The 56,525-nt window shown below is 61.6% G+C and carries 53 protein-coding genes (2 of these 53 cut by a window edge); 32 read left to right on the forward strand and 21 right to left on the reverse strand.

From position 1 onward, the window contains the following. Positions 1–207, forward strand: the end of a protein-coding gene (gene olsB / locus AC1RT4_RS12055) for an L-ornithine N(alpha)-acyltransferase (RefSeq protein ID WP_007957877.1). Its footprint begins 549 nt before the window's first position; the window shows 207 of its 756 coding nt (coding positions 550–756); its start codon lies beyond the left edge, outside the window; its stop codon occupies positions 205–207. Next, on the forward strand, positions 207–1,001 hold the full coding sequence (locus AC1RT4_RS12060; RefSeq protein WP_492619701.1) for a lysophospholipid acyltransferase family protein: 795 nt from the start codon (positions 207–209) through the stop codon (positions 999–1,001). Before olsB ends, AC1RT4_RS12060 begins: the two co-directional genes overlap by 1 nt. Positions 1,002–1,015: 14 nt before the next feature. On the opposite strand, the gene AC1RT4_RS12065 is transcribed toward AC1RT4_RS12060, so the two are convergent. Further along, positions 1,016–1,588: an acyl carrier protein phosphodiesterase gene (locus tag AC1RT4_RS12065; protein ID WP_085647863.1), complete on the reverse strand. Its 573-nt coding sequence runs from the start codon at positions 1,586–1,588 to the stop codon at positions 1,016–1,018. Positions 1,589–1,759: 171 nt separating this feature from the next. Between AC1RT4_RS12065 and AC1RT4_RS12070 the strand changes: the two genes are divergently transcribed. Genes AC1RT4_RS12070 through AC1RT4_RS12080 form a run of 3 tightly spaced genes read left to right on the forward strand, consistent with a single transcriptional unit; the run spans position 1,760 to position 4,341 of the window. Then, a complete protein-coding gene (locus tag AC1RT4_RS12070) occupies positions 1,760–2,062 on the forward strand; it encodes an ArsR/SmtB family transcription factor (protein WP_007957866.1) in 303 nt (100 codons plus the stop codon). A gap of 33 nt (positions 2,063–2,095) precedes the next feature. Beyond that, positions 2,096–3,259, forward strand: coding sequence for an MFS transporter (locus tag AC1RT4_RS12075; RefSeq protein ID WP_493085471.1), 1,164 nt, complete (start codon positions 2,096–2,098; stop codon positions 3,257–3,259). A gap of 32 nt (positions 3,260–3,291) precedes the next feature. Continuing rightward, on the forward strand, positions 3,292–4,341 hold the full coding sequence (locus AC1RT4_RS12080; protein WP_493085472.1) for an alkene reductase: 1,050 nt from the start codon (positions 3,292–3,294) through the stop codon (positions 4,339–4,341). A gap of 249 nt (positions 4,342–4,590) precedes the next feature. Here AC1RT4_RS12080 and emhR read toward each other — a convergent pair whose 3' ends face one another. Next, positions 4,591–5,223, reverse strand: coding sequence for an efflux system transcriptional repressor EmhR (gene emhR, locus AC1RT4_RS12085; protein WP_007957850.1), 633 nt, complete (start codon positions 5,221–5,223; stop codon positions 4,591–4,593). A gap of 266 nt (positions 5,224–5,489) precedes the next feature. Here emhR and emhA point away from each other — a divergent pair, with 266 nt between their 5' ends. The 5 genes from emhA to AC1RT4_RS12110 all read left to right on the forward strand — a co-directional run bounded on the left by emhA (position 5,490) and on the right by AC1RT4_RS12110 (position 13,804). After that, complete coding sequence (gene emhA / locus AC1RT4_RS12090) at positions 5,490–6,647, forward strand: efflux RND transporter periplasmic adaptor subunit EmhA (protein WP_492619699.1); 1,158 nt, start codon at positions 5,490–5,492, stop codon at positions 6,645–6,647. A gap of 3 nt (positions 6,648–6,650) precedes the next feature. Then, positions 6,651–9,815, forward strand: a complete 3,165-nt coding sequence (gene emhB / locus AC1RT4_RS12095; protein ID WP_493085473.1) for an efflux RND transporter permease subunit EmhB — start codon at positions 6,651–6,653, stop codon at positions 9,813–9,815. Beyond that, positions 9,812–11,272 (forward strand): efflux RND transporter outer membrane subunit EmhC, encoded by a 1,461-nt coding sequence (gene emhC / locus AC1RT4_RS12100; protein ID WP_102718199.1) that lies wholly within the window; start codon positions 9,812–9,814, stop codon positions 11,270–11,272. Before emhB ends, emhC begins: the two co-directional genes overlap by 4 nt. A gap of 288 nt (positions 11,273–11,560) precedes the next feature. Beyond that, positions 11,561–12,820: an OprD family porin gene (locus AC1RT4_RS12105; RefSeq protein WP_493085474.1), complete on the forward strand. Its 1,260-nt coding sequence runs from the start codon at positions 11,561–11,563 to the stop codon at positions 12,818–12,820. A 168-nt stretch (positions 12,821–12,988) separates the two neighbouring features. Next, entirely contained in the window at positions 12,989–13,804 is an 816-nt protein-coding gene (locus tag AC1RT4_RS12110; protein ID WP_493085475.1) for a methyltransferase domain-containing protein, read from the forward strand. A 51-nt stretch (positions 13,805–13,855) separates the two neighbouring features. On the opposite strand, the gene pcaC is transcribed toward AC1RT4_RS12110, so the two are convergent. The 11 genes from pcaC to pcaR form a co-directional block, all read right to left on the reverse strand. Beyond that, positions 13,856–14,248 (reverse strand): 4-carboxymuconolactone decarboxylase, encoded by a 393-nt coding sequence (gene pcaC / locus AC1RT4_RS12115; RefSeq protein WP_011332825.1) that lies wholly within the window; start codon positions 14,246–14,248, stop codon positions 13,856–13,858. A gap of 10 nt (positions 14,249–14,258) precedes the next feature. Then, positions 14,259–15,050 carry a 3-oxoadipate enol-lactonase gene (pcaD, locus tag AC1RT4_RS12120; protein ID WP_085605411.1) on the reverse strand — a complete coding sequence of 264 codons (792 nt, stop codon included), beginning with the start codon at positions 15,048–15,050 and terminating at the stop codon, positions 14,259–14,261. 12 nt (positions 15,051–15,062) lie between these two features. Beyond that, positions 15,063–16,427 (reverse strand): 3-carboxy-cis,cis-muconate cycloisomerase, encoded by a 1,365-nt coding sequence (locus AC1RT4_RS12125; RefSeq protein ID WP_493085476.1) that lies wholly within the window; start codon positions 16,425–16,427, stop codon positions 15,063–15,065. Positions 16,428–16,473: 46 nt separating this feature from the next. After that, on the reverse strand, positions 16,474–17,769 hold the full coding sequence (locus AC1RT4_RS12130; RefSeq protein WP_493085477.1) for an MFS family transporter: 1,296 nt from the start codon (positions 17,767–17,769) through the stop codon (positions 16,474–16,476). Positions 17,770–17,981: 212 nt separating this feature from the next. Next, positions 17,982–18,548 carry a protocatechuate 3,4-dioxygenase subunit alpha gene (gene pcaG / locus AC1RT4_RS12135; protein WP_493085478.1) on the reverse strand — a complete coding sequence of 189 codons (567 nt, stop codon included), beginning with the start codon at positions 18,546–18,548 and terminating at the stop codon, positions 17,982–17,984. A 1-nt stretch (position 18,549) separates the two neighbouring features. Continuing rightward, entirely contained in the window at positions 18,550–19,254 is a 705-nt protein-coding gene (gene pcaH, locus AC1RT4_RS12140) for a protocatechuate 3,4-dioxygenase subunit beta (protein WP_007957831.1), read from the reverse strand. 36 nt (positions 19,255–19,290) lie between these two features. Beyond that, positions 19,291–20,496, reverse strand: a complete 1,206-nt coding sequence (gene pcaF, locus AC1RT4_RS12145; RefSeq protein WP_493085479.1) for a 3-oxoadipyl-CoA thiolase — start codon at positions 20,494–20,496, stop codon at positions 19,291–19,293. After that, entirely contained in the window at positions 20,493–21,272 is a 780-nt protein-coding gene (locus AC1RT4_RS12150) for a CoA-transferase subunit beta (RefSeq protein WP_007957829.1), read from the reverse strand. Before AC1RT4_RS12150 ends, pcaF begins: the two co-directional genes overlap by 4 nt. Beyond that, positions 21,272–22,129: a CoA transferase subunit A gene (locus AC1RT4_RS12155; protein ID WP_003222404.1), complete on the reverse strand. Its 858-nt coding sequence runs from the start codon at positions 22,127–22,129 to the stop codon at positions 21,272–21,274. Before AC1RT4_RS12155 ends, AC1RT4_RS12150 begins: the two co-directional genes overlap by 1 nt. 303 nt (positions 22,130–22,432) lie before the next feature. Beyond that, positions 22,433–23,779: a 4-hydroxybenzoate transporter PcaK gene (pcaK, locus tag AC1RT4_RS12160; protein WP_007957828.1), complete on the reverse strand. Its 1,347-nt coding sequence runs from the start codon at positions 23,777–23,779 to the stop codon at positions 22,433–22,435. A gap of 294 nt (positions 23,780–24,073) precedes the next feature. Beyond that, positions 24,074–24,916 (reverse strand): pca regulon transcriptional regulator PcaR, encoded by an 843-nt coding sequence (pcaR, locus tag AC1RT4_RS12165; protein WP_493085480.1) that lies wholly within the window; start codon positions 24,914–24,916, stop codon positions 24,074–24,076. 642 nt (positions 24,917–25,558) lie between these two features. Between pcaR and AC1RT4_RS12170 the strand changes: the two genes are divergently transcribed. Then, complete coding sequence (locus AC1RT4_RS12170) at positions 25,559–25,759, forward strand: hypothetical protein (protein ID WP_007957826.1); 201 nt, start codon at positions 25,559–25,561, stop codon at positions 25,757–25,759. 375 nt (positions 25,760–26,134) lie between these two features. Beyond that, positions 26,135–27,610 (forward strand): inorganic phosphate transporter, encoded by a 1,476-nt coding sequence (locus AC1RT4_RS12175; protein ID WP_007957824.1) that lies wholly within the window; start codon positions 26,135–26,137, stop codon positions 27,608–27,610. 560 nt (positions 27,611–28,170) lie between these two features. On the opposite strand, the gene ccoM is transcribed toward AC1RT4_RS12175, so the two are convergent. After that, a complete protein-coding gene (gene ccoM / locus AC1RT4_RS12180) occupies positions 28,171–28,287 on the reverse strand; it encodes a cytochrome c oxidase subunit CcoM (protein ID WP_007959205.1) in 117 nt (38 codons plus the stop codon). 145 nt (positions 28,288–28,432) lie between these two features. Further along, positions 28,433–28,594, reverse strand: a complete 162-nt coding sequence (locus AC1RT4_RS12185; protein ID WP_007959203.1) for a hypothetical protein — start codon at positions 28,592–28,594, stop codon at positions 28,433–28,435. 185 nt (positions 28,595–28,779) lie between these two features. On the opposite strand from AC1RT4_RS12185, the gene AC1RT4_RS12190 reads away from it, so the two are divergent. The 3 genes from AC1RT4_RS12190 (at position 28,780) to AC1RT4_RS12200 (ending at position 31,413) form a co-directional block, all read left to right on the forward strand. Then, complete coding sequence (locus tag AC1RT4_RS12190) at positions 28,780–29,646, forward strand: LysR substrate-binding domain-containing protein (RefSeq protein ID WP_493085481.1); 867 nt, start codon at positions 28,780–28,782, stop codon at positions 29,644–29,646. A gap of 88 nt (positions 29,647–29,734) precedes the next feature. Then, complete coding sequence (locus AC1RT4_RS12195) at positions 29,735–30,205, forward strand: RidA family protein (protein WP_493085482.1); 471 nt, start codon at positions 29,735–29,737, stop codon at positions 30,203–30,205. After that, complete coding sequence (locus AC1RT4_RS12200) at positions 30,202–31,413, forward strand: aminotransferase class V-fold PLP-dependent enzyme (protein ID WP_493085483.1); 1,212 nt, start codon at positions 30,202–30,204, stop codon at positions 31,411–31,413. The genes AC1RT4_RS12195 and AC1RT4_RS12200 overlap by 4 nt, the downstream gene beginning before the upstream one ends. On the opposite strand, the gene AC1RT4_RS12205 is transcribed toward AC1RT4_RS12200, so the two are convergent. Continuing rightward, on the reverse strand, positions 31,383–31,724 hold the full coding sequence (locus tag AC1RT4_RS12205) for a hypothetical protein (protein WP_007959194.1): 342 nt from the start codon (positions 31,722–31,724) through the stop codon (positions 31,383–31,385). The two genes, AC1RT4_RS12200 and AC1RT4_RS12205, sit on opposite strands and share 31 nt — an antisense overlap. A 243-nt stretch (positions 31,725–31,967) precedes the next feature. On the opposite strand from AC1RT4_RS12205, the gene rapA reads away from it, so the two are divergent. Beyond that, positions 31,968–34,814, forward strand: coding sequence for an RNA polymerase-associated protein RapA (gene rapA, locus AC1RT4_RS12210; protein ID WP_102686611.1), 2,847 nt, complete (start codon positions 31,968–31,970; stop codon positions 34,812–34,814). Positions 34,815–34,883: 69 nt separating this feature from the next. Here rapA and AC1RT4_RS12215 read toward each other — a convergent pair whose 3' ends face one another. Next, positions 34,884–36,233: a spinster family MFS transporter gene (locus AC1RT4_RS12215; RefSeq protein WP_262161567.1), complete on the reverse strand. Its 1,350-nt coding sequence runs from the start codon at positions 36,231–36,233 to the stop codon at positions 34,884–34,886. A 303-nt stretch (positions 36,234–36,536) separates the two neighbouring features. Here AC1RT4_RS12215 and AC1RT4_RS12220 point away from each other — a divergent pair, with 303 nt between their 5' ends. Together AC1RT4_RS12220 and AC1RT4_RS12225 are read left to right on the forward strand one after the other, a co-directional pair. After that, entirely contained in the window at positions 36,537–36,890 is a 354-nt protein-coding gene (locus AC1RT4_RS12220) for a YkgJ family cysteine cluster protein (RefSeq protein WP_007959180.1), read from the forward strand. A gap of 163 nt (positions 36,891–37,053) precedes the next feature. After that, complete coding sequence (locus AC1RT4_RS12225) at positions 37,054–39,336, forward strand: putative bifunctional diguanylate cyclase/phosphodiesterase (RefSeq protein WP_493085484.1); 2,283 nt, start codon at positions 37,054–37,056, stop codon at positions 39,334–39,336. On the opposite strand, the gene AC1RT4_RS12230 is transcribed toward AC1RT4_RS12225, so the two are convergent. Continuing rightward, positions 39,227–40,123, reverse strand: coding sequence for an NAD(P)-dependent oxidoreductase (locus AC1RT4_RS12230; protein WP_493085485.1), 897 nt, complete (start codon positions 40,121–40,123; stop codon positions 39,227–39,229). The genes AC1RT4_RS12225 and AC1RT4_RS12230 overlap by 110 nt on opposite strands. A gap of 197 nt (positions 40,124–40,320) precedes the next feature. On the opposite strand from AC1RT4_RS12230, the gene AC1RT4_RS12235 reads away from it, so the two are divergent. Further along, a complete protein-coding gene (locus AC1RT4_RS12235; RefSeq protein WP_085605382.1) occupies positions 40,321–42,522 on the forward strand; it encodes a hypothetical protein in 2,202 nt (733 codons plus the stop codon). A 292-nt stretch (positions 42,523–42,814) separates the two neighbouring features. Here the strand turns inward: AC1RT4_RS12235 and AC1RT4_RS12240 are convergent, their stop codons facing one another. Beyond that, positions 42,815–43,120 carry a DUF2288 domain-containing protein gene (locus tag AC1RT4_RS12240; protein WP_127797137.1) on the reverse strand — a complete coding sequence of 102 codons (306 nt, stop codon included), beginning with the start codon at positions 43,118–43,120 and terminating at the stop codon, positions 42,815–42,817. Positions 43,121–43,472: 352 nt separating this feature from the next. Here AC1RT4_RS12240 and AC1RT4_RS12245 point away from each other — a divergent pair, with 352 nt between their 5' ends. The 9 genes from AC1RT4_RS12245 (at position 43,473) to AC1RT4_RS12285 (ending at position 51,116) form a co-directional block, all read left to right on the forward strand. Beyond that, the gene (locus AC1RT4_RS12245; protein ID WP_493085486.1) at positions 43,473–44,600 is read left to right on the forward strand and encodes a branched-chain amino acid ABC transporter substrate-binding protein; all 1,128 of its coding nucleotides are present in this window, start codon (positions 43,473–43,475) and stop codon (positions 44,598–44,600) included. A gap of 231 nt (positions 44,601–44,831) precedes the next feature. Then, positions 44,832–45,755, forward strand: a complete 924-nt coding sequence (livH, locus tag AC1RT4_RS12250; protein WP_197868661.1) for a high-affinity branched-chain amino acid ABC transporter permease LivH — start codon at positions 44,832–44,834, stop codon at positions 45,753–45,755. Next, positions 45,752–47,008 carry a high-affinity branched-chain amino acid ABC transporter permease LivM gene (locus AC1RT4_RS12255; protein ID WP_493085487.1) on the forward strand — a complete coding sequence of 419 codons (1,257 nt, stop codon included), beginning with the start codon at positions 45,752–45,754 and terminating at the stop codon, positions 47,006–47,008. The genes livH and AC1RT4_RS12255 overlap by 4 nt, the downstream gene beginning before the upstream one ends. Further along, on the forward strand, positions 47,005–47,772 hold the full coding sequence (livG, locus tag AC1RT4_RS12260; protein ID WP_085683272.1) for a high-affinity branched-chain amino acid ABC transporter ATP-binding protein LivG: 768 nt from the start codon (positions 47,005–47,007) through the stop codon (positions 47,770–47,772). Before AC1RT4_RS12255 ends, livG begins: the two co-directional genes overlap by 4 nt. Next, the gene (locus AC1RT4_RS12265; protein WP_003222380.1) at positions 47,773–48,474 is read left to right on the forward strand and encodes an ABC transporter ATP-binding protein; all 702 of its coding nucleotides are present in this window, start codon (positions 47,773–47,775) and stop codon (positions 48,472–48,474) included. A gap of 156 nt (positions 48,475–48,630) precedes the next feature. Next, a complete protein-coding gene (locus AC1RT4_RS12270; RefSeq protein WP_007959157.1) occupies positions 48,631–48,936 on the forward strand; it encodes a BufA1 family periplasmic bufferin-type metallophore in 306 nt (101 codons plus the stop codon). Positions 48,937–48,961: 25 nt separating this feature from the next. Further along, the gene (gene bufB / locus AC1RT4_RS12275; RefSeq protein WP_493085488.1) at positions 48,962–49,849 is read left to right on the forward strand and encodes an MNIO family bufferin maturase; all 888 of its coding nucleotides are present in this window, start codon (positions 48,962–48,964) and stop codon (positions 49,847–49,849) included. Beyond that, a complete protein-coding gene (locus AC1RT4_RS12280; protein WP_493085489.1) occupies positions 49,846–50,604 on the forward strand; it encodes an HvfC/BufC N-terminal domain-containing protein in 759 nt (252 codons plus the stop codon). The genes bufB and AC1RT4_RS12280 overlap by 4 nt, the downstream gene beginning before the upstream one ends. Further along, positions 50,601–51,116: a DoxX family protein gene (locus AC1RT4_RS12285; protein ID WP_493085490.1), complete on the forward strand. Its 516-nt coding sequence runs from the start codon at positions 50,601–50,603 to the stop codon at positions 51,114–51,116. Before AC1RT4_RS12280 ends, AC1RT4_RS12285 begins: the two co-directional genes overlap by 4 nt. Here AC1RT4_RS12285 and AC1RT4_RS12290 read toward each other — a convergent pair. Continuing rightward, complete coding sequence (locus tag AC1RT4_RS12290) at positions 51,065–51,973, reverse strand: LysR family transcriptional regulator (protein WP_493085491.1); 909 nt, start codon at positions 51,971–51,973, stop codon at positions 51,065–51,067. The genes AC1RT4_RS12285 and AC1RT4_RS12290 overlap by 52 nt on opposite strands. 103 nt (positions 51,974–52,076) lie before the next feature. On the opposite strand from AC1RT4_RS12290, the gene AC1RT4_RS12295 reads away from it, so the two are divergent. The 3 genes from AC1RT4_RS12295 (at position 52,077) to AC1RT4_RS12305 (ending at position 55,098) form a co-directional block, all read left to right on the forward strand. After that, entirely contained in the window at positions 52,077–52,676 is a 600-nt protein-coding gene (locus tag AC1RT4_RS12295; RefSeq protein ID WP_007959150.1) for a short chain dehydrogenase, read from the forward strand. Between the two features lie 59 nt (positions 52,677–52,735). After that, positions 52,736–53,389 (forward strand): COG3650 family protein, encoded by a 654-nt coding sequence (locus AC1RT4_RS12300; protein ID WP_493085492.1) that lies wholly within the window; start codon positions 52,736–52,738, stop codon positions 53,387–53,389. Positions 53,390–53,484: 95 nt separating this feature from the next. Next, positions 53,485–55,098, forward strand: coding sequence for an NAD(P)/FAD-dependent oxidoreductase (locus tag AC1RT4_RS12305; protein ID WP_493085493.1), 1,614 nt, complete (start codon positions 53,485–53,487; stop codon positions 55,096–55,098). A 66-nt stretch (positions 55,099–55,164) separates the two neighbouring features. Here the strand turns inward: AC1RT4_RS12305 and AC1RT4_RS12310 are convergent, their stop codons facing one another. Beyond that, a complete protein-coding gene (locus AC1RT4_RS12310; protein ID WP_207985234.1) occupies positions 55,165–56,259 on the reverse strand; it encodes a PLP-dependent cysteine synthase family protein in 1,095 nt (364 codons plus the stop codon). Positions 56,260–56,505: 246 nt separating this feature from the next. Between AC1RT4_RS12310 and nhaA the strand changes: the two genes are divergently transcribed. After that, positions 56,506–56,525: the beginning of a Na+/H+ antiporter NhaA gene (gene nhaA, locus AC1RT4_RS12315; RefSeq protein WP_273896465.1), read on the forward strand. 1,168 nt of this gene lie beyond the right edge of the window; the window shows 20 of its 1,188 coding nt (coding positions 1–20); the start codon lies at positions 56,506–56,508; its stop codon lies beyond the right edge, outside the window.

The raw sequence follows: 56,525 nt of genomic DNA on the forward strand, positions 1-56,525 counted from the left end.
CCGAAAAACCCGCTGCCAAGCCTCGACATTCCATCGAACGTGATCGCCGAAATGCCGCCGCTGCTCAAGGCCTACATGCGCCTGGGTGCGAAGATCTGCGGCGAGCCGTGCTGGGACGAAGACTTCCAGGTCGCCGACGTGTTCATCCTGCTCAAGCGCGACGAACTCTGCCCGCGCTACGCCAAGCACTTCAAGGCGGCTGTGTAATGAGCCGGCTGCGGGTGTACGCGCGAATTGCGCGAGTGCTGCTGGTGGTGACACTGGGCCTGAGCATGGCCAGTGTCTTCGGAGTATTCGAACGTCTGGGTCTGGCCCATTCGATGGAGCGTCGGCAGCGCTGGTCGCGTTTTTTCATGGCGCGTCTGAGCAATGCCCTGCCCTTTCGCGTGACCGTTCACGGTGAACTGCCGAAACAGCCGATGCTGTGGGTCAGCAACCATGTGTCGTGGACCGACATTCCGCTGCTCGGCATGCTCACGCCACTGTCGTTTCTGTCCAAGGCCGAAGTGCGCACCTGGCCGGTGGCCGGTTGGCTGGCGGCGAAGGCCGGCAGCCTGTTCATCCGTCGCGGTTCGGGCGACAGCCAGTTGATCCGCAAACAGATGACCCGTCACCTGCAAACCGATCATCCGCTTTTGATGTTCCCGGAAGGCACCACCACCGATGGCCGTTCGCTGCGCACCTTTCATGGTCGCCTGCTGTCAGCGGCGATTGATTCCGAGGTGAAGCTGCAACCGGTGGCGATCCGTTATCTGCGCGACGGCAAGATCGATTCGCTGGCGCCGTTCATTGGTGACGATGATCTGCTGTCGCACCTGATGCGCCTGTTCAGCAACGACTGCGGCGATGTGGAGGTTCATCTGCTCAAGCCGATTGCCTGTCAGGGCCGGGAACGCGCGGCACTGGCGTTCGAGGCACAACAGGCGGTGCAGAAAGCCTTGTTCGGCGATGTGGTCAAACCGGTCGAAGCGCAACACGCCCGCGATCTGATCGCAGCCTGATCGGCGACATCTATCTACAGCTGCCGGCCGGCAAAGTCCTGTAGCTGTGGGTAGAACAAACGAAAGTCCTCGCTCAACGGTTCATACAACCGCCGCAATTCCTCCATCGCCCCCGCCAGTTCTTCAGGCCGGGTCAGGCGCCGGGAGATCCCGCGCAACACCTGCTCCAGCACTTCGAACTCCTGATACGAACCCAACCAGTCATTGGCGACCATGTGCGGGGCGATCTTCGCCAGGCGCTCGGGCAATTGCCGCTCGCTGGACAGCACGCGGTAAACGTCGGTGGTGAATTGGCCGAGCGGCCGGTCGGCGTACTGCGTCCAGTCCCGGGCCAGGCAATGGTCGAAAAACACGTCAAGGACGATGCCCGCGTAACGGCGGCGGGTCGTGGAAAACCGCGCCAGTGAGGCGTCCACCAGCGGATGGCGATCGGTAAACACGTCGATCTGCCGATGCAGGGCAATCGCCGCTTCGATCTCCGGGTCGAACTGCCCTTGCAGCCGCCCTTTGACGAAATCGCCATACAGACTGCCAAGCAGTTGACCGGGGCGCTGGCCACCGAGGTGTAAATGTGCGAGATAGTTCATGGGCGCAGCTTAGCACCGCGCCCGCAATTGTTTACACCTCACATATCGTTATAACCCGATATACCGATTTATGCGGTCATCAGATCAAATTCATATTGGTATATCGCGAAGTACCGATTTAAAGTTCGCCTCATCGCGATATAGCGCTACACACATCACGAGCACCCAGCCATGAACATTGACCTCGACGAAATAATAAAAGCCCTGGCACACCCAGTACGGCGAGACATCCTCAACTGGCTGAAAGACCCGAAAGCCCAGTTTCCGGAACAGATCCACAACCACGAGTACGGCATCTGCGCCGGGCAGATCGATCAACGCTGCGGCCTGTCGCAGTCGACCGTTTCCGCCCACTTGGCCACCCTGCAACGGGCAGGACTGATCAGCAGCCAGAAAGCCGGCCAGTGGCACTTTTTCAAACGCAACGAGGACGTGATCCAGGCGTTCCTCAGCACCCTCAGCAAAGAGCTCTGACCCTTAACGTCAGCCAGCCAAAAGGAATAAACGATGCCCCTCTCGCTACTCATACTCGCCTTGAGCGCCTTCGCCATCGGCACCACCGAGTTCGTCATCATGGGCCTGCTGCCCAATGTCGCGGCTGACCTCGGCGTGTCGATTCCCGGCGCGGGATGGCTGGTGACCGGCTACGCCCTGGGCGTGGCGATTGGTGCACCGTTCATGGCAATGGCCACTGCAAAACTGCCGCGCAAGGCTGCACTGGTAACGCTGATGGGCATCTTCATTATCGGCAACCTGCTCTGCGCCATCGCCACTGACTACGAGGTGCTGATGTTCGCCCGAGTGGTTACCGCCCTCTGCCACGGTGCGTTCTTCGGCATCGGTTCGGTGGTCGCGGCCAATCTGGTGGCCCCGAACAAACGCGCCTCGGCCGTGGCCCTGATGTTCACCGGCCTGACCCTGGCCAACGTGCTGGGCGTACCGCTGGGCACCGCCCTCGGTCAGGAAGCCGGCTGGCGCTCGACTTTCTGGGCAGTGACCGTGATCGGTGTGATCGCGCTGATCGGCCTGATCCGCTTCCTGCCGGCCAAGCGTGACGAAGAAAAACTCGACATGCGCGCCGAACTGGCCGCGCTCAAAGGTGCCGGTATCTGGCTGTCCCTGAGCATGACCGCGCTGTTCGCTGCGTCGGTGTTCACCCTGTTCACTTACGTTGCGCCGCTGCTGGGCGATGTCACCGGTGTCTCGCCCCGTGGCGTGACCTGGACCCTGATGCTCATCGGCCTGGGCCTGACCGTCGGCAACATCATCGGCGGCAAACTGGCTGACAAGGGCCTGGCCGCGACGCTGATCGGCGTATTCATCGCCATGGCCGTGACCTCCACCGTCCTGACCTGGACCAGCGTCGCGCTGATCCCGACCGAAATCACCCTGTTCCTCTGGGCTACCGCGTGTTTCGCCGCCGTGCCGGCCCTGCAAGTGAACGTCGTGACCTACGGCCAGGCCGCACCGAACCTGGTGTCGACCCTGAACATCGGCGCCTTCAACGTGGGCAACGCCCTCGGCGCCTGGGTCGGCGGCAGCGTCATCGCCCACGGCTACGGCCTGACCAGCGTGCCTCTCGCCGCCGCAGCACTCGCGGTCCTGGCCCTGCTGGTGACCCTGATCACATTCCGCCAGAACGGCAATCCCGAGCTGGCCACCGCTAACTGATTCACTTACTTACCTCACGAGGGTTGTATCTCATGGCAACAATTTTCGATCCGATCAAACTGGGCGACCTCGAGCTGTCCAACCGCATCATCATGGCGCCGCTGACCCGCTGCCGCGCCGACGAAGGCCGCGTACCGAACGCGCTGATGGCCGAGTACTACGTACAACGCGCCTCGGCCGGCCTGATCCTCAGCGAAGCCACGTCGGTGACCCCGATGGGCGTCGGCTACCCGGACACCCCGGGCATCTGGTCCAACGACCAGGTGCGCGGCTGGACCAACGTGACCAAGGCCGTTCACGCGGCTGGCGGCAAGATCGTCCTGCAACTGTGGCACGTCGGCCGGGTTTCCCACTCGTCGTATCTGAACGGCGAAGCGCCAGTTGCACCGAGCGCCATCCAGCCTAAAGGCCACGTCAGCCTGGTTCGCCCACTGGCCGACTACCCGACCCCGCGTGCACTGGAAACCGCTGAAATCGCCGACATCGTCGACGCCTACCGCGTCGGCGCGGAAAACGCCAAGGCGGCCGGTTTCGACGGCGTGGAAATCCACGGCGCCAACGGCTACCTGCTCGACCAGTTCCTGCAAAGCAGCACCAACCAGCGCACCGACATCTACGGCGGCTCCCTGGAAAACCGTGGCCGCCTGCTGCTGGAAGTGACCGATGCTGCGATCGAAGTCTGGGGCGCCGGTCGTGTTGGCGTACACCTGGCACCGCGCGCCGACTCCCATGACATGGGCGACGACAACCTGGCCGAAACCTTTACCTACGTCGCTCGCGAACTGGGCAAGCGTGGCATCGCCTTCATCTGCTCCCGCGAGAAAGAAGGCGCCGACAGCCTCGGCCCACAACTGAAAGAAGCCTTCGGCGGCGCATACATCGCCAACGAACGCTTCACCAAGGACAGCGCCAACGCGTGGCTGGCCGAGGGTAAGGCTGACGCCGTGGCATTCGGCATCCCGTTCATTGCCAACCCGGATCTGCCGGCTCGATTGAAGGCCGATGCGCCGCTGAACGAACCGCACCCGGAAACCTTCTACGGCAAAGGCGCGGTCGGCTACCTCGACTACCCGACGCTGTAAGCCGCACCGCAGAAACACAAAAGCCCCCGACTCGCGAGAGTCGGGGGCTTTTTATTGGTCGCCGGGTGGGCGAGCCGCTTCACATTCGTTCACAGGCTCGACACAAAATCCCTACAAAATACGTAGCTCGCTACATATCAACCCGTGCCGCAGAGGTATATAAAAGCATCCCATTGCAGCGGGGCGAGTGAACAGGGATCTTCACCCTCCTCCTCATTGACACAAACTGATCCAATAACGAATTTTGTTTCATTTGCGCAGGCTGGGGCTCAGGCGCAGCATGTCCAGCCCGGTATCGACCCAGCGCTCGGCCTCGGCGTACAGTTCGAAGCTGTCCGGCGCCAGTAGCCATCCATAAAGGAGGCCGTCGATATAGGCGTGAATGCTGATGGCTGCCCGGGCGGTGTCGAGGTCTGCCGGCAACTGCCCACGATTGACCGCATTACTCAATGTCAGCGCGATCCGCACATTGCAATCGAGGCTGGCGGTCCGGCGCTGTTGGCGCAGATCGCACATTTCATCGGTGAACTCGCACTTATGAAACAGAATTTCGTTGATACGCCGGGTCTTCGGGTCCAGCGCAACTTGATGAAACAAATGAATCAGCAATTTGCGCATGCAGCCCAGCGGATCGGGTTCGTCCTCGCTTTCGCTGGCCTTGGCGAGTTCGTCCAGCGGCTCGTGCAGGGTATCGAGCATGGCTTGCAGCAGATCGGCCTTGTTGCTGAAGTGCCAGTAGATGGCACCGCGCGTCACCCCGGCCAGGGTGGCGATATCCGACAGGGTCGTGCGGGCCACGCCCCGCTCATAGAAGGCTTTCTCGGCCGCTTCGAGAATCTGGCTGCGCGTTTCCTGAGCTTCCTCTTTGGTACGACGGACCATGGCAGTAAAACCTCAAACAGGATGTTTCAGGGATGGCTGAATATCCGCTGAATAAAAAAGGGTTGATCTCTCGCGGATCGGCTCCCCGGCCTACAATTTCAGACCTTGCGACGACTTTTGTAACAGGGTGGATACGACGCCAAGGTGTTTACAAACAACCATGAACGTAAGTATATTCCTTAGCAAGCTACTTATCCACCCGGTAACCCTTTTTTACCCTTCCACACTTCTTGTGCGCTTTTCGCGCGCCTGACCCGAGGATCTTCATGCAATTCAAGCCAGCTGTTACCGCTCTGGTCACTGCCGTCGCCCTGGCATCGCTGCTCAGCGGATGTAAAAAGGAAGAGGCGGCTCCCGCCGCACCACCTCCTCAGGTCGGCGTCGTCACCCTGCAACCACAAGCCTTTACCCTGACTTCCGAATTGCCGGGCCGCACCAGCGCGTTCCGCATTGCCGAAGTTCGTCCACAGGTCAACGGCATCATTCTCAAGCGTCTGTTCAAGGAAGGCGGCGATGTCAAAGCCGGCCAGCAGCTGTATCAGATCGATCCGTCGGTCTATGAAGCGACCCTTAAAAGCGCCGAAGCAAACCTGCGTTCGACCAAGTCGATCTCCGATCGCTACAAGCAACTGGTCGACGAGCAGGCCGTCAGCCGTCAGGAATACGACACCGCCGTGGCCAACCGCCTGCAGTCGGAAGCGTCGTTGCAGACCGCACAGATCAACGTGCGCTACACCAAGGTCTACGCACCGATCTCCGGTCGTATCGGCCGCTCTTCGGTGACCGAAGGCGCGCTGGTCAGCAGCGGCCAGACCGACGCGATGGCCGTGATCCAGCAACTGGACCCGATCTACGTCGACGTCACCCAGTCCTCGGTCGAGTTGCTGGAACTGCGCCGTGAACTGGAAAGCGGTCGTCTGCAAAAAGCCGGCGACAATGCCGCTGCGGTCAAGCTGACCCTCGAAGACGGCAGCCAGTACAAGCTCGACGGTAAGCTGGAATTCTCCGAAGTGTCGGTCGATCAGACCACCGGTTCCGTGACCCTGCGCGCCGTGTTCCCGAACCCGGATCACACCCTGCTGCCGGGCATGTTCGTCCACGCGCAGTTGCAGGCCGGGGTGAACAGCGCCGCGATCCTCGCGCCGCAACAAGGCGTGACCCGCGACCTCAAAGGCACCCCGACCGCGCTGGTCGTCGGCCCGGACAACAAGGTCGAACTGCGTCAGCTCAAGGCCAGCCGCACCGTCGGCAGCCAGTGGCTGATCGAAGACGGCCTGAAGGCCGGCGATCGCCTGATCACCGAAGGGCTGCAATTCGTCAAGCCTGGCATCGAAGTCAAGCCAAGCGAAGCGACCAACGTCGGCAACAAGAACCCGGCCCCCGCTCAGGCAGCTGACAAAGCCGCCGGCGGCAAAGGGGAGTAATCCATGTCAAAATTTTTCATCGACCGTCCGATTTTCGCCTGGGTAATTGCCCTGGTGATCATGCTGGTCGGGGCACTTTCGATCCTGAAACTGCCGATCAACCAGTACCCGAGCATTGCGCCACCGGCCATTGCGATCTCCGTGACCTACCCGGGTGCTTCGGCACAGACGGTTCAGGACACCGTGGTGCAAGTGATCGAGCAGCAGCTCAACGGTATCGACAACCTGCGTTATGTGTCCTCGGAAAGTAACTCCGACGGCAGCATGACCATCACCGCGACCTTCGAGCAAGGCACCAACTCCGACACCGCGCAGGTCCAGGTCCAGAACAAGCTGAACCTGGCCACCCCGCTGCTGCCGCAGGAAGTGCAGCAACAGGGTATCCGCGTGACCAAGGCAGTGAAGAACTTCCTGCTGGTGATCGGTGTGGTGTCGCGTGACGGCAGCATGACCAAGGACGACCTGTCCAACTACATCGTGTCGAACATGCAGGACCCGATCTCGCGGACCGCCGGTGTCGGTGACTTCCAGGTCTTCGGTGCCCAGTACGCGATGCGCATCTGGCTCGACCCGGCCAAGTTGAACAACTTCAACCTGACCCCGGTCGACGTGAAAACCGCAATTGCGGCGCAGAACGTCCAGGTGTCGTCCGGTCAGCTCGGCGGCTTGCCTGCCGTGCAGGGCCAGCAACTGAACGCCACGATCATCGGCAAGACCCGTCTGCAGACCGCCGAGCAGTTCAAAGAGATTCTGCTCAAGGTCAACAAGGACGGCTCGCAGGTTCGCCTCAAAGACGTCGCCGACGTCGGCCTGGGTGGCGAGAACTATGCGATCAGCGCCCAGTTCAACGGCAGCCCGGCTTCCGGTCTGGCGGTGAAACTGGCCAACGGCGCCAACGCCCTCGACACTGCAAAAGCACTGCGCAACACCATCGACAGCCTCAAGCCATTCTTCCCGCAAGGGATGGAAGTGGTGTTCCCGTATGACACCACTCCGGTGGTGACCGAGTCGATCAAAGGCGTGGTTCACACCCTGGTCGAAGCGATTGCGCTGGTGTTCCTGGTGATGTTCCTGTTCCTGCAGAACTTCCGCGCCACCGTCATCACCACGATGACCGTGCCGGTGGTACTGCTCGGTACGTTCGGCATCCTCGCGGCGGCCGGTTTCAGCATCAACACCCTGACCATGTTCGGCATGGTACTGGCCATCGGCTTGCTGGTGGACGACGCCATCGTCGTGGTGGAAAACGTCGAGCGGGTGATGAGCGAAGAAGGCTTGTCACCGAAGGAAGCGACCAAGAAATCCATGGGCCAGATCCAGGGTGCCCTGGTCGGTATCGCCCTCGTTCTGTCGGCGGTATTGCTGCCGATGGCGTTCTTCAGCGGCTCCACCGGTGTGATCTACAAGCAGTTCTCGATCACCATCGTGTCGGCCATGGCGTTGTCGGTACTGGTCGCGCTGATCTTCACCCCGGCGCTGTGCGCCACCATGCTCAAGGCGATTCCGCACGGCGAGCACGGCACGCCGAAAAAAGGTTTCTTCGGCTGGTTCAACCGCAACTTCGACCGTGGCGTGAACAGCTACGAGCGCGGTGTCGGCAACATGCTGTCGCGCAAGGCACCGTATCTGCTGGCCTACCTGCTGATCGTGGTCGGCATGATCTGGCTGTTCACCCGCATTCCGACCGCGTTCCTGCCGGAAGAAGACCAGGGCGTTCTGTTTGCCCAGGTGCAGACGCCAGCCGGTTCCAGTGCCCAGCGCACTCAGGTGGTGGTGGATGAAATGCGTGAATTCCTGCTGCGTCCGACCAAGGACGGCGGTGAAGGTGACGCAGTAGCCTCGGTGTTCACCGTGACCGGCTTCAACTTCGCCGGCCGTGGCCAGAGCTCGGGTATGGCGTTCATCATGCTCAAGCCGTGGGACGAACGTAACGCCGACAACAGCGTGTTCAAACTCGCCGCCCGCGCCCAGCAGCACTTCTTCAGCTTCCGCGATGCGATGGTGTTCGCCTTCGCCCCGCCGGCAGTACTGGAGCTGGGTAACGCCACCGGTTTCGACGTGTTCCTGCAGGACCGCGCCGGTATCGGTCACGAGAAGTTGATGGCTGCACGCAACCAGTTCCTCGGCATGGCCGCGCAGAGCAAGGTGCTCACGCAGGTGCGTCCGAACGGTCTGAACGACGAGCCGCAATTCCAGCTGGAAATCGATGACGAGAAGGCCAGTGCCCTGGGCATTACCATCGCCGACATCAACAACACCCTGTCGATTGCGCTGGGCAGTAGTTACGTCAACGACTTCATCGACCGTGGTCGGGTGAAGAAGGTGTACGTGCAGGGCCGTCCAGACTCGCGCATGAGCCCGGAAGACCTGAAGAAGTGGTACGTGCGCAACGCGACCGGCACCATGGTTCCGTTCTCCGCATTCGCCAAGGGCGAGTGGATCTACGGCTCGCCGAAACTGGCGCGTTACAACGGCGTTGAAGCGGTCGAGATCCTCGGTGCCCCGGCGCCGGGTTATTCCACCGGCGAAGCGATGGCCGAAGTCGAGGCGATTGCCAAGAAACTGCCGGCCGGTGTGGGTATATCTTGGACTGGTCTGTCGTACGAAGAGCGACTGTCCGGCTCGCAGGCTCCGGCGCTGTACGCCCTGTCGCTGCTGATGGTATTCCTGTGTCTGGCGGCGCTGTATGAAAGCTGGTCGATTCCGATCGCGGTCATGCTGGTGGTGCCGCTGGGGATCATCGGTGCGCTGATGGCCACCAGCCTGCGCGGTCTGTCGAACGACGTGTACTTCCAGGTGGGTCTGTTGACGACCATCGGTCTGGCGGCTAAAAACGCCATTCTGATCGTCGAGTTCGCCAAGGAACTGCACGAGCAGGGACGCAGTCTGCGCGATGCGGCCATCGAAGCCTGCCGCATGCGTCTGCGACCGATCATCATGACGTCGCTGGCCTTCGTCCTCGGTGTTGTACCGTTGGCTATCTCCACCGGCGCAGGTTCGGGCAGTCAACACGCAATCGGTACCGGCGTGATTGGCGGTATGCTCACCGCAACGATCCTGGCGATTTTCTGGGTTCCACTGTTCTTCGTCACTGTGTCGTCCATGGGTCAGCGTAAAAACGCCGGCAAGGATGACACCATAGAAACTCCTAAAGAGGCTGGCCAATGAGCAAGTCGCTACTCTCCATCGCAGTCGCCGCCTTCGTGCTGAGCGGTTGCTCGCTGATACCGGATTATCAGCAGCCTGAAGCACCGGTGGCCGCGCAATTCCCGCAGGGCCCGGCGTACTCGCCGGCCCAGGCACCGGCGCAGGCCGCTGCCGAGCAGGGCTGGAAGCAGTTTTTCCATGACCCTGCCCTGCAACAGCTGATCCAGGTCGCCCTGGAAAACAACCGCGACCTGCGTGTCGCGGCGCTGAACATCGACGCCTACGCGGCTCAATACCGCATCCAGCGCGCCGACCTGTTCCCGGCCGTGTCGGCCAACGCCAGCGGCAGCCGTCAGCGGGTTCCGGCCCGTGCGTCGCAGACCGGTGAGTCGAGCATCACCAGCTCCTACTCCGCCACCGTCGGCATCAGCGCCTACGAACTCGACCTGTTCGGTCGGGTTCGCAGCCTGAGCGAACAAGCGCTGCAACAATACTTCGCCACCGAAGAAGCGCGCCGCAGCACCCAGATCAGCCTGGTGGCCAGCGTGGCCAACGCCTACCTGACCTGGCAGGCCGACAAGGAACTGCTGAAGCTGACGCAGGACACCCTCGGTGCCTTCGAGGAAAGCTACAAGCTGACCAGCCGCAGCAACGAAGTCGGTGTGGCTTCGGCGCTGGACCTGGCGCAGTCGCGCACCTCGGTCGAGAACGCCCGGGCACAACTGGCGCGTTACACCCGCCAGGTCGCCCAGGACGAAAACAGCCTGACCCTGCTGCTCGGCACCGGCGTGCCGGCCAATCTGCAAGCGGCCAAACCGCTGTCGGATGACCTGCTGGCCGACGTGCCGGCCGGCCTGCCGTCGGATCTGCTGCAACGTCGTCCGGACATCCTTCAGGCCGAGTACAACCTGAAGGCGGCCAACGCCAACATCGGCGCGGCCCGCGCAGCGTTCTTCCCGAGCATCAGCCTGACCGCCAACGCGGGCAGCCTGAGCCCGGACCTGTCCGGCCTGTTCAAGGGCGGTTCGGGCACGTGGCTGTTCCAGCCGCAGATCAACCTGCCGATCTTCAACGCCGGCAGCCTGCGCGCCAGCCTCGACTACGCCAAGATCCAGAAGGACATCGGCGTGGCGAACTACGAGAAGTCCATTCAAACGGCCTTCCAGGAAGTCGCCGATGGTCTGGCCGCCCGCCAGACCTACACCGAGCAGTTGCAGGCCCAGCGTGATTTCGTCGCCGCCAACCAGGATTACTACCGCCTGGCCGAGCGTCGCTATCGCATCGGCGTCGACAGCAACCTGACCTTCCTCGATGCCCAGCGTCAGCTGTTCAGCGCGCAACAATCGCTGATCACCGACCGCCTCGCGCAGTTGACCAGTGCGGTCAACCTGTACAAGGCCCTGGGCGGTGGCTGGAATGCGCAGACCGCGCAGAACGAGCCGCTCAAAGAAGAAGCGCCGAAGATGAAGTTGTTCTGATCATCCGCTGAACACAAAAAGCCCGCCGATTGGCGGGCTTTTTGTTGCCTGCCAATCTTGCGTTCGATAATCGCCCGAATTCCACTTTCGCCGATTGAATCGCCTCGCCCGCGCCCCGCACCATTCGAGCCACAAAACCAATAACAACAGGTTCGACACCATGCTCCCGCGCCCTGCTCCATCCGGCTGATCGCCGCCGCTTCGCCCCCAGATTCCATTGAATTCCTGCGCCTCGGAAACGGCCGCAGCGCCCCCGTTCGCCCAAAAAAACAAGAGAGACCCGAGCCCATGACAACGTCCCCTGCGCCCTACGCACTTCCCGGCCTGATCGCCCTCGCCCTGGCCGGCGTCGCGCTGCCCGCTGCGGCTGAAGAAGCCGGTTTCATCGAAGGGGCCAAGGTCAACCTGAACCTGCGCAACTTCTACATCAACCGCAACTTCACCAACCCGACCAAGGCTCAGGGCAAGGCTGAAGAGTGGACGCAGAACTTCATCCTCGACGCCAAGTCCGGTTTCACCCAGGGCACCGTCGGGTTTGGCATGGATGTGCTGGGGTTGTACTCGGTGAAGCTCGATGGCGGCAAAGGCACCGGCGGCACCCAGGCGTTGCCGCTGGATCATGACGGGCGCCCGGCGGACAGCTTCGGCCGCACCAACGTGGCGTTCAAAGCCAAACTGTCACAGACCGAGGTGAAGGTCGGCGAGTGGATGCCGGTGCTTCCGATCCTGCGTTCGGACGACGGTCGCTCGCTGCCGCAGACCTTTCGCGGCGGCCAGATCACCTCGAAGGAAATCGACGGTCTGACCCTCTACGGCGGCCAGTTCCGCGCCAACAGTCCGCGTGACGACAGCAGCATGAGCGACATGTCGATGTTCGGCAAAGCGGCGTTCACCTCGGATCGCTTCAACTTCCAGGGCGGCGAATACGTGTTCAACGACAAGCGCACCCAGATCGGCCTGTGGAACGCCGAGCTCAAGGACATCTACAGCCAGCAATACGTCAACCTGATCCACAGCCAGCCAATCGGCGACTGGACCCTGGGCGCCAACCTCGGTTTCTTCTACGGCAAGGACGACGGCAGTGCCCGCGCCGGCGACCTCGACAACAAGACCTGGTCGGGGATGTTCTCCGCCCGATACGGCGGCAACACCTTCTACGTCGGCCTGCAAAAACTCACCGGCGACAGCGCCTGGATGCGGGTCAACGGCACCAGCGGCGGAACACTTGCCAACGACAGCTACAACTCAAGCTACGACAACGCGCAGGAACGTTCCTGGCAACTGCGCCACGACTACAACTTCGCCGCCCTCGGCGTGCCCGGCCTGACCCTGATGAACCGCTACATCAGCGGCGACAACGTGCACACCGGGACCATCACCGACGGCAAGGAATGGGGCCGCGAATCGGAACTGGGCTACACCGTGCAAAGCGGCGCGCTCAAGGACCTTAACGTCAGGTGGCGCAACTCGACCATGCGCCGTGATTTCAGCAACAACGAGTTCGACGAGAACCGCCTGATCGTCAGCTATCCGATCAGCCTGCTCTAGACCATTTGTCAGGATGGCTGGCATTGCGCCAGCCATCCATTAGAGTCAAAAAACCTGAAGGACTCAGGCGCTCCACTCCCGCCCGCTTCCGTTATCTGTTGATGTCGGTCCCCAAGACTTGGCCAGGTTGTCATCGGAAGACCCTGCTGATCACTGGAGGACGCCCTCATGATCACCCGACTCAACCCGACTCCCGTCGCCAAAGACTGGGATGCCCGGGCGTACCAGCAGTTTTCCCGTCTCAGGCAACAACCGGTCGATGAATTGCTCGGCCGCGTCGACCTGGACAATCCTCAACGCATTTACGACCTCGGCTGCGGCACCGGCATCGCCACGAAGGCTCTGGCAGATCGCTGGCCCCAGGCAGTTATCAAGGGCATCGACAGTTCGAAAGACATGCTTCAGGTCGCCCGTTGCCTGCCGATCAAGGCGCGCTGGCAACACGCCGAGCTGCAACACTGGAAACCCCGCAAGCCGGCCGACCTGTTGTTCGCCGCCGCCGTGCTGCATTTCATCGATGACCATCGAACACTGTTGCCGGGATTGCTCCGCCACCTCAACCCTGGCGGTTGTCTGGCCGCGCACATGCCGGACTGGCGCGATGCGCTGTGGTACCGGCTGATGCTCGACACCCTCGACGATGCCGGCCCCTGCGGTCGACCCATCGGCACTGCGCAACTGCGCCAGCGCATGGCGGCGCGGCCGTTGTTGTCGCTGGAGGATTACTACCGATTGCTCGCACCGCTGACCCGGTCGCTGGAGATCTGGGAAACCGAGCAGTTGCAGGTGGTCGACGGCAAGTCGCCGGTTTATGACTGGGTAAAGGTGTCGGCGCTGCGGCCGGTGATGCAGGGACTGACGTCAGAGGAACAGGCGCGCTTCATCTATCACTACCTGATGCGGGTGCATGCGCATTATCCGCAGGAGGAGAACGGCCATACGTTGTTTGCGTTCAAGCGGATTTTCATTGTCGCCAAGGTGTGAGGTTCAAAGGATCGCAGCCTTCTATAGGCTGCGATCCTTCGAGTTAGACGATTACTCGCGTGATTCGGTCCCCAGCTCATCCCACACCGATTCGGCCAGATGGAACGTCGCATTCGCCGCCGGAATCCCGCAGTAGATCGCGCTCTGCATGATCACTTCCTTGATCTCGCCGCGACTCACGCCATTGTTGGCCGCCGCCCGCAGGTGAAGCTTGAGTTCACCTTCGCGATTCATGCCGATCAGCATGGCGATGGTGATCAGGCTGCGGGTGTGGCGTGGCAGGCCCGGCCGGGTCCAGATGTCGCCCCAGGCGTGACGGGTGATCATCTCCTGGAATTCCGAATTGAACTCGGTCAGCGTGGTCAGGCTGCGATCGACATGGGCGTCGCCGAGCACCGCGCGGCGCACTTGCATGCCGTCGTCGTAACGTTGTTTCTCGTCCACGGAAATCCCCTTAATCGGCCAGCAGAAAGGTCAGCACGCGGTCGCTGAATGCGTCGCCGGCCTGAACGTTGGAAAGGTGCGCCGCATAGAACTCGGCGTACTCGGCGCCGCGCACGTGTTCCTGAATGAAATGCCCGCCGGACGGTGGCGTCACCGCATCTTCGGTACCGGCGATCACCAGCAGCGGCGCCTTGATCGACGACAACTGCTCACGGAAATCCGCATCGCGCACCGCCCCGCAGTTGGCGGCGTAACCTTCAGGATTGGTCGCGGCCAGCATGTCGGTGATCTGCTTGGCGGCTGCCGGATTGGCGGCAGAAAAGTCCGGGGTAAACCAGCGGGCAATCGATGCATCGCGCAAGGCGACCATCGCCGCCGGGCCGTCGCGCAGCACGGTTTCGATGCGCGGATTCCATACCGACGGATCGCCGATTTTCGCCGCCGTGTTGCAGACGATCAGTTTGTTCAGACGTTGGCCGGCGTTGATCCCCAGCCACTGGCCGATCAGGCCGCCCATCGACAGACCGCAGAAATGCGCACGTTCGATGTGCAGCGCATCCAGCAGCGCCAGCACGTCGCGACCCAGTTGTTCGATGCTGTAAGGGCCCGGCGTCACCAGCGACTGGCCGTGCCCGCGCGTATCAAAACGCAGCACGCGAAAATGTTCGGTGAAGGCCGGCATCTGCACGTCCCACATGTGCAGGTCGGTGCCCAGCGAGTTCGACAGCACCAGCACCGGCGCATCGACCGGGCCTTCCAATGTGTAATGCAGTTCGCCATCGGCGAGTTGAACGAAAGCCACAGCCCTCTCCTTTCAGTCAGACAATGCGTTGTGTTCGGCCACCGCACGCTCGACCCAGACTTGCGCCTGACCGAGGTAATGGGCGGGATCGAGCAGATGATCCAGTTCAGTCGCGCTCAGTTCGGCGGTCACTTGCGGCTCGTCACCGAGTACGGCACGCAGATGGCGCTGTTCTGCCACCGCCCGTTTGCAGCATTGCTCGAGCAGATGATGCGCGGTGTCGCGGCCGACCCGTTGCGCGAGGACGATGCTTACCGCTTCGGCCAGCACCAGACCTTGAGTCAGTTCCAGGTTGCGGGCCATGCGCGCGGCATCGACCTCCAGACCGTCGGCCAGCAGCCGCGCCTGTTGCAGCGCGCCCGACACCAGGCAGCAGATTTCCGGCAGGGTTTCCCATTCGGCGTGCCACAAACCAAGACTGCGTTCATGTTCCTGGGGCATGGCGCTGAACAGCGTCGACACCAGCCCTGGCACACGGGTCGCCGCGCCGATCAGCACCGCCGCGCCCACCGGATTGCGCTTGTGCGGCATGGTCGAGGAGCCGCCCTTGCCCGGCGCCGACGGTTCGAACACCTCCGCCGCTTCGGTCTGCATCAACAGGCTGATGTCGCGGCCGAATTTGCCGAGGCTGCCGGCGATCAGGCCGAGCACCGCGCCGAACTCGACGATGCGATCACGCTGGGTGTGCCACGGTTGTTCCGGCAGGGTCAGTTGCAGTTCTTCTGCCAGCGCCCGGGCAATCGGCAATGCCTGTTCGCCGAGCGCCGCGAGGGTGCCGGACGCGCCGCCGAATTGCAGCACCAGCAGTCGCGGCTTGAGCTCGCGCAGACGCTGACGACTGCGAGTGATCGCGCCGAGCCAACCGGCGATTTTCATCCCTAGGGTGACCGGGGTCGCGTGTTGCAGCCAGGTACGCCCGGCCAGTGGCGTCGCGGCGTGGCGCTGCGCCTGAATGGCGAGCGAGTCGGCCAGTTGCGCCAACTCCCCTTCAATCAACGCCAGCGCCTGACGCAATTGCAGCACCAGCCCGGAATCCATCACGTCCTGGCTGGTGGCGCCCAGATGCACATAGCGCTCGGCTTCGGCATCGGTCGCGGCGATCTGTTTGCCCAACGCCTTGACCAGCGGAATCGCCGAATTGCCGGCCGTGGCAATCGCCTCGCCCAATGCTGCGAAATCAAACAGCCCGGCGCGGCAGGCGTTTTCGATCGACGCGACAGCATTTGCCGGAATCAACCCGACCCGCGCTTCGGCCCGGGCCAGCGCCGCTTCGAAGTCGAGCATCGCCTGCACCCGGCCCTGATCGCAGAACACGTCGCGCATATCGCGGGCAGTAAAGTAGGCATCGAACAATTGATTGCCCGGTCGCTGAGTCATAAACAGTCCTTGCCGGCGCGGGCCGGTGTGGCCCGCGCGCATCGGTTTAAAGGTCGTGGTGCAAATACTTCGCTTCTTTGGGCAGGCGCAGGCTGAACAGGAACGCCACGGCCATCATGATCGTGACATACCAGTAGAACGCGTTTTCCATGCCGCCGGCCTTGAGGCTCAGGGCGACGTATTCGGCCGAACCGCCGAAGATCGCGTTGGCCACCGCATACGCCAGACCGACGCCGAGGGCGCGGACTTCCGGCGGGAACATCTCGGCTTTCACCAGACCGCTGATCGAGGTGTAGAAACTGACGATCGCCAGCGCCACGGTAATCAGCACAAAGGCCAGGAACGGGCTGCCGACACTTTTCAGGCTGAGCAGGATCGGCACCGTGAACAACGTGCCGAGGCCGCCGAACCAGAGCATCGAGTTACGTCGGCCGATCTTGTCGGCGAGCATGCCGAACAGCGGCTGCATGCACATGTACAGGAACAGCGCGCCGGTCATGATGTAGCTGGCGGTCTTGGCGTGCATGCCGGCGGTGTTCACCAGGTACTTCTGCATATACGTGGTGAAGGTGTAGAAAATCAGCGAGCCGCCGGCGGTATAACCCAGCACGGTGATGAACGCGGCCTTGTGGTCGCGGAACAGTGCGCGGATGCTGCCGGCGTCCTTGCTCTCGCGCATTTCCTTGCTGGTGGTTTCTTTCAGCGAACGGCGCAGGAACAGCGAAATCAGCGCGGCGGCCGCACCGACCACGAACGGAATCCGCCAGCCGTAGGCACGCAATTCTTCTTCAGAGAGGAACTGTTGCAGGATCACCACCAGCAGCACCGCCAGCAGTTGCCCGCCGATCAGGGTCACGTACTGGAAGGAGGCGAAGAACCCGCGCTGGCCCTTGAGCGCGACTTCGCTCATGTAGGTCGCGGTGGTGCCGTACTCACCGCCCACTGACAGGCCTTGCAACAGACGCGCGAACAACAGCAGCAGCGGCGCCCAGACGCCGATGTCCTTGTAGGTCGGCAGACAGGCGATCAGCAACGAGCCGAAGCACATCATCAGGATCGAGATCAGCATCGAGTTCTTGCGCCCGTGCTTGTCCGCGACCCGGCCGAAAATCCAGCCGCCGATCGGTCGCATCAGGAACCCGGCGGCGAAGACGCCTGCCGTGTTGACTAACTGCACCGTGGGGTTGTCGGAGGGGAAGAACGCCGGGGCGAAATAGATCGCGCAGAAGGCGTAGACGTAGAAGTCGAACCATTCGACGAGGTTGCCGGACGACGCGCCGACAATGGCGAAGATGCGCTTGCTGCGCTCTTCACCAGTGTAATGGGAGGTGAGGGTTGTCATTGTTTTTCACTCGATAGGGACAGTGAGAGTCTAGACACACTTTGCAACAGTCCCGTTCCACATTGGATCAGCAAGCAGACCTGATCTCTGATCGTTCCCACGCTCTGCGTGGGAATGCATACCGTGACGCTCCGCGTCGCAGTGGACGCTCCGCGTCCATGGCGGCATTCCCACGCGGACGGTTCGACGCCTCGACGTGGGAACGATCAGTCTCAGTAATCGAAGAACACGGTTTCCGCCTCAGTGCCCTGCAGAATCACATTCCACTGATAAACACCCGCCGCATCCGGCTTCGCCAGCAACGTGGTGCGACGCTCGGCCGGTACGCATTCGAGCAGCGGATCATTGACGTTCGCCGGATCGCCTTCGAAGTAGATCCGCGTCAGCAAGTGCTTCACCAGACCGCGCGCGAACACCAGCACCACCAGGTGCGGCGCCTGGGTCGAGCCCTTCAGGCCTTCGACCGTGCCCGGCTTGATGGTGGTGAAACGGAAGCGCCCTTCAGCGTCCACCGGCACCCGGCCGAAGCCTTCGAAATTCGGGTCGAGCGGTTTGGCCTGCTCGTCTTCCGGGTGGTCGTATTTGCCGGCGGCGTTGGCCTGCCAGACTTCGAGCATGGCGTCGTTGACGACATCGCCGTTGCCATCCACCACTTGCCCGCTGATCGCCACGCGCTGGCCGAGGGTCAGTTCGTTGGCGAGGTTCTCGCGGTTCAGCCAGGTCAGGCCGATGTGGTAATACGGCCCGACGGTGTGGGACGTGGTCGCAGTCAGGGTCATCTCATTTCTCCATCGGCGTGGCTTCGCGGCCGCGCAGCACGATGTCCCAGCGATAAGCGAGGGCGTAGGACGGAATGGTTTTTTCCAGATCGAAAGCGGCGATCAGGCGTTCCTTGGCCGAGGTGTCCGGCACGCAGTTGTAGATCGGGTCGTACGGCAGCAGCGGATCGCCCGGGAAATACATTTGCGTGACCAGACGCGTCAGGATGCTCGGCCCGAACAGCGAGAAATGCACGTGCGCCGGGCGCCAGGCGTTGTGGTGGTTGCCCCACGGATAAGCGCCGGGCTTGATGGTCTGGAACTGATACCAGCCGTCGGCGTCGGTCACGGTGCGGCCGGTGCCGGTGAAATTCGGGTCCAGCGGTGCGTCGTGCAGGTCACGGGCATGGTTGTAGCGACCGGCGGCGTTGGCCTGCCAGATCTCCACCAGAATCCCCGGCACCGGCAGACCGTCTTCGTCGAGCACACGCCCGTGAATGATGATCCGCTCGCCGAGCGGTTCACCCTGATGCTGGGCGGTCAGATCGTTATCGGTGTCGGCCACACGCTCGGCGCCGATGGTCGGGCCGGTGATTTCCGACAGCGAGTGCGGCAGAAACACCAACGGCTTGGACGGCGAGCGCAGATTGGTGGATTGATAATTCGGGTGCAGGTACGGCGGCTGGGTGCCTTCCTGCGGGCGGCGGTAACCAGGCTTGTCAGTCATTTCGCTTTCCTCTGTTCTTGTTCGTCACGGCTTGCGTCAGACGCGTTCGATGGCCAGGGCCAGACCCTGGCCGACACCGACGCACATGGTCGCCAGACCTTTCTTGCCACCGGTCTTTTCCAGCTGATGCAGCGCAGTCAGCACCAGACGCGCACCGCTCATGCCCAGCGGGTGACCGAGGGCAATCGAGCCACCGTTCGGGTTGACCTGGGCCGCGTCGTCCGCCAGCCCCAGCTCGCGCAATACCGCCAGACCCTGGCTGGCAAACGCTTCGTTGAGTTCGATCACATCGAAATCACTGACCGCCACACCGAGGCGCTCGGTGAGTTTGCGCACCGCCGGCACCGGGCCGATGCCCATCACCCGTGGCGCAACCCCGGCACTGGCCATCCCGAGCACTTTGGCGCGGGCGGTCAGACCGTGTTTTTTCACCGCTTCCGCCGAAGCCAGAATCAACGCGGCGGCACCGTCGTTGACGCCCGAAGCGTTGCCGGCGGTGACGGTCTTGTCCGGGCCGTTGACCGGTTTCAGTTTGGTCAGGGCTTCAAGCGTGGTGTCGGCGCGTGGGTGTTCGTCCTGGCTGACCACGGTTTCACCCTTCTTGTGGGCAATCCGCACTTCGACGATTTCCTCGGCGAAGTAGCCGACAGCCTGAGCAGCGGCAGTACGTTGCTGACTGCGCAGGGCGAAAGCGTCCTGATCCTCGCGGGAAATTTCGTAATCGTCGGCGACGTTGTCGGCGGTCTGCGGCATCGCGTCGACGCCGTACTGCGCCTTCATCAACGGGTTGATGAAACGCCAGCCGATGGTGGTGTCTTCCAGCTTCATGTTGCGCGAGAACGCCGCATCAGCCTTGCCCATCACGAACGGCGCGCGGGACATCGACTCGACACCGCCGGCAATCGCCAGCTCCATTTCGCCGCTGGCGATGGCGCGGAACGCCGTGCCGATGGCATCCATCCCCGACGCGCAAAGGCGATTGAGGGTGACGCCCGGAACGCTCTCCGGCAGACCGGCCAGCAACAGCGCCATGCGCGCGACGTTGCGGTTGTCTTCACCGGCCTGGTTGGCGCAGCCGAGAAATACTTCGTCGATGGCGCTCCAGTCCACCGACGGATTGCGCTCCATCAGGGCCTTGATCGGCACGGCGGCCAGGTCGTCGGCGCGAACAGCCGCCAGACCGCCACCGAAACGACCGATGGGGGTACGGATCGCATCGCAGATATAGACGTCACGCATCATGCTTCTCCCGGTGCCTGGCCGTGGGCCGCTGCGGTGCGGGCTTCGAGATCGCGCAGGGCGGTCAGCTCGACTTCTGTCGGTTCGGCAGTGGTGGCCACGCTGTCAGCGAAACGGATCGCCCAACCGGTGGCGGCGACCACTTGCTCGCGGGTCACTCCCGGGTGCAGCGCGGTGACCACGAATTCATGGGTGCCCTCTTCCGGCTCCATGATGCACAGGTCGGTGATGATCCCGACCGGGCCGGCGCCCGGCAGGCCCAGACGTTTGCGCGAATCGCCGCCCTCGCCATGGCCGACCGAGGTAATGAAATCGAGCTTGTCGACAAACGAACGCGCCGACTGTTTAAGGATGATCAGCACGCTTTTGGCGGAGCCGGCGATCTCCGGCGCACCACCGGCACCCGGCAGGCGTACTTTCGGCTGGTGATAATCGCCGACCACGGTGGTGTTGATGTTGCCGAAACGGTCGACCTGCGCTGCGCCGAGGAAACCGACGTCGATACGCCCGCCCTGCAGCCAGTAGCGAAAAATCTCACCGGTCGGCACGACAGTGTCAGCGGTTTCCGCCAGTTCGCCGTCACCGATCGACAGTGGCAACACGCTGGGTTTCGCGCCAATCGGGCCGGACTCGTAGATCAGCACCACGTCCGGCGACGAGGTCAGGCGCGCCAGGTTGGCGGCTTTCGACGGCAGGCCGATGCCGACGAAGCACACCGAGCCGTTCTTCAGGCGACGGGCCGCCGCAACGGTCATCATTTCATTGGTGGTGTAAGTCATTACTTGGCCTCCGAAGCAGCGGCCAACTTGGCCTGGAACTCGCTGAAGTCAGCGCAGCCATGGATGTATTCGTTGATCCACGCGGTAAACGTCTCACGGTCGCGGGCGATCGGATCCCACGCCTGATAGAAGCGATTGTCACGCTCGGTGTAACCGTGGGCGTAGGACGGATGCGCGCCACCGGGTACGTGGCAGACCGCACTCAAGGCCCAGGTCGGCAGCACGCAGGCGTTCATCGGGGCGTTGAGGTTGTCGACGATTTCTTCGACGGTGACGATGCAACGCTTGGCAGCCAATGCGGCTTCTTTCTGCACACCGAGGATGCCCCACAGCAGCACGTTGCCTTGACGGTCAGCCTTCTGGGCGTGGATCACGGTCACGTCCGGACGCACCGACGGCACCGCCGCCAGCACTTCACCCGTGAACGGGCACGTTACGGATTTGATCAGCGGGTTGACCTTCGGAAGGTCGGAACCGGCGTAGGCCCGCAGCACCGCGAACGGTAGGCCGGAGGCGCCGGCGACGTAGGCATTGGCCAGGTCGGCGTGGCTGTGCTCTTCGATTTCCAGCGCATGCGGCCATTGCTTCTCGACCGCGTCGCGCAGACGATGCAGCGAACCCACGCCAGGGTTGCCGCCCCAGGAGAAGATCAGCTTGCGTGCACAGCCGGCGCCGATCAGTTGGTCGTAGATCAGGTCAGGCGTCATCCGCACCAGGGTCAGATCTTTCTTGCCCTGACGAATGATTTCATGACCCGCCGCCGTAGGGATCAAGTGAGTGAAGCCTTCGAGCGCGACGGTGTCGCCGTCGTTGACGAATTGCTTCACCGCGTCGTGCAGCGAAAGGATCTCAGCCATGGAGCGGGCTCCTGTTTTTGTAATGAATCGCCAGTGATAAAAAGGCGCGAGGTTCTGCGCCGGAGTCACTGAAGATTAAGCCGCTGATTTTCGCCAAACAATCCGATAATCGACTGAGCGTTCGTTTATCGAACAGATTGTTATCTGCCTAATGATCACTCCCGCACCGCGTGCGGGAGTGGCACTGATCGTTCCCACGCTCTGCGTGGGAATGCAGCCCGGGACGCTCCGCGTCCCTTCCGGAGCCGAACGCGAAGCAACCTCTGAGGCCAGTTCGACGCGGGAACGATCCTGCAATCAAACTCAGGTCGCGTCCGCGTGACTGACCAGACCCTTGATCACCACCGCTGCCGTGGCCAGGCCCGCCGGGATCACCAGCGCCGTCAGCACCTGTTCGAAATTCCAGCCCAACCCCAACAGGGTCGCGCCCATCCACGCCCCGAGAATCGCGCCGAACCGGCCGATCCCGAGCATCCACGACACACCGGTCGCTCGGCCCTGGGTCGGATAAAACCGCGCTGCCAGTGACGGCATCGCCGATTGCGCGCCGTTGACGCACATGCCTGCGACCAGCACCAGCGTCGCCAGCAGCGTGATGTTGCCCAGGCTCTGCCCCACCGCGTAGGCAAACACCCCGGCCAGCAGGTAGAAAATGCCGATGACCTTGTGCGGATTGAACCGGTCCATCGCCCAGCCTACGCCCACCGCGCTCAACACCCCGCCGAACTGGAACAACGCGCCGATGAAGGCTGCCTGTTCCATGCTCGCGCCGCTGTCGCGCATCAGGGTCGGCAGCCAGCTGGTCAGCAGATAAACGATCACCAGGCCCATGAAGTAGGTCAGCCACAGCAGCAACGTGCCGACGCTGTAGGTGCCGGAAAAAATCACCGCGAACACATTGCGCGCTTTTACGGTTTTTTGTTCCGGCACGCTGAAGCTCGCGGCCTGAGCGACGGTGGCAGGATCAATGGGCGCGAGGGTCTTGCGCACTTTGTCGGTGCCGCGATTGCGTACCACCAGATAACGCGCCGACTCCGGCAGCCAGAGCAGCAACACCACGGTGAGGATCAGCGGCAGGATCCCGCCGATCAGCAGCAGGCTGTGCCAGCCGAATGCCGGAATCAGCTTGGCCGAGATGAATCCGCCGCCGGCCATGCCGAGGTTGAAACCGCAGAACATGCTGGTCACCAGCAACGACTTCTTGCGCTCCGGGGTGTATTCCGACAGCAGCGTGGTGGCGTTCGGCATCCCGGCGCCCAGCCCCAGACCGGTGAGGAAACGCAGCACCAGCAATTGATCGACATTGGTGGCGTAAGCCGAAGCCAGGCTGAAAGCACCGAACAGAAATACCGCGCCGACCAGTACGACTTTTCGCCCGAAGCGGTCAGCCAGCGGACCGGAACCCAGCGCACCGAAGACCATGCCGATCAGCGCGGCACTCATCACCGGGCCGAGGCTGGCGCGGTCGATGCCCCAGTCCTGTGAAAGCGCCGGCGCGATAAAACCCATGGCCGCGGTGTCGAGGCCATCGAGGAACACAATCAGGAAACACAGGATCACCACTCGCCATTGATAGCGCGAGATCGGTTGGGCATTGATGAAGGACTGCACGTCGAGGCAGTGACCTACAGCGGACTGAGGCTGGTTCATTATTTTTATTCCACGCAAAAAACGCAGTCGAACGGCGGCCGGCCAGAGAGCGGCACGGTCACAACTATATAAGGAAGGAATCAGGCGTTGCGCTAATACCGGCAACAGGAACGGGAGCGGCGACAGTCGGGGAACGTGCGCATGGGAAGTTGCCTCTTGTCATTATTATGGGAGTCGACAATCCGGCGGGCTCATTCACATTCGCGCCGGATGACGCTGCCGCGACATTAATGATCCGGGGGTTTTAGCGTCAATTCGATAAACGCAACTCTGTGCGTTTATCGAACAGCTTCATCAGGCAAACAATTGCGCACTGAGGTCGCGACTAGCGCTCAACAGGCCCGGCAGAAAGCGCTGCTCAAGCTCAGTGCGGCTGACGCGACCGGCGTGGGTGCTGACGTTGAGCGCGGCCACCACCTGGCCGGAGGCGTCGTAGACCGGCACGGCAATCGAACGCAGACCTTGTTCCAGTTCCTGATCGACAATGCACCAGCCTTGCTGCCGCACATCCTGCAGACATTCGAGCAAGGCGTCGGGGGTATGAATCGTGCGACTGGTCTTGGCCACCAGTTCCGCATGGTCGAGGTATTCGCGCAGCGAGGTGTCGTCCAGCGCCGCCAGCAGGATCCGCCCCATGGACGTGCAATACGCCGGCAAACGCCCGCCCACCGAGAGGTCCACCGAAATCAGACGCTGAGTGGTGGCCGATCGGGCGATGTAGAGAATGTCGTCGCCTTCCAGCGTGGCCATGTTGCAGGCCTCGTGCAGCTGCTCACTCATGCGGTCGAGGTACGGCTGGGCCGAGACCGCCAGCGGCGTCGAAGAGAGATAGGCGTGACCGAGGGTCAGCACTTTGGGCAGTAACGAATAAGTGCGCCCGTCGGTGGTGGCGTAGCCGAGCTTGATCAGTGTGTGCAGGCAACGGCGCACGGCGGCGCGGGGAATTTCCGTGCGATGGCTGATCTGGGCGATGGTCAGGTGACGCTTGCGCTCCTGAAACGCCTGCACCACCGCCAGGCCACGGGCCAGGGAGGTCATGAAATCCGGATCACCGGTCAGGGCCTGGATACGCTTGGCCGGCGAAGCGACGATCGGCGGCGCTACCGAGGTGAAGGAATTGCGCATTTGATCGTTCATGTCAGGTCCTTTTTTTCTTGTTCGGATCAATGGCTATACAAGCGGCTTGCCGGCGGATAAACAAGCGACAGACCGCCAACACCGGGCGATTATCGAACCGTCGACCGATAATCGCAATTGCCCTCCCCTCCTCGGCCAAGCTGCACACAGCAGATTTGAACTTGGAACGCCGGTGCGGTTTAAGCGCCTTAGTTGTTCGACTAAATGGCGCCAGAAACCAAACACTGCGCAACAACGATGCAACTATTGATAAAAGTTGCACGTCACAAAACAATCACACATCCGGAACCGTTTTTAACTTGGCAAAGATAGTCAATCCCGATTCGGCCGCTATAATGCACCTCAGTGACACCGCGCTTTTATTTGCCGACGGTGCCACCCGCTGGCGCGATGTCCATCGCCGCCGGCCCCGGCCAGCGCCTGATGCGCATTACTCATGCACCGCCAGCGCGCTCGCTGAAACAGGAAACTGATGCTGCGTCAGTTTTAATCTGGTGCCGTAGCCGCCTGCAACATGGAAGTCCTGACCGTCTTCCCGACAACACCGCTGCCTGTCCGGGCGAGCGCTTGTGGGTGAACCGGTTAAATGATTCGTTGCAGTGCGTTCACCAGACATTTATCTCAACTCATACAGGTAGCACTGTGACGAAAGACGAACTGCGCGCGGAACTTGAGCGCCAGGAACAACGTTACAAGGAAGTTTACGGCGGAGAAGTCACCACCTACGCCGCCCAGCCCGAACCAGAACGCAAAGCCTGGCGTAAACGCCCTACCGTTCAGGATCAGGTCTTCCAGCAAGAACTGAAAAAAATGGAAGAGGAACTCAAAGCCGAAGAGCCTTGATGCCTTCCTTTGAGACTTTCGAGGGTAAGCGTACTCACCGGGCTACAAGCACGGTGGACTGACGATGCCTTGCGCGCCCGCTACCCGCGGGCAGCGGCCAACTCCCCTGTATTGCACAGGTCTGGAGCATGTCAGACGCGTTTCTCAGATATTTCATACAAGTTTCAGCCCCCTCCCGACAACCGGCCAATCCGCCGTTGTCTCGCATTTTTCTCAATCGAATCAACACCTTGCAAAACCCTGTAAAAAGCTTGGGTAATGCACCTTGATACAAATTAATTTGGCGAAGACGCTTACCGATGAGCAGGTAGGGGATCGATTTCCAGTCTTTTCTGGCATAATCGCGCCCCCTTATGACCGGGTCAGAAAACCTTCATGATCGATTTATTCAGCGGACTGGATGCCTGGGTGCTTGTGAGCCTCCTGCTCGCCCTGACATTTGTCCTCGCCTTCGAGTTCATCAATGGATTTCATGACACCGCTAACGCGGTAGCCACTGTTATCTACACCAAAGCGATGCCGCCTCACCTGGCGGTGTTCTTCTCGGGCGTGTTCAACTTCCTCGGCGTATTGCTGGGCGGCGTTGGCGTGGCGTATGCCATCGTGCACCTGCTGCCGGTAGAACTGTTGATCAACGTGAACACCGGCCATGGTCTGGCAATGGTGTTCTCGCTGCTCGCCGCCGCGATCGCCTGGAACCTGGGCACCTGGTACTTCGGTATCCCGGCCTCCAGCTCGCACACGCTGATCGGTTCGATCCTCGGTGTCGGCCTGGCCAACGCCCTGATCAACGAAATTCCACTGGCCGACGGCGTCAACTGGCAGAAAGCGATCGATATCGGTGCCTCGCTGGTGTTCTCGCCGATGGCCGGTTTCCTGATCGCCGCGCTGGTGCTGATCGGCCTGAAATGGTGGCGCCCGCTGTCGAAGATGCACAAGACGCCGGAACAGCGCCGCAAGATCGACGACAAGAAGCACCCACCGTTCTGGAACCGTCTGGTCCTGGTGATCTCGGCCATGGCCGTGAGCTTCGTGCACGGCTCCAACGACGGCCAGAAAGGTATCGGCCTGATCATGCTGGTACTGATCGGTATCGTGCCTGCGCAGTTCGTACTCGACCTGAACAGCACCACCTACCAGATCGAACGCACTCGCGACGCGACCCTGCACCTGAGCCAGTTCTACAAGCGCAACGCCGACACCCTGGGCGAATTCCTGGCGCTGGGCAAAAGCGTGGAAGGCGACCTGCCGGAGAAATTCCGTTGCAACCCGCAACAGACCGAACCGACCATCGCCGCCCTGCTCGACACCCTCAAAGGTGTAGCGGACTACCACTCGCTGTCCTCGGAAAGCCGCATCGAAGTGCGTCGCTACCTGCTCTGCCTGGACGACACCGCGAAGAAAGTCAGCAAACTGCCAGGCCTCGCCCCTCGTGAGAAGGCCGACCTGGACAAACTGCGCAAAGACCTGACCACCACCACCGAATACGCCCCGTTCTGGGTAATTCTGGCGGTCGCCCTGGCCCTGGGCCTGGGCACCATGGTTGGCTGGAAACGCGTTGTGCTGACCATCGGCGAGAAGATCGGCAAACAAGGCATGACCTACTCGCAAGGCATGTCGGCCCAGATCACCACCGCCAGCCTGATCGGCATGGCCAACATCTTCAGCCTGCCGGTGTCCACCACCCACGTCCTCTCCTCGGGCGTGGCCGGCACCATGGTCGCCAACAAAAGCGGCCTGCAAGGCGGCACGGTGAAAACCATCCTGCTGGCCTGGGTCCTGACCCTGCCAGCCACCGTGGCCCTGTCGGCCGGCCTGTTCTGGCTGGCGTCGAAGGCGCTGGGTAGCTGATAGATTGATGTAGTGAAGAAGGCGTGATTCGAAAGGATCACGCCTTTTTTGTTGGCTTCAGAAATGGGACGCGGAGCGTCCCGGGCTGCATTCCCACGCAGAGCGTGGGAACGATCAAGCTGTTAGCTTCCGCTTCCCACCAATCACCACGATGAGCGTTAGCTCGAGTACCGCTTTTGACGTGCCGGCCCCATCGGAAGGCTGAGTGGAGGGATTTATCCGGGGGGTGGGAGCGCAGCGACCGTTTGGCGAAGCCAAACACATCGAGAGGAGGTGCAGCGAAGCAAACCGTAGGCGATGCCCCCGGATGAATCCCGGAACGAAGGAACACCGAGCCACAGCGAGGTGCCGAACGCCGGGGCCCAGACCTTTGGTTCCTTTGGGGCGTTTGCCAAAGGGACTCGCCGTAAGGGCGAAACCGCCAGCGGCAGCACCCGAAGAAACGGATATTCACACAAATCGAACCACAACATGGTCGGCCCAGAGGCCGCCAAGTAGACAAAAAAAAGGGCAACCGAAGTTGCCCAAAATGCCTTGCGTGCTCATCAAACCCGGAAGAATCAAGGCTTCTTGCGCTTGTTCGCATCCTTCCAGATAAAAAATCCAAACCCTGCAAAAAACAGAACCATCAGCCCCACAGTCAGGACCCCGGCAAACACCACGTTATCGAAAAACATGACTGGCCTCCTGGCCCCTGCTCTGCTGCGATGGAACTAAGTTAACCAATCAGGCAGGCGCAGGAATTGACCGGGATCAATGCCGGTCACCATGCGGAGGAAAGGAGGAGAAATAAATGACCTGCATCAACGGATGCAGGGGAGATCAACGCTTTTTCGGTTTGTTTTTCGGCTTTTTCTTCGGTTTACCCAAAGGCATGGCCTGCTCGAAAGCCTGGCGTACCTCATTCAGGCGCTTCTCGTTGAGGTCATGAACCCGCTTGGCGCGTTCGGTGTTGAGGTCGATCAGTTTGTCGTCTTGGCTCATGGCGTTCGGTGCATCGCTTGGACTGAATCACAACTGCCGGATCACCGACAGGACTGCGCCAATAATGCGGCCTGACGCGGACGCTGACCAGCCACTCACCTGAACGCTCTACAACAATTCATGTACCGCCCACCGGATTTGCCCGCACAATCGGCGCCTTGCCCTGAACCCGAAGGATCTGCGCCGTGCCCCTGCATCAGGATCTGCCACCGCTGATGGCCTTGCGCGCCTTTGAAGCCGTGGCCCGCCATTTGAGTTTCATCAAGGCTGCCGATGAGCTGTCGGTGACCCAAAGCGCGATCAGCCATCAGGTGCACAAACTCGAAGAATTCCTCGATCAGCGACTGTTCGTGCGCCGCACCCGGGCGATCGATCTGACATCCGCCGGCGAACATTACTACCGGCAAATCCAACCGGCCCTCGCCGCAATTGCCGCCGCCACCCACGACCTGCGCGGCGAGCGCCCCACCACCCTGCGCATCGGCCTGCTCGCCTCTTTCGCCACCTTGTGGCTGGCGCCGCGTCTGGCGGATTTCAACGCGAAAAACCCGAACATCCATGTCGAGCTGCTGCCCGCCGTGCAACTGGCCGATGTCGACGCCGGCGAGGTGGATCTGGCGATCCGCTACGGCAAGGGCGGCTGGCCGAAAGTCCAGGCCCGCCGGTTCATGGGCGAAACCCTGACGCCAGTCTGCAGCCCGGCCTTCAAGGCCAAAAGCGTGAGCAACGGGCCGTTGCTGATGGCCAAGTCGCACCAGCCGTTCGAATGGATCGACTGGCAGCAACACAGCGGCATCGATCTGGCTCATGTGTCCAGCGTCATGCTCCACGACTACAACATCGTCGTCGAAGCGGCCGTCGCCGGTCAGGGCATTGCCATGGGTCGCCAGCGAATGATCGAACGGCGGATCAAGGAAGGCGCGCTGGTGCCGGCCTTCGACACACCGCCGATGCTCGGCGAGATCGGTTATTGGCTGGTCACCCCGCAACGCCCGTCCACGTCGGCGGCGCAGAGTTTCTGCGAGTGGCTGGAGGAAACCGCGAACGCATGAGTTTTTTGGATGCGTCGGATTAAATCTATCCGTTTGTCGCACTTCTCTCTCACCAACATGCTGAAGCCCTCACTCAGGAGGACTTCCCATGACCGATTCCCTCAGCCAACGCGTTCAACAACTCGGCCTGCGCCTGACCGAACCGAGCCAGCCGATCGCCAATTACGTCAACCATGTGGTCAGCCAGAATCAGCTGTTCATCTCCGGGCAGATTCCATTGCTCGACGGCAAACCTGCATTCATCGGGCGATTGGGTGAAGCAATCTCCGACGAAGAAGGGGCCAACGCCGCCGAACTGGCTGCCTTGGGCCTGCTCGCCCAGTTGAGCCATGCACTGGGCGATGACCTGTCGAAACTGGTGCGCATCCTGCGCCTCGGGGTTTTCGTGGCTGCCACACCGGATTTCAAGGCTCAGGGCGTCGTCGCCAACGGCGCCTCGAACCTGCTGGTCAACGCCCTCGGCGACAAGGGCCGGCACGTGCGCACCGCGGTCGGCGTGTCGAGTCTGCCGGCGGGTGTCGCGGTGGAAATCGACGCGATCTTCGAGCTCAAGCCGTGAACATTGACGACATCCTGCGCCTGCGCGCCGCCACACTCGGCTGCGCTCAGGTGATCCACTTCAACCACGCCGGCGCTTCGTTACCGAGCCAGGCGACCCTCGACGCGGTGATCGAACAGCTGCAACGCGAAGCGCTCGGCGGGCCGATGGAGGCGGCGGACAACCGGGTACAGGAACGCGCGCGCAACGCGGCCGCCGCGCTGCTCAACGCCCAGCCCGAGGACATCGCCTTCGCCAGCAGCGGCTCGGCAGCCTGGAGTCAGGCGTTCAACGCGCTGGGGCCGTGGCAGCCCGGCGAGCGGATTCTGGTGGGTCGCCATGAATGGGCCGGCAATCTGGCGTGCATGGCCGAAGCGGTGAAGGCCGGCGCGCGGCTCGAAGTGATTCCTTGTGACGCCCAAGGTGCGGTCGACCCGCAAGCCCTGGCGCAGATGATCGACGGCCAGGTGCGGTTGATTGCCCTGACCTGGCTGCCGGCCAACGGCGGCCTGATCAACCCCGCCGCGCAGATCGGCAGCGTGGCGCGGCGCCACGGCATCCCTTATTTCATCGACGCCGGTCAGGCGCTGGGCCAGTTGCCTTGCGGTGTTCAAGACTTGCAGTGCGATGTGCTCAAGGGTGCGGGTCGCAAGTTCCTGCGCGGACCGCGCGGCACGGCGCTGATGTACATCCGGCCGCAATTTCTGCAACGGTTGCTCCCCGTGCAACGCGATGTATTGTCGGCGCCGTGGGACGGCAAAAGATTCACCCTGCGCGACGACGCGCGCCGCTTTGAAACCAGTGAAGTGTCGCTGGCGCTGCTGGCCGGGCTGGCCAATGCGCTGGAGGAGTACAACCGCCTCGGCGCGATCCCCATCCGCCGGCGCATCGAGCAACTGAGCAGCGGATTGCGCCAACGCCTGAAGGCGATTCCCGGCCTGACGCTGCGGGATCTCGGAGCGGCCAATCAACAATCCGGGCTGATCGCCTTCACGCTGGAAGGCTGGGACAGTGTGGCGCTCAAGCAGACATTGGCCGAACGGCGAATCAACATCGGCGCCAATGGCGTGGCCTACACGCCGCTGGACATGCAGGCGCGCGGACTGGCGAACATTGCGCGGGTATCGGTGAGTTATCTGAATACCGAAGAAGAAATCGAAATATTGCTGACGAATCTGGCCGAACTGGCCGCGCAGCCTCAGATCTCGATATCGACCCAAAGCCCCTGACGCGGCTGATCTTCCATCAGCGGCGCCACCGGCACGGTGTTGTCGGCATTCAGTTCGGTGCCGGGCACGGCGAGGTGCGCTTCGGGGTCGTCGTCGGCTTCGCGGCGACGGCGATCACGTTCCTGCTGGCGGCGCTGCTCTTCGCGCAGCAGATAGCCGTCCTCTTCCGGATCGCGCTTTTGCAGGTCGATGGTGCTTTCGTTGGAGCTTTCCTGCACCGGCACCACAGGGGGAATATCCGGTCGCTGGCGGATCGGATCCTGCTGGGAGGTGATCGGCACGGCGCTCAGGGGGAGCATCGGTGGCAGCATATGAAGGGTCTCCTGTCAGCAGGTTATCGGCGGCGCCAGGGGTGCCTTGAGCCATCGGTCGCAAACTTGTGACCGGTTTGGCACTCAGGGGTGCCGCAACATCCCGTAAAACCGATGCATGACCTAATCTTCCCTGCAATTGGCCGATTGCGGTTAAAAGCCGGGCCGAGGCTCCTTATCCTTTGGCCTCGGGCCCTCATTCCGTTAAGATAGCCCGCTTTTTCAAGGTGGGAGTCAGGCAGCATGGCGCAGCAGTATCAACCGGGGCAACGCTGGATCAGTGACAGCGAAGCAGAGCTTGGTTTAGGCACCGTTCTGGCACAGGACGGCCGCTTGTTGACCGTGCTTTACCCGGCCACTGGCGAGACTCGCCAGTACGCGCTACGGAATGCGCCCCTCACCCGCGTGCGGTTCTCGCCCGGCGATTCGATCACGCACTTCGAAGGCTGGAAGATGACTGTCCAGCAAGTCGACGACGTCGACGGCCTGATGGTCTATCACGGCCTCAACGCGCAGAACGAAGCGGTCACCCTGCCGGAAACCCAGCTGTCGAACTTCATTCAGTTCCGTCTGGCCAGCGACCGTCTGTTCGCCGGCCAGATCGACCCGCTGGCCTGGTTCTCCCTGCGCTATCACACCCTGGAACACACCAGCCGCCAGTTGCAGTCCGCGCTGTGGGGCCTGGGCGGCGTGCGCGCACAACCGATCGCCCACCAGTTGCACATTGCCCGTGAAGTCGCCGACCGCATCGCACCACGCGTATTGCTGGCGGACGAAGTGGGTCTGGGCAAGACCATCGAAGCCGGCCTGGTGATCCATCGCCAGCTGCTGTCGGGCCGCGCCAACCGCGTGCTGATCCTCGTACCGGAAAACCTCCAGCACCAGTGGCTGGTGGAAATGCGCCGCCGTTTCAACCTGCAGGTCGCGCTGTTCGACGAAGAACGCTTCATCGAAAGCGATGCCACCAACCCGTTCGAAGACACTCAGCTGGCCCTGGTGGCGCTGGAGTGGCTGGTCGACGATGAAAAGGCCCAGGACGCACTGTTCGCTGCCGGCTGGGATCTGATGGTGGTCGACGAAGCCCACCACCTGGTGTGGCACGAAGAGAAAGTCAGCCCGGAATACTCGCTGGTTGAACAACTGGCCGAAGTCATTCCCGGCGTGCTGCTGCTCACTGCGACCCCGGAACAACTCGGTCAGGACAGCCACTTCGCCCGTCTGCGCCTGCTCGATCCGAACCGTTTCCATGACCTGGCTGCCTTCCGCGCCGAGAGCGAAAACTATCGCCCGGTGGCCGAAGCCGTTCAGGAACTGCTGGACAAGGGTCGCCTGTCGCCGGCCGCGCACAAGACCATCCACGGTTTCCTCGGCAACGAAGGTGAAGCCCTGCTCACCGCCGTCAACGATGGCGACACCGAAGCCAGCGCCCGCCTCGTGCGTGAACTGCTCGACCGCCACGGCACCGGCCGCGTGCTGTTCCGTAACACCCGCGCCGCCGTGCAGGGTTTCCCGGAACGCAAACTGCACCCGTACCCGCTGCCGTGCCCGGACGAATACCTCGAACTGCCGCTGGGCGAACACGCCGAGCTGTACCCGGAAGTCAGCTTCCAGGCCCAGCCGGACGCCAGCGAAGAAGAACGCTGGTGGAAATTCGACCCGCGCGTCGAGTGGCTGATCGACCAGCTGAAAATGCTCAAGCGCACCAAAGTGCTGGTGATCTGCGCCCACGCCGAAACCGCGATGGACCTTGAAGACGCCCTGCGCGTGCGCTCCGGCATCCCGGCCACGGTGTTCCACGAAGGCATGAACATCCTCGAGCGTGACCGCGCCGCCGCCTACTTCGCCGACGAAGAGTTCGGCGCGCAGGTGCTGATCTGCTCGGAAATCGGCAGTGAAGGTCGCAACTTCCAGTTCGCCCACCACCTGGTGTTGTTCGATCTGCCGTCGCACCCGGACCTGCTGGAACAGCGGATCGGTCGTCTGGACCGGATCGGCCAGAAGCACATCATCGAACTGCACGTGCCGTACCTGGAAACCAGCCCGCAAGAGCGTCTGTTCCAGTGGTATCACGAAGCCCTGAACGCGTTCCTCAACACTTGCCCGACCGGCAACGCCTTGCAGCATCAGTTCGGCCCGCGCCTGCTGCCGCTGCTCGAAGAAGCCGACGACGGCGAGTGGCAAGCGCTGATCGACGAGGCGCGCACCGAGCGCGAGCGTCTGGAAGCCGAGCTGCACACCGGTCGCGACCGTCTGCTGGAACTCAACTCCGGCGGCGCCGGCGAAGGTGAAGCACTGGTCGAGGACATCCTCGAACAGGACGATCAGTTCGCCCTGCCGATCTACATGGAAACCCTGTTCGACGCGTTCGGCATCGACAGCGAAGACCATTCGGAAAACGCCCTGATCCTCAAGCCGAGCGAGAAGATGCTCGACGCCAGCTTCCCGCTGGGCGACGACGAAGGCGTGACTATCACCTACGACCGCAACCAGGCGCTGTCGCGCGAAGACATGCAGTTCATCACCTGGGAACACCCGATGGTGCAGGGCGGCATGGATCTGGTGCTGTCCGGTTCGATGGGCAACACCGCCGTCGCGCTGATCAAGAACAAGGCGCTCAAGCCTGGCACCGTGTTGCTGGAACTGCTCTATGTCAGCGAAGTGGTTGCCCCGCGTTCGCTGCAACTGGGTCGTTACCTGCCACCGGCCGCCCTGCGCTGCCTGCTCGATGCCAACGGCAACGACCTGTCGTCGCGCGTGGCGTTCGAAACCCTCAACGATCAACTGGAAAGCGTGCCGCGCGCCAGTGCCAACAAGTTCATCCAGGCACAGCGCGATCAGCTGACGCCACGGATCAACGCCGGTGAAGACAAGGTCACCCCGCGCCACGCCGAGCGCGTGGCCGAGGCCCGCCGCCGTCTGGCAGCCGACACCGACGAAGAACTGGCACGCCTGACCGCGTTGCAGGCGGTCAACCCGACCGTGCGCGACAGCGAACTGGACGCCCTGCGCAAGCAGCGCGAACAAGGTCTGGCGATGCTCGACAAAGCCGCGCTGCGACTGGAAGCAATCCGGGTGCTGGTGGCGGGCTAAACCGCCCTGCTCCATCGCCCAAAATGAAAAGGCCCGCAGCGATGCGGGCCTTTTTGTTTGCCTCTCCGATCAAGCGGTAACGGCCTGACTCTGCGGCTCAACCACCGCCACCAGCCCTTCCTTCATCCGCTTCGCATCCCGCACAAAACAGCGCGAGGCGAGGAACAGGAACACCATGGTCAAGAATAGCGCCACCGGAATCAGGTACATCGCATCATGCAGGCCGACGGCCTTGAACGCTTCGGTCATCTGCTCGGCACCCGCCGCGACCATCGCCGATTTGGCGAAGTGATCCGACAAACCGCCGACCACCACCGGCCCCAGACCGCCGCCGAGCAAATACAACCCGGCAAAGAACAGCGCCATCGCCGTGGCCCGCAGGCGTGGTTCGACCACGTCCTGAATCGCCGTGTACACGCAGGTGTAGAAGTTGTAGGCGAACAGCCAGCCGACGCTGAACACCGCGACAAACACTCCGATCTCGATACGCCCGGCATGCAGCGCCCACGCCGTGCACAGGGTCGAGATGATCAGACTGAACGCGGCAAACAGCAGTCGCCCGTTGGCCACCCGCTGGTGAATCTTGTCGGCGATCCAGCCGCCGAGGGTCAGGCCGATCAACCCGGTCACACCGACGATCACCCCGGTCGCCACCGCCGCTTCCTGCAACGGCATCAGGAAATAACGCTGGAGCATCGGCACCAGGAACGAGTTGCAGGCGTAGGTCGCAAAGTTGAAACACAGCCCGGCCATCACCAGCCACAGGAAGGTCGGCACGGCGAGGACGCGGCGGATCGGCTTGTCGACCTTTTCCTGGGACACCTGCACGGTTTCCGCCGCGCCACGTTTGGGTTCCTTGATGAAGAACATGAACACCGCCAGCACCAGCCCCGGCACGGCGGCGATGAAGAACGGCGCGCGCCAGCTGTCGAACGCCTTGACCATCCAGCCGATGGTGAAGAAGGCGAGCAACAGCCCCAACGGCAGACCGAGCATGAAAATGCCCATGGCCCGGGCCCGGCGGTGAGCGGGGAACAGGTCGCCAATCAGCGAGTTGGCGGCGGGCGCGTAACTGGCTTCACCGATGCCGATGCCCATGCGCACCAGCAGGAAACTCCAGAAACTGCCGACCAGACCGTTCACGGCAGTGAGCGCGCTCCAGGTCGCCAGGCCCCAACCCATCAGTTTGCTGCGCGAGCCGGTGTCGGCCATACGGCCCAGTGGTAAGCCGGCAATCGCGTAGACCAGGGTGAACGCAGTACCGACGATCCCCAACTGAAAGTCGCTGAGGTGCCATTCCATGCGGATCGGTTCGATGATGATCGCCGGGATGGTGCGGTCGAAGAAGTTGAACAGGTTGGCGAGGAACAGCAGGAACAGAATGCGCCAGGCATTCGCCGCTTGGGTCGAGTTCTGCATGGGTCCGTCTCTTTATTGTTATTGGGGCTTCACTGCCAACGCATCCGAGCCCGGAACCTGCAATCTAGTCACGCTCGTCGGGGCTGTCTGTGATCATTCGTCAGCCTGATGACGGGCCATGGCCGTGTAACGAAACGTAAGCCCTTGAAATGCTTCGAATCCCCCTAAAACCGGGGGTTTTGCGGAAAAATCCGGCAATGAAAAAATACTTTCTCGCCCCCCTTCCCAACGCCGTGGCAAAGCCTAGAATGGCCGCCGGATCCGTCCGGATCCTGCCGATCAATCCCTTTGATACCCCCGCCCATGTCCGAAGTCAGTCCGTGTCTGAATTGCGGTGCCTGCTGTTCCCATTTTCGTGTTTCTTTTTTCTGGGGTGAATGCGCATCCTCCGGCGGGACCGTGCCCGATGAACTGGTCACCCAGATCACGCCCAGCCGGGTCGCGATGATCGGCACCGACCGCAAGGCGCCGCGTTGTACCGCGCTGGAGGGCGAAGTCGGAAAGTCGGTGGCCTGCACGATCTACGACAAGCGTTCCAGCCCATGCCGCGAGTTTGAAGCGTCGTGGGAAAACGGCGAACAGAACACCGACTGCGACAAGGCGCGTGCCCGTTTCGGCCTGCCGCCGCTGCAACCGCACTGGAATGAAGTCGCCTGAGTTCAGGCGTTTCAACGCTTAGCGCCAAACGCTATGACGCTCATGCCAAAATCATTAGCGCCAATGTGCCACTACCGCTTGCACGCCAAAAACCGCCTCTATACTCCAAACATTCGCCTGCGTTGATGACGCAGTAAGGACGTACTCAGAGACGGGGCATGCTATGGAGTGGCTTGGTTTGCAGTTTGTTGCCGAGCAGCCGGAGAGCGGGCAGGTCATCCTCAATTGCACTCACAATCCCCTGCTGGTGCTGGTGGCTTACCTGGTCGCCTGCGCCGCGAGTTTCGCTACCCTCGACATGGCCGAACGGGTCGTCCACGCTGAAGAACCCGGTTCGCAGCGACTGTGGCGCTGGATCGGCGCAACCTGCCTGGCCGGCGGTATCTGGGCCATGCACTTCATCAGCATGCTGGCGTTCCAGGCGCCGATCGACATCCAGTACGACCTGCCCGTGACCCTGTTTTCCCTGGTGATCGCGTTACTGGCGTCCTGGCTGGCCATGCACACCCTCAGCCATCCGCAGCCGAGTCTGCTGCAATACCTCAAGACCGCCATCGTCATCGGCCTGGGCATCGCCAGCATGCACTACGTCGGCATGGCCGCCATCGAATCCGCCGCCACGGCTTATTACGACCCGACACTGTTCGTGTCATCGATCGTGATCGCCATCGGCGCCAGCTTCGCCGCACTGTGGGTCGCCGGTTATCTGCGCGAAGGCAGCGGCCTGCACATCCAGATGCTCAAATACCTGGCCGCGGTGATTCTCGGCGCCGGCATCCTCAGCATGCATTTCACCGGCATGGCGGCGCTGCAACTGGTACTGCCCGAGGGAGATCTACCAACCCTGGCGTCGCAAACCAGTCAATTGCAGTTGGGCCTCACCGTCGCGCTGATCACGCTGCTGATCCTCGGCAGCGCTATCAGCGCCGCATTGGCCGACAAGAAGCTGCAGAACAAGGAGCACGATCTGCGTCGGGTCAACGCCCTGCTCAGCCAGCTCGATCAGGCGCGCATGTCGCTGCAGCACGTGGCCAACTACGACGCCCTGACCAACCTGATCAACCGGCGCGGCTTCAATCAGATCTTCGCCGAGAAACTCAGCCAGAAATCCAGTGAAGGCGGGATGCTGGCGGTGATGTTTCTCGACATCGACCACTTCAAACGCATCAACGACAGCCTCGGCCATGACGCCGGCGACGAACTGCTCAAGGTCATCGCCCAGCACATCAAGGGCTCGGTGCGCAGCCATGAAGATGTGGTGGCGCGGTTCGGCGGCGACGAGTTCTGCATCCTCATCGGCCTGCGCGACCGCGAGGAAGCGCGCAATCTGGCCCAGCGCATCATGGTCAAGATGAAAGAGCCGATCGAACTCGCCGGACGGCGCATGGTGATGACCACCAGCATCGGCATCAGCCTGTTTCCTGAGGACGGCTCCACTTGCGATGAACTGCTCAAGCACGCGGATCTGGCGCTGTACCAATCCAAGGGTGCAGGGCGCAACGGCGTGCACTTCTTCGATTCCAACCTGAAAAATCGCGCCAGCCTCGAACTGCAACTGGAGGAAGAGCTGCGCCACGCCCTGCGTCAGGAGAACGGTCTGCTGCTGTATTACCAGCCGATCTTCGAACTCAAGACCGGCAAGGTCACCAAGCTCGAAGCGCTGATCCGCTGGCAGCACCCGGTGCACGGCCTGCTCACTCCGGATCGATTCATCGCTATCGCTGAAAACAACGGGCTGATTGCCGAGCTCGACAACTGGGTCCTGCGCAAAGCTTGTGAAGACCTCGGCGAGCTGTCGCGCCATGGCTGCGATGATCTGAAGATTGCCTGGAACTGCTCACCACTGAATCTGGCCCGGGAAGAACTGGCCAATGAAATCGAGCATGCCTTGCGCAGCGCCGGGGTCGCCCCGGAACGGCTGGAACTGGAAGTCACCGAAAACGCCTTGATGGGCAACATCGCCAACACCCTGGTGTTGTTGCGACAAATCCGCGCCCTCGGCGTGTCACTGTCGATCGACGACTTCGGCACCGGCTATTCGTCGCTGGCCTACCTCAAACGCCTGCCGCTCAACACACTGAAAGTCGACCGCTCGTTCATCCTCGACATTCCCAAGGCCACCGCCGACATGGAGATTGTCCAGGCGATCATCGTCATGGCGCACACCCTGCACTTGCAGGTGGTCACCGAAGGGGTCGAAAGCCTGGAGCAATACGAGTTTCTTGAGCGCTCGGGCTGCGACTTCATTCAGGGTTACCTGCTCAGCCGCCCGGTGCCACTGGCCGAGTTACGCCCGGTGCTGGAGGAAATCAACCAGCGCAAACACGCGCACACGGTCAATCCGCTGAGTCTGGCGCGCGGTACATTTGCACCAGTGTTGCTGGATCCTTCTGCAAAAAGCCTTGTGCCCCATGCAGGCGCATCAGTTGTGCGGCCAATCCGCTGATCGGCGTGGCCGAGCCGGTTTCCCGGGAAAACTTCACGGCGGTATCCAGATCCTTGAGCAGCGTGCGCACGTGCCACTTCACCGGCTCGAAACGGCTTTCGGCCATTTGCGGAGCGAGGATCTGCAACGGTCTGGAATCGGCAAAACCACCGGCCAGCGCTTCAGCGATCAGGCTGGCATCGACTCCGGCCTGTTCGGCCAACGCCACCACTTCGGCGATCACCAAGGCATTGCAGGCGACGATCATCTGATTGCAGGCCTTGGTGACCTGACCAGCGCCGACGCCGCCCATGTGTGTGACGCGCTGCCCGAGTTCGAGCAATACCGGTCGCACGCGATCAAGATCCGCTGCATCACCGCCGACCATGATCGCCAGACTGCCGGCTTCGGCCCCGACCACCCCGCCGGACACCGGCGAATCGAGCCAGGCCATGCCTGTCTTGCCGGCCAGTTCAGCCGCCATTTCACGGGTCGCCGTCGGTTCGAGGCTGGAAAAATCCACCAGCAACTGCCCGGGTTTCGCCCCTTCGGCCACGCCGACCGGGCCGAACACCACCTCACGCACCACCGCCGTGTCCGCCAGGCACAGCATCACCACATCAGCCTGTCCACAGAGTTCAGCGGGGGTCGCCACCTGCCGGGCGCCGGCCTCGACCAGCGGCGCGCACTTGGCCGGGTTGCGGTTCCACACGGTCAGCGGATAACCGGCGGCCAGCAAGCGGCGGCACATCGGCAGGCCCATCAGGCCGATTCCGGCAAACCCCAACGAAGGTCGCGTTGACATCATTTAGCCTCCTTTTGATTAAAGATCGCCGAATAATGGCCGATTCATCATCGATCAGGAAAGGATTCCCCCGCGCGGCACTCAGGCAAAGTCCCTGACGCACGGGCAAAACACGCGCAGAAAAAAGACGCGAGATTCCCATTCCGTGAGGCTCGACGACAGCGGTCGTTGATCCAACCAGTCCAGGTATATGGCGCACAATGACTTCTAAAAACAATCCGGCCACTGCGGTATCCGATCTGACTCTGAGCCCTGCGGCGAACAGCCCTGCCCCGATGAAGCCATTGCCACCCTCGCGTCCGCTGGGCACCCAGCAATACCTGTACTTCACCGAAACCAACACCGACCGTATCCTCGACAACCTCGATGGCCTGCGTGACCTGGTGTTCCCGCGCCCGCCGCACCTGGAAGGCGACAACGAACAGCACAACGACCAGGAATTCCCGTCGGTGTGCCTGATCGGCCTCGGTCGCTGCGGCTCCAACATCGCCCTCGACGTGGCGGAGCTGGTGTACAACGCGCGCAAGTTCTACCTCAACGAATTCAACAACGAGGATCGCCCTTCGAGCGATCGCCGCTTGGCCGACAAGGGCTACAGCCCGGCCCAGTGGATCAAGACCAACCTGCGGATCGGCCCGAACAAGGGCAGCAAACCGGTGTTCCTGGTGGAACCGCTGGTGATGCTCGGCGACCTCGACAAGGACATCGCCGGCCGTATCCGTTTCTCGCGCAAAGGCGAAAAAAGCGGCTTCCTGCGCGACTACAGCAAGATGAAGATCATGGACTTGTCCGAAGTCCACGCCGGTGGCGCCGGTAACGCGCCGATCCTCGGCCAGTACCTGGCGAAGATCATCCTGAACAAGGACACCCAGCGTTTCTCCAGCCCTGACTGGAAAATGATCCACTCGTACCTGATCGACAGCTGCGGCATCAAGGCCAACCAGTCGCGCCTGTATTTCTCGATCTTCAGTGCCGGCGGCGGTACTGGTTCGGGCATGGCTTCGGAATTCGGCCTGGCCCAGCAGCACTCGTACATGAACAAGACGTTCGACACCAAGCCGATGGACGAGCATGACGGCAAGAGCGGTCATTCGTTCGTGTTCGAACCGATCTTCACCAGCGGCATCTGCGTGCTGCCGAACATTTCCGACCACCGCAGCGAAATGTCCGAGGCGCTGCACATCAACGCCGGTCGCCTGCTGTGCAAATACCTCTCGGAAGAATGGGATTTCTCGTACAACTTCGCCAATGAAGACAGCAGCGAAGCCAGCGTCATGGGCCGTATCCGCCCGTGGAACGCGATGATGCTGATCTCCAACGACATCATGCGTTACGCCGAAGAAAGCGATGACGGCAACATCCAGAACATTGATGTCAATGCGATGGAGAAGCACGCCAACCAGTACATCTCGCAGCAGATCTTCAACATTCTGACGGCCCAGGCGGTCACGACCGACTACGACCAGAACTATTTCCGTCGCGCCGGCATCGACATCGGCGAGACCATTCGCCTGGACGCCAACGACCTGTTCATGAGTCTGGCCGGCCCGGTGGCGATTGCCTACGCCGAGTCCGTGGTGCCGGAAACCCCGCCGCCGAGCAGCGACAAGTTCAAGGTGTTCGACAAAGAGCCGCAGCGCCTGAACATCGACGACCTGTTCTTCCGCTCGATCGACCTGCCGCACTTCAACAAGGTGACCCAGGCCATCGAAGGCATCAGCCTGCTGCCGATCGAATCCAAGCGCTATCGCGCGTCGCTCGAGCAGTACAAGAACTCCGGTTACGACGCGGCCGCGCTGCATGACCTGCACTTCTTCAAGAACTGCTCGTCGGTGGTCTCGATCGTTTCGCTGCCAAAAGACTACAAGCTGTCGTACATGGACCTGAACCGGTTGAAGACTCATCTCAACAGCCTGTTCCCCAACACCACGCTCAAGCGCTACGCCCTGGTGATCGGCGCCTCGGCCAACCTGTCGCTGACCACCCTGATCGCCAAGAGCCCGTGCCTGTCGGACGACTTCCTGACGCTGATCGTGGCGTTCATCAAGCGTTGCTTCGCCAAGACCCCGTACCGCTTCGACGAGACCCTGGACAACTCGATCCTCGATTTCATCATCAACGAAGAATTCGACGAAGACCGCATCGACGACCTGCTCAACGAATTCGAGAACCCGGCGAAGATCCTCGATACCAACTGGTACGCGATCAAGCCGATGTACGAGAAGAAGTACCGCGAGCTGATCAACGACAAAGAGAAGTTTGTCTCGATCAACGACATTCGCCTGTCGCGCGATTGCGTGAAGAAGTCGATCAAGTACCTGCGCGAGATCTACCGTCACCGGATCGGCAAGACCAAGGTTATTTCCCTCAATAACCATACTGGCAAGTCTTACTCGGTCTGACATCGGACCGAGGCGCCCCCATCGCGAGCAGGCTCGCTCCCACATTGGAATGCATTTCCTGTGGGAGCGAGCCTGCTCGCGATAAGGCGCTCAAATTCCCGGCTTATTCAGCCTTTCCAACATCCCGAAACAATTAAGCAGCCGTTAGGCTGCTTACTAAACTGTGCCCGTTACGTTTACGTCACCGTTATGCCACCCACGCTTGTGGCATTTCTCTACGGCAATCGGCCATCACGCTACTCCGCTACACACTTTTTGCCGGCCGACACTCGCACCAACAAGGTGCAACCCGTCAGGCCGCTGCCCTTTCCTGGACCAGGATCCACGGTCGGACCACCACCGCCCACATCTCGGGATCACGCTCGAAAATATCCAGCGCCCGCGTTTCAGACAGCTTGGCGACCTTCTCTTCGGCCAGCCAGGCAGCGACTTTCTCGCCCTGATCCGACGCCACGGCCTCGGCGACCGCGATCAAATCCAGGCTGGCGTCGACCCACAATAGGGCACCCTGGGCGTAGAAGCGCTCCAGCTCTTTCCAGGTAATAGATGCGGTTTCACCAAGCAGCTTGGCATAGAGGGTGCTAGGTTCTTGATTCATGGGACTGTCCGGAAAAGAAATCGGCGCGAATGATAACGTCGGTGGTCCGGCAGAAAAACCCGGTTGCAAAAGGCCGTACCGAACGAAAAGAGCAGGAACGCCAAGGAATGCTGATGATTGGGGTATAAGCCCTCTGAACGTCCCGCCGCAATTCTGTCTTTTTCTTTCATTTAAGCGACACCCTCAGGTTTTGCCCCCTGGCGCCAGCTTCCCAGGCCAACAACCGGCGCTCTACACTGTACCGGTACAGTTGCCGGGGGCTTTTCCGGAGGGTATCGCCTAGATATCTGTCCCGGTTCTGCTGCTACGGCGTCAGGACTCTAAAAAAATACAACAGTAAGAGTGGAGCACTATGACTAAGGCTACTAAGCAGATTTCCAAACTGTTTGCCGCTATGGTTCTGGCCGGGGTTGCCAGCCATTCGTTCGCAGCTGACACCATCAAGATCGGTATCGCCGGCCCTAAAACCGGTCCAGTAGCCCAGTACGGCGACATGCAGTTCAGTGGCGCGAAAATGGCCATCGAACAGATCAACGCCAAAGGCGGCGTCGACGGCAAGAAGCTCGAAGCCGTTGAATACGATGACGCTTGCGATCCCAAACAAGCGGTAGCGGTTGCGAACAAGGTCGTCAACGACGGCGTCAAGTTCGTGGTCGGTCACCTGTGCTCCAGCTCCACCCAGCCTGCTTCGGACATCTACGAAGACGAAGGCGTGATCATGATCACCCCGGCTGCCACCAGCCCGGACATCACCAACCGTGGTTACAAGATGGTCTTCCGCACCATCGGTCTGGACAGCGCCCAGGGCCCTGCCGCCGGTAACTACATCGCCGATCACGTGAAGCCGAAAATCGTCGGCGTGCTGCACGACAAGCAGCAGTACGGTGAAGGCATCGCCACCGCCGTCAAATCCACCCTCGAGAAGAAAGGCACCAAGGTTGCCGTGTTCGAAGGCGTCAACGCCGGCGACAAGGACTTCTCCGCAATGATTTCCAAGCTGAAGCAAGCCAACGTCGACTTCGTCTACTACGGCGGCTACCACCCGGAGCTGGGTCTGATCCTGCGTCAAGCCCAGGAAAAAGGCCTGAAAGCCAAGTTCATGGGTCCGGAAGGCGTGGGTAACGACTCGATCACCCAGATCGCCAAGGACGCGTCCGAAGGCCTGCTGGTGACCCTGCCGAAATCCTTCGACCAGGATCCGGCCAACGTGGCCCTGGCCGATGCATTCAAGGCCAAGAAAGAAGACCCGAGCGGTCCGTTCGTGTTCCCGGCCTACTCGGCGGTTGAACTGATTGCCCAAGGTATCACCGCAGCCAAGTCCGAAGACCCTGCCAAGGTGGCTGAAGCCATCCACGCCGGCACCTTCAAGACCCCGACCGGCGACCTGAGCTACGACGCCAAGGGCGACCTGAAGGACTTCAAATTCGTGGTCTACGAGTGGCACAACGGCAAACCTAAAACCGAAGTGTCGCCTCAGTAAGGCGCTGCCTGACTGACTGCCAATAAAGCCCACGGCGTGCCGTGGGCTTTGTTTTACGAATGTATTGGGCCGCGCTGGCGTGATCCGCCAGTCTCCCCACCTGAAAATCTCAAAACCGTCATCAGCGGTTCGCTGGCAAAACCCGGATTCGAAGTGGATAAAGATCCACGGGACCGGGCGGGAAAATGACTCCACCAGTGAAATGCGTATCAGGTTTTTAGGAGCGCTGTAATGCCTGACATCTATCACTTCTTCCAACAGCTGGTTAACGGCTTGAACGTTGGCAGCATGTATGCCCTGATCGCCATCGGCTACACGATGGTCTACGGCATCATTGGAATGATCAACTTCGCCCACGGCGAGGTGTACATGATCGGTTCCTACGTGGCGTTCATCGCCATCGCCGGGCTGACCATGATGGGACTCGAAAGCGTCCCGCTGTTGATGACCGTGGCGTTCATCGCCAGCATCGTCGTCACCAGTTCCTACGGATACAGCATCGAACGCATTGCCTACCGCCCGTTGCGCGGCAGCAACCGTCTGATCCCGCTGATTTCCGCGATCGGTATGTCGATCTTCCTGCAGAACACGGTTCTGCTGGCGCAAGACTCCAAGGACAAAGCAATCCCCAACCTGATTCCGGGCAACTTCGCCTTCGGCCCAGGTGGCGCACATGAAGTGCTGATTTCCTACATGCAAATCGTGGTGTTCGCGGTGACCCTGATCGCCATGCTCGGCCTCACGCTGTTCATCTCCCGCTCTCGCCTGGGCCGCGCCTGCCGCGCCTGCGCCGAAGACATCAAGATGGCCAACCTGCTGGGCATCAACACCAACAACATCATCGCCCTGACCTTCGTCATCGGTGCTGCGCTGGCGGCCGTCGCGGCCGTGCTGCTGAGCATGCAATACGGCGTGATCAACCCGAACGCCGGTTTCCTCGTCGGCCTCAAGGCCTTCACCGCTGCGGTACTGGGCGGGATCGGCAGCATCCCCGGCGCCATGCTCGGCGGGCTGGTGCTCGGGGTGGCGGAAGCCTTTGGCGCCGATATCTTCGGCGACCAGTACAAGGACGTCGTGGCTTTCGGCTTGTTGGTTCTGGTGCTGTTGTTCCGTCCGACCGGCATTCTGGGCCGTCCGGAGGTTGAGAAAGTATGACTAGGAATCTTAAACAGGCGCTGTTCAGCGCCTTGCTGGTCTGGGCCGTGGCCTATCCGGTACTGGGTCTGAAACTGACCATCGTCGGCATCAACCTGGAAGTGCACAACACCAGCCCGGCCATTCTGGCGACCATCGCCATCTGCTCGGTGCTGATGTTCCTGCGGGTGCTGTTCAACCAGCAGATCAGCAAGGCGTGGCGTTCGTCGCCGGGCATGCCGTTGATCCCGGCCAAGGCCAGCAACTTCCTGACCCTGCCGACCACCCAACGCTACTTCATCATCGCGCTGATCATCGGTGCGCTGGTGTGGCCGTTCTTCGGCTCCCGTGGCGCGGTGGACATCGCGACGCTGATTCTGATCTACGTGATGCTCGGCCTGGGCCTGAACATCGTGGTCGGTCTGGCCGGTCTGCTCGACCTGGGTTACGTCGGGTTCTACGCCGTCGGCGCCTACAGCTACGCGCTGCTGTCGCACTACTACGGCCTGAGCTTCTGGATCTGCCTGCCGATTGCCGGCCTGATGGCGGCGACGTTCGGCTTCCTGCTCGGCTTCCCGGTGTTGCGTCTGCGCGGCGACTACCTGGCGATCGTGACCCTCGGTTTCGGGGAAATCATCCGCCTGTTCCTGCGTAACCTGACCGACATCACCGGCGGCCCGAACGGCATCAGCAACATCGAGAAACCGACGTTCTTCGGCCTGACCTTCGAACGCAAGGCTGCGGAAGGCCTGCAAACCTTCCACGAGTATTTCGGCCTGCAGTACAACTCGATCAACAAGGTGATTTTCCTCTACCTGGTTGCTCTGTTGCTGGCGCTGGCGGCGCTGTTCGTGATCAACCGCTTGCTGCGCATGCCGATCGGCCGTGCGTGGGAAGCGCTGCGTGAAGACGAAATCGCCTGCCGTGCGCTGGGCCTCAACCCGACCGTGATCAAGCTGTCTGCATTCACACTCGGCGCGGCATTTGCCGGTTTCGCCGGCAGCTTCTTCGCCGCCCGTCAGGGTCTGGTGACGCCGGAATCGTTCACCTTCATCGAGTCCGCCATCATCCTCGCCATCGTGGTGCTGGGTGGCATGGGCTCGCAGCTGGGCGTGATTCTCGCGGCCGTGGTGATGATCCTGCTGCCGGAAATGATGCGCGAGTTCAGTGAGTACCGCATGCTGATGTTCGGCGCCCTGATGGTGCTGATGATGATCTGGCGACCTCAAGGTCTGCTGCCCATGCAACGTCCTCACATGGAGCTGCGCAAATGAGCCGCGAGATCCTGAAAGTCGAAAATCTGAGCATGCGCTTCGGCGGCCTGCTGGCGGTCAACGGCGTGGCCCTGACCGTGAAGGAAAAACAGGTGGTGGCACTGATCGGGCCGAACGGCGCGGGCAAGACCACCGTGTTCAACTGCCTGACCGGTTTCTACCAGCCATCGGGCGGCAGCATCCTGCTGGACGGCGAGCCGATCCACGGCCTGCCGGGCCACAAGATCGCCCTCAAAGGCGTGGTGCGCACCTTCCAGAACGTGCGGTTGTTCAAGGACATGACGGCGGTCGAGAACCTGTTGATCGCCCAGCACCGTCACCTGAACACCAACTTCCTGTCCGGCCTGTTCAAGACCCCGGCGTTTCGCAAGAGCGAGCGCGAGGCCATGGAGTTCGCCGAGTACTGGCTGGAAAAGGTCAACCTGAAAGAGTTCGCCAACCGCCCCGCCGGCACCCTGGCTTACGGTCAGCAACGTCGTCTGGAAATCGCCCGCTGCATGATGACCCGTCCGCGGATCCTCATGCTCGACGAACCGGCCGCCGGCCTGAACCCGAAGGAAACCGAAGACCTCAAGGCGCTGATCAGCGTGCTGCGTGAAGAGCACAACGTGACCGTGCTGCTGATCGAACACGACATGAAACTGGTCATGAGCATTTCCGACCACATCGTCGTGATCAACCAGGGCACGCCTCTGGCCGACGGCACACCGGACCAGATCCGCGACAATCCTGAAGTGATCAAAGCCTACCTGGGGGAAGCGTAAATGCTGCAGTTCGAAAACGTTTCCACCTTCTACGGCAAGATCCAGGCCCTGCACAGCGTCAACGTCGAAGTCCGCCAGGGCGAGATCGTGACCCTGATCGGCGCCAACGGTGCCGGCAAGTCCACGCTGCTGATGACGCTCTGCGGTTCGCCGCAGGCCCACAGCGGCAGCATCCGCTACATGGGTGAGGAACTGGTCGGCCAGGACTCGTCGCAGATCATGCGCAAGAGCATCGCCGTAGTACCGGAAGGTCGTCGGGTGTTTGCCCGTCTGACCGTCGAAGAAAACCTGTCCATGGGCGGATTCTTCACCGACAAGGGCGACTATCAGGAACAGATGGACAAGGTTCTCGGACTTTTCCCACGCCTGAAAGAACGCTTCAACCAGCGCGGCGGCACCATGTCCGGCGGCGAACAGCAAATGCTCGCCATCGGCCGTGCGCTGATGAGCAAGCCGAAATTGCTGCTGCTCGACGAGCCGTCGCTGGGCCTGGCACCGATCATCATCCAGCAGATCTTCGACATCATCGAACAGCTGCGCAAGGACGGTGTGACGGTGTTCCTGGTCGAGCAGAACGCCAACCAGGCGCTGAAAATCGCCGACCGTGCGTACGTTCTGGAGAACGGCCGGGTGGTGATGCAAGGCACCGGCGAAGCGCTGCTGACCGACCCGAAAGTGCGCGAGGCGTACCTCGGCGGTTGATCGATCGCTTCAAACAAAAAACGGCCTTCGGGCCGTTTTTTTGTGCCCGGCAAAAAACTTTTATCGATCGCTGTAACGCATCGCCGAGTCGTTTCTCTAGTGGGGCAAGCAAGCGCAATCGCTTGTTCAAACCCAAGTTCAAACCGGAGAAACATCATGACTGCTACCACCCGCACCCTGTCCGCCACCGCCCTGGTTCTGGCCCTCGGTTCTGCTCTGAGCATCGCTGCCGTCTCCACCGCCCACGCCGCTGACGACAACATGGAAAAATGCTTCGGCGTGGCCATGAAAGGCAAGAACGATTGCGCCGCAGGTGCGGGCACCACCTGTGCCGGCACCGCGAAAATGGATCATCAGGCCAACGCCTGGAAACTGGTTCCGAAAGGCACCTGCGCCACCACCGAAAGCAAAACCTCGCCGACCGGTTTCGGTCAGCTCGAAGCGTTCAAAGCCAAGTCCTGATCCGGGAGCCGCCCGAGTGTCGATCATGATCACATCCTGCGACCATGCCTTGCGCCGCACTCGGGCAGCCCTCACCGGGCTCCCGTCCCGTGCCGGGCTGGGGCTCAAGAGCGAGCACTTCAGCGAAGTGCTCGATTCACGTCCGGACATCGGTTTCTTCGAAGTCCACGCCGAAAACTACATGGTGGCCGGCGGCCCGTTTCATCACTTTCTGGGTTTGATTCGCGAGGCGTATCCGCTGTCGCTGCATGGTGTCGGGCTGTCCATCGGGGCCGAAGGCGCGCTGGATGCTCAACACCTCAAACGCCTGAGCGCGCTGATCGAGCGCTATCAACCCCACTCCTTTTCCGAACACCTGGCCTGGTCGAGCCATGGCCCGGTGTTTCTTAATGACCTGCTGCCCCTGGCTTACGACACGCCGACGCTGAACCGCGTCTGCGACCACATCGACCAGGTGCAGAACACCCTCAAGCGCCCGATGCTGCTGGAAAACCCGGCGACTTATCTGGCGTTCCAGCGCTCGACCATCGACGAAGCCGATTTCATCCGCGAAGTCATCCGGCGCACTGGCTGCGGTCTGTTGCTGGACGTGAACAATGTCTACGTTTCGTGCATCAATCATCAACGCGATCCCCTGACTTATCTCGACGCATTGCCGCTGCACGCGGTGGGCGAGATTCATCTGGCCGGGTTTGCCGAAGATGCCGACAGCCTCGGTGATCGCTTGCTGATCGACGATCACGGCGCGCCAATCGATCAAGCGGTCTGGTCGTTGTACCGGCAAGCGCTGGAACGCGTCGGCCCGGTGGCAACGTTGATCGAACGGGACAATCAGGTGCCGGCCTTCAACGTGCTGTTGGCGGAAGCGCAGCAGGCCGATGAGCTGTTGCTGTGCGCGGGAGGTCGGCCGTGAGCACTCAAGCTGCGTTCAGCGCAGCGTTGCTTGATATCGACCTGCCCTGCCCCGACGGTTTGTGCAGTGCCAACGGCGCCGATCCGGCCAGCCGTTTCGCGGTGTACCGCAACAACGTGCAGGGTTCGCTGATCAACGCATTGGCCGAGAGTTATCCCGTGGTCATGCAGTTGGTGGGGGACGAATTCTTCCGGGCCATGGCCGGAGTTTTCGTGCAAAGCCATCCGCCACACAGTCCGTTGATGAGTGACTACGGCAGTGAGCTGGCGGACTTCATCAGTGAGTTCGAACCAGCCGCGAGCGTTCCCTATCTGGCCGATGTCGCGCTGCTGGAACGCTTGCGCACGCAGGCCTATCACGCTGCCGATGCGTTGCCCCTGAGTCAGGAGCGGATCGCTGCTGTGTTTGCAGATGCCGATGCGCTGAATGAACTGCACATCGGTCTGCACCCTTCGCTGCATCTGCTCGATTCAAGCTTCGCCGTGGTGGACATCTGGGCCGCGCATCAGCACGACGCGACGCTGGCCGGGATCGATCTGCATCACGCCCAACACGCGTTGATCCTGCGCAATGGACTGGAAGTCGAGGTGTTCTCCGTGGATCGCGGCGCCAGCCAGTTCATTCGCCAGCTCAAAGCTGGTCTGTCACTCACGCAGGCGCTGGAATCCGCCGAGGCCTTCGACCTCAGCCAGACCCTCGCCCTGCTCATCAGCCGCCACGTCATCACTCATTTCCACCCAAAGGTGTCGTCATGAACAGTCTGATTGCGCGCGCCATCGCGCTGCTGAAAAAAATCCCTCACAGCCTGATCGCCTTCATCGCGCGTTTTTCCATCGCAGCCGTGTTCTGGAAATCCGGGCAGACCAAAGTCGAAGGGCTGGCCGTCGACCTGATCGATGGCACCTTCGAGTTCGGCTGGCCGCGCCTGGCCGACTCGACGATTCCGTTGTTCAAGAGCGAGTACCACGTGCCGCTGCTGTCGCCGGAAATCGCCGCGCATCTGGCGGCGTTTGCCGAGCACTTCTTCCCGATCCTGATCCTGATTGGCTTCGCCACACGCTTTTCGGCGCTGGCCTTGCTGGGCATGACCCTGACCATTCAGCTGTTCGTGTATCCGGATGCCTACCCGACCCACGGCACCTGGATGGCGGTGCTGCTGTACCTGATGGCGACCGGGCCGGGCAAACTGTCGATCGATCACCTGATCGCCAGGCACTACAACCGGTCAAGCGCCTCGCCGCTGAGCTTGAACCAGCCGATCAGGTAATCCGCCAGCACCTGGGTGCGTTTCGGTAGCCCGCCCTGATACGGGTGCACCAGGTACATCGGCATGCGCCGGGTCTGAAAATCCCGAAGGAGCCAGCGCAATCGGCCGTCAGCCAATTCCGTCTGCAGCAGATAGGACGGCAGGCGAGCGATCCCGGCGCCGGCCAATGCGGCTTTCTTCAACAGGTTGTAGTGATTGCTGGCGAACGGCCCCGACACCCGCACCCGCAGCAGTTCGTGTTGCTGGTGATAGAGCCATTCTTCGCGACCGCTGTAATGACTGTTGAGCAGGCAACGGTGTTCGGTCAGCGCCTGCGGCGTCAGCGGTTCGCCAAAGCGCTCCAGATATTCAGGGCTGGCGCAGGTCATTTCCTGCCAGGCCAGCAGCGGCTTGGCCACCAGTCGCTCGTCATTGGCCACTTCGGTGCGGATCGCCAGATCGAAGCCGTCGCGGGACAGGTCGCGGTAGCTGTTATTCAGCTCCAGTTCGATCTGCACTTCGGGGTATTTCTGCGAGAAGTCCAGCAGCAGGCCATCGAAGAAAGTTTCCCCCAGCGAAACCGGAACCGTCATACGCACCGGGCCGGCCATGTCGTCCTTCAATCGCGCCAATGCCTGACGCGCTCTTTCGACCTGGACTACAAGCGCCTGAGCCTGCGGCAACAACGCCGCACCGGGCGCCGTCAGGCTCAGCCGACGCGTGGTGCGTTGCAGCAACACCACGGAAAACCGCGCCTCCAATTGACTGATGCGCTTGGACAACTGCCCCTTGCTGCACCCCAATTGCTGCGCCGCCAAGGTAAAACTACCGGCCTCGATCAACACCGCGAACGCCGCCAGATCATCCATCTCGCTCATGGATTGTTTCCATTTGAAAACCAAAGGTTGCCCATTAGTGCGCTTATCCGCAGAAAAAACCACTCTAGACTGAAACCTCGTTCAATCACTTGAGGCAAGCACGATGAAAATTCTGTTGATCGGCGCGGGCGGCACCATCGGTTCGGCGGTGGATAAAGAGCTGTCGCAGCGTCATGAAGTCATTCGTATCGGCCGCAGCAGCGGCGATTTCCAGGTGGATATCAGCGACAGCGCATCGATCCGCAAGCTGTTCGAACAGACCGGCAAGTTCGACGCACTGGTCTGCGCCGCCGGCAACGTAACCTTCGCCCCGCTGGGTGAAATGACCGAAGACAGCTTCGCCCTCGGCCTGAAAGACAAGTTGATGGGTCAGGTCAATCTGCTGCTGATCGGCCGCGAATTCGCCAACGACGGCGCATCGTTCACCTTCACCACCGGCGTGCTCAGCCACGATCCGATTCGCAGCGGCGCCTCGGCTGCACTGGTCAACGGCGCGCTGGACAGCTTCGTCCGCGCAGCGGCCATCGAGCTGCCACGCGGTCTGCGCGTGAACTCGATCAGCCCGACCGTGCTGGTCGAAGCCATGGGCAGCTACGCCCCGTACTTCCGTGGCTACAAGCCGGTTCCTGCGGCGGATGTGGCATTGGCCTACGCCAAAAGTGTCGAAGGCTTGCAGACAGGTCAGACATTTCACGTGGGCTAAACCCTTGTGATGAACGGTCAGCCTGCGTAACGTGGCGGCACTTGTCTGGAGAGCCGAAGATGCGTGTTGCCCGTTCCCTGATCGTTGTTGCCCTGCTCCCGTTGTTTGCTGCGTGCCAGTTGTTCGATGGTGCGCGGGAAAGCGCCTCCCACGTCGGCCAGACGCGGATGCAGGGGCAACTGACCGCTGCCGACGGCAAACTGGTGTTCCAGGCCTGCGGCGAGCAGCGCCAGTACGTGGTCAATGACATCGGCGGCACCAGCGTCCTGCAAGAGGCCGCCACCCTGGCCGATCAACAGGGCAAGCTGTTCGCCGACGTGCGCGGGAAGATCGCCGGCGACCGCCTCGACCTGACCCAGCTCTATCGCGTCGAACGCTCCGGCCCCGCCTGCGATGATCCCAACTTCAAACAGCTGATCCTGCGCGCCGCCGGCCATGGCCCGGAGTGGAACGTAAAAGTCAGCGGCAAAGGCCTGGTCATCGACCGCGAAGGCCAGCCACCGCTCGCCGTGCCCTACGTCGAAGAGCAACTGGGCGACGGCCGTTTCAACCTCAGCAGCGAAGCCAACAACCAGCGCATCGAGTTGTGGGTGGCGCCGCAGCGCTGTGTCGACAGCAGCACCGGCAGCGTGCAGCACATGAGCGCCGAGCTGCGTATCGACGGCAAGGTGCAGCGTGGTTGCGGGTATTTCGGCGGTTCGCGTAACGACTGATCGTTTTACCCTCACGGGATCCGGCCGTTGCGGCTTATAATCGCCGCCTTCAAACGCCCTGGCGCAGTTGTGCGCCCCGCGAACCGGATCCTGTCATGTTACGAATCACTGAACTCAAGCTGCCGATCGACCATCCCGACGAAGACCTGCGCGCTGCCATCGTGCAACGCCTGGGCATTGCCAGCGATGACCTGCTCGATTTCACCTTGTTCAAGCGCAGCTACGATGCGCGCAAAAAGTCCTCCGAACTGTGCTTTATCTACACCATCGACCTCGAAGTGCGCGACGAGGCCAAGGTGCTGGGCAAGTTCGCCGACGACCGTAACGTCAACGTGGCGCCGGATGTCAGCTACAAATTCGTCGGCCAGGCGCCGAGCGACCTGAGCCAGCGCCCGATCGTGGTCGGTTTCGGCCCGTGCGGGATCTTTGCCGGCCTGTTGTTGGCGCAAATGGGCTTCAAGCCGATCATCCTCGAACGCGGCACCGAAGTACGCCAGCGCACCAAGGACACCTGGGGCCTGTGGCGCAAAAGCGTGCTCAACCCCGAGTCCAACGTGCAGTTCGGCGAAGGCGGCGCGGGCACGTTCTCCGACGGCAAGCTGTACAGCCAGATCAAGGACCCGAAATTCCTCGGCCGCAAGGTGCTGCACGAATTCGTGAAGGCCGGTGCGCCGGAAGAAATCCTCTACGTCAGCAAGCCACACATCGGTACGTTCCGTCTGACCGGCATGGTCGAAACCATGCGCGAAGAGATCCGCGCGCTGGGCGGTGAAGTACGCTTCCAGGAGCGCGTCACCGACGTGCTGATCGAAGACGGCCAACTGGTCGGCGTCGAGCTGGCCAGCGGCGAAACCCTGCATTCGAAACACGTGGTTCTGGCCCTCGGCCACAGTGCCCGCGACACCTTCCGCATGCTCCACAGCCGTGGCGTGTTCATGGAAGCCAAGCCGTTCTCGGTGGGTTTCCGCATCGAGCACCCGCAATCGCTGATTGACCGTGCGCGTCTGGGCAAGTACGCCGGCCACCCCAAGTTGGGAGCCGCCGACTACAAACTGGTACACCACGCCAAGAACGGCCGTTCGGTCTACAGCTTCTGCATGTGCCCGGGCGGCACCGTGGTGGCGGCGACTTCCGAGCCGAACCGCGTGGTCACCAACGGCATGAGCCAGTACTCGCGTAACGAGCGCAACGCCAACTCCGGCATCGTCGTCGGCATTACCCCGGAAGTCGACTATCCGGGCGGCCCGCTGGCCGGGATCGAGTTGCAGGAACGTCTGGAGTCCCACGCTTTCATCCTCGGCGGCAGCGACTACAAGGCGCCGGCGCAACTGGTTGGCGACTTCATCAACGACATTCCTTCGACCGAACTGGGCGAAGTCGAGCCTTCGTACAAACCGGGCGTGTCACTGGGCGATCTTGCCCTGGCCCTGCCGGACTTCGCCATCGAAGCGATCCGCGAAGCACTGCCGGCGTTCGAGAAGCAGATTCGCGGTTATTCGCTGCACGATGCGGTGCTGACCGGGATCGAGACCCGCACCTCGTCGCCGCTGCGCATTACGCGTAACGAGGCGCTGCAGAGCATGAACGTCAAAGGCCTGTTTCCGGCCGGTGAAGGCGCGGGTTATGCGGGCGGGATTCTGTCGGCGGGTGTTGACGGGATTCGGATTGCTGAAGCGGTGGCGCGTGACATTCTCGGTCTGAAAGACTGATCCGCACGACCTGAAACACTGCAAAAAACTGTGGGAGCGAATTCGCTCCCACAGTCGTTTTCGGCGTCAGATATTGGCGCGCAGAACCGAGGCCGGCAGCGCCTCACCCCGTTCGGCACTCGCTGCCACAGCCGCCATCAATCCATCCAGTTCATAGCCCTGCGCCTTGAGCCACGCCTGATCGTAATAGGTGTCCGCGTAGCGCTCGCCGCCATCGCACAGGATCGCCACGATCGAGCCCGACTCTCCCGCCGCTTTCATCTGCTGCGCCGCCATCAGCGCGCCGATCAGGTTGGTGCCGCTCGACCCGCCCACATGCCGGCCCAGACGCTGCGCCAGGTAATGCATGGCCGCCAGCGACAAAGCATCCGGCACCTTGACCATCGCATCGATCACCTTCGGCAGGAACGACGCTTCTACCCGTGGCCGGCCGATGCCTTCAATCCGCGAACCGTGGTCCAGACGCAAGCTCGCGTCGCCGGTCTGGTAAAAGTCGAAGAACACCGAACGCTCGGCATCGGCGCACAGCACGCGGGTGCAGTGCTGGCGATAGCGCACGTAACGGCCAAGGGTCGCGGTGGTGCCGCCGGTGCCGGGGCTGGAAATCAGCCAGGCCGGGCACGGGTGCTGCTCGTAACGCATCTGCTGGAAGATCGACTCGGCGATGTTGTTGTTCGCCCGCCAGTCAGTGGCGCGTTCGGCGTAGGTGAACTGGTCGATGAAATGACCGTCGTGCTCGCGGGCCAGGCGTTCGGACTCAGCGTAGATCTGGGTCGGATCGTCCACCAGATGACTCTGGCCACCATAGAAGGCAATCTGGGCGATCTTCTCCTTGGACGTGGTCGCCGGCATCACCGCAATGAACGGCAGCCCCAGCATCCGCGCGAAGTACGCTTCGGAAATCGCCGTCGAACCGCTGGACGCCTCGATCACCGGCGCACCCGGTTTGAGCCAGCCGTTACACAAGGCGTAGAGAAACAGCGAACGGGCGAGCCGATGTTTGAGGCTGCCGGTCGGATGGCTGGATTCATCCTTGAAGTACAACTCGATGCCCGGGAACCCCGGCAGCGGCAAGGGGATCAGGTGGGTGTCGGCGCTGCGCTGAAAGTCCGCTTCGATGATCCGGATGGCTTCGCGGGCCCACTGTCGGTTGTCGCTCATGGCTGTTGATCTCGTTGAGTCGGGCAGAAGTGCCTTCACAGGCTCAGCCCCCAAGCTTAGGAAAAAACCTACAGCACTGACAGATACAGCTGAGCTTCAATCCCTCGGGCAACTGCTAGGCTCTGCTGCACGTCGGCCTGGCGCTCTGTAACCGCATATAACAAAAAAGAATATAACTTTTGTTTTAACAACTAACGGTACGGGTTAGGGTGTGCCACCTTTTGACTTTATCGATGGAGAGCGACCTTGCCTCTGCGTAGCACTTT

The sequence above is a fragment of the Pseudomonas sp. GW821-FHT11D10 genome, from assembly GCF_058808435.1.

What these genes read in the sequence shown, in the direction of transcription:
- AC1RT4_RS12060 (WP_492619701.1), top strand. Translation starts at nt 207, where the DNA reads ATGAGCCGGCTGCGGGTGTACGCGCGAATTGCGCGAGTGCTGCTGGTG.
- AC1RT4_RS12065 (WP_085647863.1), bottom strand. Translation starts at nt 1,588, where the DNA reads ATGAACTATCTCGCACATTTACACCTCGGTGGCCAGCGCCCCGGTCAA.
- AC1RT4_RS12070 (WP_007957866.1), top strand. Translation starts at nt 1,760, where the DNA reads ATGAACATTGACCTCGACGAAATAATAAAAGCCCTGGCACACCCAGTA.
- AC1RT4_RS12075 (WP_493085471.1), top strand. Translation starts at nt 2,096, where the DNA reads ATGCCCCTCTCGCTACTCATACTCGCCTTGAGCGCCTTCGCCATCGGC.
- AC1RT4_RS12080 (WP_493085472.1), top strand. Translation starts at nt 3,292, where the DNA reads ATGGCAACAATTTTCGATCCGATCAAACTGGGCGACCTCGAGCTGTCC.
- emhR (WP_007957850.1), bottom strand. Translation starts at nt 5,223, where the DNA reads ATGGTCCGTCGTACCAAAGAGGAAGCTCAGGAAACGCGCAGCCAGATT.
- emhA (WP_492619699.1), top strand. Translation starts at nt 5,490, where the DNA reads ATGCAATTCAAGCCAGCTGTTACCGCTCTGGTCACTGCCGTCGCCCTG.
- emhB (WP_493085473.1), top strand. Translation starts at nt 6,651, where the DNA reads ATGTCAAAATTTTTCATCGACCGTCCGATTTTCGCCTGGGTAATTGCC.
- emhC (WP_102718199.1), top strand. Translation starts at nt 9,812, where the DNA reads ATGAGCAAGTCGCTACTCTCCATCGCAGTCGCCGCCTTCGTGCTGAGC.
- AC1RT4_RS12105 (WP_493085474.1), top strand. Translation starts at nt 11,561, where the DNA reads ATGACAACGTCCCCTGCGCCCTACGCACTTCCCGGCCTGATCGCCCTC.
- AC1RT4_RS12110 (WP_493085475.1), top strand. Translation starts at nt 12,989, where the DNA reads ATGATCACCCGACTCAACCCGACTCCCGTCGCCAAAGACTGGGATGCC.
- AC1RT4_RS12125 (WP_493085476.1), bottom strand. Translation starts at nt 16,427, where the DNA reads ATGACTCAGCGACCGGGCAATCAATTGTTCGATGCCTACTTTACTGCC.
- AC1RT4_RS12130 (WP_493085477.1), bottom strand. Translation starts at nt 17,769, where the DNA reads ATGACAACCCTCACCTCCCATTACACTGGTGAAGAGCGCAGCAAGCGC.
- pcaG (WP_493085478.1), bottom strand. Translation starts at nt 18,548, where the DNA reads ATGACCCTGACTGCGACCACGTCCCACACCGTCGGGCCGTATTACCAC.
- pcaH (WP_007957831.1), bottom strand. Translation starts at nt 19,254, where the DNA reads ATGACTGACAAGCCTGGTTACCGCCGCCCGCAGGAAGGCACCCAGCCG.
- pcaF (WP_493085479.1), bottom strand. Translation starts at nt 20,496, where the DNA reads ATGATGCGTGACGTCTATATCTGCGATGCGATCCGTACCCCCATCGGT.
- AC1RT4_RS12150 (WP_007957829.1), bottom strand. Translation starts at nt 21,272, where the DNA reads ATGACTTACACCACCAATGAAATGATGACCGTTGCGGCGGCCCGTCGC.
- AC1RT4_RS12155 (WP_003222404.1), bottom strand. Translation starts at nt 22,129, where the DNA reads ATGGCTGAGATCCTTTCGCTGCACGACGCGGTGAAGCAATTCGTCAAC.
- pcaK (WP_007957828.1), bottom strand. Translation starts at nt 23,779, where the DNA reads ATGAACCAGCCTCAGTCCGCTGTAGGTCACTGCCTCGACGTGCAGTCC.
- pcaR (WP_493085480.1), bottom strand. Translation starts at nt 24,916, where the DNA reads ATGAACGATCAAATGCGCAATTCCTTCACCTCGGTAGCGCCGCCGATC.
- AC1RT4_RS12175 (WP_007957824.1), top strand. Translation starts at nt 26,135, where the DNA reads ATGATCGATTTATTCAGCGGACTGGATGCCTGGGTGCTTGTGAGCCTC.
- ccoM (WP_007959205.1), bottom strand. Translation starts at nt 28,287, where the DNA reads ATGTTTTTCGATAACGTGGTGTTTGCCGGGGTCCTGACTGTGGGGCTG.
- AC1RT4_RS12185 (WP_007959203.1), bottom strand. Translation starts at nt 28,594, where the DNA reads ATGAGCCAAGACGACAAACTGATCGACCTCAACACCGAACGCGCCAAG.
- AC1RT4_RS12195 (WP_493085482.1), top strand. Translation starts at nt 29,735, where the DNA reads ATGACCGATTCCCTCAGCCAACGCGTTCAACAACTCGGCCTGCGCCTG.
- AC1RT4_RS12205 (WP_007959194.1), bottom strand. Translation starts at nt 31,724, where the DNA reads ATGCTGCCACCGATGCTCCCCCTGAGCGCCGTGCCGATCACCTCCCAG.
- rapA (WP_102686611.1), top strand. Translation starts at nt 31,968, where the DNA reads ATGGCGCAGCAGTATCAACCGGGGCAACGCTGGATCAGTGACAGCGAA.
- AC1RT4_RS12215 (WP_262161567.1), bottom strand. Translation starts at nt 36,233, where the DNA reads ATGCAGAACTCGACCCAAGCGGCGAATGCCTGGCGCATTCTGTTCCTG.
- AC1RT4_RS12220 (WP_007959180.1), top strand. Translation starts at nt 36,537, where the DNA reads ATGTCCGAAGTCAGTCCGTGTCTGAATTGCGGTGCCTGCTGTTCCCAT.
- AC1RT4_RS12225 (WP_493085484.1), top strand. Translation starts at nt 37,054, where the DNA reads ATGGAGTGGCTTGGTTTGCAGTTTGTTGCCGAGCAGCCGGAGAGCGGG.
- AC1RT4_RS12230 (WP_493085485.1), bottom strand. Translation starts at nt 40,123, where the DNA reads ATGATGTCAACGCGACCTTCGTTGGGGTTTGCCGGAATCGGCCTGATG.
- AC1RT4_RS12235 (WP_085605382.1), top strand. Translation starts at nt 40,321, where the DNA reads ATGACTTCTAAAAACAATCCGGCCACTGCGGTATCCGATCTGACTCTG.
- AC1RT4_RS12240 (WP_127797137.1), bottom strand. Translation starts at nt 43,120, where the DNA reads ATGAATCAAGAACCTAGCACCCTCTATGCCAAGCTGCTTGGTGAAACC.
- AC1RT4_RS12245 (WP_493085486.1), top strand. Translation starts at nt 43,473, where the DNA reads ATGACTAAGGCTACTAAGCAGATTTCCAAACTGTTTGCCGCTATGGTT.
- livH (WP_197868661.1), top strand. Translation starts at nt 44,832, where the DNA reads ATGCCTGACATCTATCACTTCTTCCAACAGCTGGTTAACGGCTTGAAC.
- AC1RT4_RS12255 (WP_493085487.1), top strand. Translation starts at nt 45,752, where the DNA reads ATGACTAGGAATCTTAAACAGGCGCTGTTCAGCGCCTTGCTGGTCTGG.
- livG (WP_085683272.1), top strand. Translation starts at nt 47,005, where the DNA reads ATGAGCCGCGAGATCCTGAAAGTCGAAAATCTGAGCATGCGCTTCGGC.
- AC1RT4_RS12265 (WP_003222380.1), top strand. Translation starts at nt 47,773, where the DNA reads ATGCTGCAGTTCGAAAACGTTTCCACCTTCTACGGCAAGATCCAGGCC.
- AC1RT4_RS12270 (WP_007959157.1), top strand. Translation starts at nt 48,631, where the DNA reads ATGACTGCTACCACCCGCACCCTGTCCGCCACCGCCCTGGTTCTGGCC.
- bufB (WP_493085488.1), top strand. Translation starts at nt 48,962, where the DNA reads ATGATCACATCCTGCGACCATGCCTTGCGCCGCACTCGGGCAGCCCTC.
- AC1RT4_RS12285 (WP_493085490.1), top strand. Translation starts at nt 50,601, where the DNA reads ATGAACAGTCTGATTGCGCGCGCCATCGCGCTGCTGAAAAAAATCCCT.
- AC1RT4_RS12290 (WP_493085491.1), bottom strand. Translation starts at nt 51,973, where the DNA reads ATGAGCGAGATGGATGATCTGGCGGCGTTCGCGGTGTTGATCGAGGCC.
- AC1RT4_RS12295 (WP_007959150.1), top strand. Translation starts at nt 52,077, where the DNA reads ATGAAAATTCTGTTGATCGGCGCGGGCGGCACCATCGGTTCGGCGGTG.
- AC1RT4_RS12300 (WP_493085492.1), top strand. Translation starts at nt 52,736, where the DNA reads ATGCGTGTTGCCCGTTCCCTGATCGTTGTTGCCCTGCTCCCGTTGTTT.
- AC1RT4_RS12305 (WP_493085493.1), top strand. Translation starts at nt 53,485, where the DNA reads ATGTTACGAATCACTGAACTCAAGCTGCCGATCGACCATCCCGACGAA.
- AC1RT4_RS12310 (WP_207985234.1), bottom strand. Translation starts at nt 56,259, where the DNA reads ATGAGCGACAACCGACAGTGGGCCCGCGAAGCCATCCGGATCATCGAA.